This is a genomic window from Streptomyces sp. NPDC004752, assembly GCF_053601275.1.
Window position 1 is genome coordinate 1 of sequence record NZ_JBSGBN010000038.1, and the last position, 57671, is coordinate 57671.

The window sequence follows — 57671 nt, forward strand, 5'->3', positions numbered from 1 at the left end:
GCGGTGAGAGCCGCACGCCGGGTGCGGCGAGCGGCCTGGGGAAACGGGTCGGCGGCAACGCCGAAACCGCGCCCCAGGCCGACTCAACACCAGTACCAAGGCCGGCTCCGCTGGGTTGGGGTGAATGGGCGGTTGCTCGACTGCGGCGTCGTTTTGTTTCGGGTGATCGCGCAGTTCCCCGCGCCGCTATCGGGGGCGTTGGGGCGTTGACATTTGTTACTGGGGGTAAGGATGATCCCGTTCATGGTGACTGATGCCGGTAGTCCGATGCCTCGGTTTCCGGACGGCTTTCTGTGGGGGGTGTCGACCTCTGCCCATCAGATCGAGGGGGCGGCGGACCTGCGCGAGCCGTCCGTGTGGGACGTGTTCACGGCCGAACCGGGGCGGGTGAAGGACGGCTCCACGGCGGCGGTGGCCTGCGACCACTACCACCGCTACCGCGAGGACGTGGCGCTCCTGTCCGGCCTGGGCGTGGACGCGTACCGCTTCTCGGTCTCCTGGCCGCGGGTCGACTCCCCCGGCGGGCTCGACTTCTACGACCGCCTGGTGGACGAGCTGTGCGCGGTGGGCGTGCGCCCCGTCCCGACCCTCTTCCACTGGGACCTGCCCGCCCGGCTGGACTGGCTGGACCGGGACACCGCACAGCGCTTCGCCGAGTACGTGTCGGCGGTCGCCACCCGGCTCGGCGACCGCGTCACCAAGTGGATCACCCTCAACGAGCCCGCCGAACACACGCTGCTGGGCCATGCGTTGGGCGCGCACGCCCCCGGCAGGCGCCTCCTGTTCGATGCCCTTCCGGTCGCCCATCACCAACTCCTCGCCCATGGCCTCGCGGTACGGGCCCTGCGCGCGGCCGGCGCCGCCGACATCGGCATCGCCAACTCCCACGGCCCCACCTGGCCGGCGTCCACCGCGCCGGAGGACATGGGAGCGGCCGAGTTCTACGATGTCCTGCTGAACCGCCTGTTCGCCGACCCGCTGCTCCTCGGCCGGTACCCGGAGGGCATCGGCGAGTTGATGCCGGGCGACGTCGACGCCGACCTCAAGGTCATCGCCGAGCCGCTCGACTGGTACGGCGTCAACTACTACGCGCCGACCCGGGTGGGCGCCCCGCAGGACACGGAGACCGAGTTCGGCGGGCTGCCGATTCCGGCCGAACTCCCCTTCTCGATAAGGGAGATCGAGGGCCGCCCGGTGACGGACTTCGGCTGGCCGATCGTCCCGGAAGGCCTCACGGAGTTGCTGACCGCCTTCCGGGACCGGTACGGCGACCGGCTCCCACCGGTGGTGATCACCGAGAACGGCTGCTCGTACGAGGGCCTGGCCGACCAGGACCGGATCGCCTACCTCGACGGCCACATCAGGGCGCTGCACCGCGCGATCGAGGCGGGCGTGGACGTGCGCGGCTACTTCGTCTGGTCGCTGCTGGACAACTTCGAGTGGGCCGAGGGCTACGCCCGCCGCTTCGGCCTGGTCCACGTCGACCACGACACCCAGCGCCGGACCCCGAAGGCGTCGTACGGCTGGTTCCGGGACGTACTGCGGGCCCAGAGATGACCCCGGCCGGACGAGGAGCGGCGCCATCCCCTCGTCGTGCGCCGGGCCCCAGGACGGGTCACCCGCACAGCCCTGACCGTACGGATGCCGTGGCCCGTGCGGGCTCGTCCCCGGCGGCGAGGGCAAGGTCCCGCAGCAGTCCGGTCAGGACGTCGTCCGGGCTGTAACGGCCCAAAATGTAACCGGCGCGGGTGAGTTGGGCGAGCCCGTGCATCTGCGCGAACAGCTGGCGTGCGAGGAGATCGGCGTCCGTATCGGCGCGGAACCGCCCGGCGCCGACGCACCGGCGGATGGCGTCACGCGGGAAGCGCAGCAGGGCGACGCCCATGGATCGGTCCGCCTCGCTGAGTTCGAACCCGGCGAGCGCCGAGCCGCCGAACAGCACGGCGTAGACATGGGGTTCGGCGCGGGCGAAGTCCTGGTAGGCGCGGCAGAGTCCGGCCAGTTCACGAACGGGATCGGCGTCGGGCGTAAGAGCGGGCGGGACCTCCCGCACCCGGGCGAGGAACCGCTCGACGCCCTCCTTCATGACCTCGCGCACCAGTTCCGGCATGGACCCGAAATGGGTGTACACGGCCATGGTGGAGGCGCCGACGGCCCGGACGAGCCGCCGGGCGCTGAGCGCGCCGGGCCCTTCTTCGGCAAGGACACGGGCGGCCTCGTCCAGCAGGCGGCGACGGAGGGAGCGGTCGCCGCGGCCTTGCGCCGCCCCATCCGGGTTCCGGGTTGACACGAGCCGAGCATAACGCTGTTATAGACATAACAGCGTTATGGACGGGGGTCGGCGCATGCGCAGGACGGGTACGCGAGCACGACCGGTACGGCTACCGGAGGCGGCGGGGGACCACACGGGGACCACGAACGGCGCGGAGCCCGCGCTGCGGCTCGCCGTGATCGGGGACTCGGTGGCGGCGGGCGTGGGCGCGCCGAACCACCGTGACGCGCTCACCGGCCAGACGGCACAGGCCCTCACGGCGCTGACCGGCCGGGCGGTGTCCTGGCGGGTGACGGCGAAGCCGGGCGCGACGCTCTCGGGGGTGCGGCACGGTCTGCTGTCGGGCCTGACCGACCCGACGACCCGTTGGCGCCCGCACCTGGTCCTGGTGGCGGCGGGCACCAACGACGCGCTGCGGCTGCGCCGGCCGGGCGCGTTCCGCCGGGACGCCGAGTCCCTGATCCGCGACGTACGCCTGCGACTCGGCGAGGAGGTCCCGCTGGTCTTCGCGGGCCTCCCGAGGATCGACGGCCTGACGGCCCTGCCGCGTCGGCAGCGCCTGCCGATGTCGCTCTACGTCCGTCTGCTGGACCACAAACTGAAGACGGCGGCCACGAGGGGAGCCGCCGTCTTCCATCTTCCCTCCGGGGGCCCGCCGGACTTCCCCGGCGACTGGCTGGCCGCCGACCGGTTCCACCCGTCCCCCGCGGGCTACCGAGCCTGGGGCCGTGTCCTCGCCTCCCGGCTGGCCACGCTCACGGAGACGGCCTGCCCGCCGGCCACAGCCGACCGCTGACCGGCACCGCCCGCGGACTGGCTTCCGCTGGATCTGGACAAGGACCCGACACCGGGCGATCCGCAGCGGGTCCGGTTCGGGGACGTCCCGAAGAAGCTGAAATGCGGCTGCCGGATCAGAAGCCCAGCCGTCGCAGCTGCTTCGGGTCGCGTTGCCAGTCCTTCGCCACCTTCACATGGAGGTCCAGGAACACCGGCGTGCCCAGCAGCGCCTCGATCTGCTTGCGGGACTTGATGCCGACGTCCTTCAGGCGCTTGCCCTGGGGACCGATGACGATGCCCTTCTGGCTGGAGCGTTCGATGTAGAGGTTGGCGTGGATGTCCAGCAGCGGCCGGTCCGCGGGGCGGTCCTCGCGCGGGAGCATCTCCTCGACGACCACGGCGATGGAGTGCGGCAGCTCGTCCCGGACACCCTCCAGCGCGGCCTCGCGAATCAGCTCGGCCACCATGACCTGCTCGGGCTCGTCCGTGAGATCACCCTCGGGATAGAGCGCCGGGCCCTCGGGCAGCAGCGGGATCAGCAGGTCGGCGAGGAGTTCCACCTGTTTGTCGCCGACCGCCGACACCGGGACGATCTCCGCCCACTCGAAGCCCAGCTCCCTGCCCAACCCGTCGACGGCGATCAGCTGCTCGGCGAGTGCCTTGGAGTCCACCAGGTCGGTCTTGGTGACGACGGCCACCTTCGGCGTCTTCTTGATCCCGGCCAGCTCCTTCGCGATGAAGCGGTCGCCGGGGCCGATCTTCTGGTTGGCGGGCAGGCAGAAGCCGATCACATCCACCTCGGCCCAAGTGGTGCGCACCACATCGTTCAGCCGCTCGCCCAGCAGGGTGCGCGGCTTGTGCAGGCCGGGGGTGTCGACCAGGATCAGCTGGGCCTCGGGGCGGTGCACGATGCCCCGTACCGTGTGCCGGGTCGTCTGCGGCCGGTTCGAGGTGATCGCCACCTTCTGCCCGACCAGCGCGTTCGTGAGGGTGGACTTGCCCGCGTTGGGGCGGCCCACGAAGCAGGCGAAGCCGGCACGGTGTACGGCCTCGGCCGACTGCTCGGATGACTGGGTACGAACGCTCATGCCGCCCATTGTCCCTGATCCAGAACCCAGCCCCGCACCGCCCACGGCGGGCGGTACGGGACCGGGTCCGTCCGGTCGGCGCCGGCTCGACGGCGGGCGACGGGCCGACGACGGACGGCGACCGGCCGACGACGACGAAACGGCCGACGACCGGCCGACGGTCGAACTCCGGCCGGGGGCAGCGGGGTTCAAGCGGGCGAGAGCTGTGGGGATCAGGCGGGCAGGGTCTGTCGGACGGTGCCGTCGGTGCCGGCGACCAGCACGGGCGTGCCCGCGCCGCCGAGGTCCCGTACGGCTGCCAGGTCCTTGTCGGGCACGCCGTCGGCCTCGGTCACCACGGCCGCCGCCTCCAGGGACTTTGCCCCGGACGCCACCGCCATCGCCACGGCCGTCCGCAGGGCGCTGAGCCGCAGGGAGTCGAGGTCGACGGTCCCGGCGACATAGGTACGTCCGGTCTCGTCCCGCACCGCCGCGCCCTCGGGCACGCCGTTGCGGGCCCGAGCGGAACGGGCCAGGGTGACGATCTTGCGGTCCTCGGGGTCGAGCCCGTTGCTGTCGGTCATGCCCCGAGCATACGAAGCCCCGCAGGGCCCGGTCCGCCACGGGGTACGCACCGTACCGCCCGGCGGTCGGTGGCCGGAGCCGGGCGGTCGGCGCCAGGCGGCCTGCGTCAGGCGGCCTGCGTCAGGGACGGTCCAGGCGGAGCCGTTCGGCGCGCGGCAGTCCCGCGACGACCAGATCGTACGAGTCCTCGATCAGCTCCCGGACCAGACGGTCCGGGAGTGCGCCGTCGACCGTGACCGTGTTCCAGTGCCGCTTGTTCATGTGCCGGCCCGGGACGATCAGACCCGGGTGCTCGCCGCGCAGCCGGACCGCGTCCTCCGGATCGCACTTCAGGTTGACCGTCAGGGGGGTGGCGCCCAGGCTGGTCAGCGCGAAGAGCTTGCCCAGCACCTTGAAGACCGAGGTCTCGGGGTTGAACGGGAAGTCCTCCACGCTCGCGTTGAAGGACAGACAGAAGTCACGCAGTTCCCCAGGCGTCACTCGGGGTCCTGCTCGGCGGGCGCCCCGTCCGCGGCGACCGGCTCCACCAGCACGGTCACGATCTTGTTCCGGCGTCCGGCCGCGGCCTCCGCCGTCAGCCGCAGCTCCCGGCCGTCCGGCAGCTCCACGACCGACGAGGCGCCCGCGATCGGCACCCGGCCCAGCGCCTTCGCGAGCAGCCCGCCGACCGTCTCCACGTCCTCGTCGTCGTACTCCTCCAGCCCGTACAGCTCGCCGAGGTCGGTGATGTCGAGGCGGGCGGTGACCCGGTAACGGTCGTCACCCAGCTCCTCCACGGGCGGCAGTTCGCGGTCGTACTCGTCGGTGATCTCCCCGACGATCTCCTCCAGGATGTCCTCGATGGTGACGATGCCGGCCGTGCCGCCGTACTCGTCGATGACGACCGCGACGTGGTTGCGTTCCTTCTGCATCTCGCGCAGCAGGTCCCCGGCGTTCTTGGTGTCGGGCACGAAGACGGCGGGCCGCATGGCCGTGGACACCACGTCGTTCTCGGCGTCGCGGCTGATGTGCGTCTTGCGGACCAGGTCCTTCAGATACACGATCCCGACGATGTCGTCCTCGCTCTCACCGGTGACCGGGATGCGGGAGAAACCGGACCTGAGTGCCAGGGTCAGGGCCTGGCGGATCGTCTTGTAGCGCTCGATGACGATCAGATCGGTGCGCGGGACCATGACCTCCCGCACCAGGGTGTCGCCGAGTTCGAAGACGGAGTGCACCATGCGGCGCTCCTCGTCCTCGATGAGCGACTCCTTCTCCGCGAGGTCGACCAGGGCGCGCAGCTCCGCCTCGGAGGCGAACGGGCCGCGGCGGAAGCCCTTGCCGGGGGTGAGCGCGTTGCCGATGAGGATGAGCAGCGACGGGATCGGGCCCATCACCCGGGCCAGGGGAACCAGCACATACGCCGCCGCGGTGGCCGTGTTGAGCGGGTGCTGCCGGCCGATGGTGCGCGGCGAGACGCCGACGGCGACATACGACACGAGGACCATGACGGCCATCGCGATGAGGAGCGCCTCGGCGGTGGAGCCGGGGAACTCCTTCAGGCAGGCGTAGGTGACCAGCGCCGCCGCGGCCATCTCGCAGGCTACCCGGACCAGCAGCGCGACGTTGAGGTAGCGGGTGGGATCGGCGGCGACCCGGGCCAGCTTCGCGCTGCCGCGGCGGCCGGACTTCACGGCCTCCTCGGCGCGGAAGCTGGAGACGCGCGCGAGGCCCGCCTCCGCGCAGGCGGCCAGCCAGGCGACGACGATCAGCGCGATCGCGCCGAGGACGATCTGCACACTCATGCGGACCCGCTTACGAGACCGTGGGCGCCGGGGACGGGCCGGTCAGGCCCTTCTCCGCGCGCCAGCCGTCCACGATGGCCGCTTGCAGGCCGAACATCTCGGCCCTCTCGTCGGCCTCCTCGTGGTCGTAGCCGAGCAGGTGCAACACTCCGTGGACGGTGAGCAGTTGGAGCTCCTCGTCCATGGAGTGCTGCGTCGGGGCCTCGGCCCCCTGCTTCGCCGCGACCTCCGGGCACAACACGATGTCGCCGAGGAGTCCCTGCGGGGGCTCCTCGTCGTCCTTGGCGGGCGGCCGCAGCTCGTCCATCGGGAAGGACATGACATCGGTCGGACCCGGCAGGTCCATCCACTGGATGTGCAACTGCTCCATGGCGTCGGCGTCCACGACGATCACCGAGAGCTCGGAGAGCGGGTGGATGCGCATCCGCGCGAGCGCGTAGCGGGCGATGTCGAGGATCGCCTGCTCGTCTACCTCGGTGCCGGATTCGTTGTTGACGTCGATCGACATGCTCGTGCTGGTCTACTTCCCCTTGTGCGCGTGCCCGGCCTTGCCGCGGCCGCCCTTGTGGGTGCCGTTCTCGGTGCCGTGCCTGCTGTCGTACTTCTCGTACGCGTCGACGATACGGCCCACCAGCTTGTGCCGTACGACATCGTGGGAGGACAGTCGGGAGAAGTGGACGTCCTCCACCCCGTCCAGGATGTCCTGCACCTGCCGCAGACCGGACTTGGTGCCGTCCGGCAGGTCGACCTGGGTCACATCGCCCGTGATCACGATCTTCGAGTCGAAGCCGAGCCGGGTGAGGAACATCTTCATCTGTTCGGGGCTGGTGTTCTGCGCCTCGTCCAGAATGATGAAGGCGTCATTCAGCGAACGCCCACGCATATAGGCGAGCGGAGCCACCTCGATGGTCCCCGCCGCCATGAGCCGCGGAATGGAATCCGGGTCGATCATGTCGTGCAGCGCGTCATACAGCGGGCGCAGGTAGGGGTCGATCTTCTCGTAGAGCGTGCCCGGCAGGAAGCCGAGGCGTTCACCGGCCTCGACCGCGGGGCGGGTCAGGATGATGCGGTTGACCTGCTTGGACTGCAGGGCTTGGACGGCCTTGGCCATGGCGAGGTAGGTCTTGCCGGTGCCGGCGGGGCCGATACCGAAGACGATGGTGTGCTTGTCGATCGCGTCGACATAGCGCTTCTGGTTGAGCGTCTTGGGGCGGATCGTGCGGCCACGCGAGGACAGGATGTTCTGCGTCAGCACCTCGGCCGGGGTCTCCTGGCCGTCGCTCTCCCCGTTCTCGCTCGCCTTGAGCATGGCGATCGAGCGTTCCACTGCGTCCTCCGTCATCGGCTGCCCGGTGCGGAGCACCAGCATCATCTCGTCGAACACGCGCTGGATGAGGGCGACTTCACGAGGGTCGCCGACCGCGCTGATCTCATTGCCCCGGACGTGGATGTCGGCCGCCGGGAAGGCCGTCTCGATCACGCGCAGAAGGGAGTCGCCGGAACCCAGCACGGTGACCATCGGGTGCTGGGCGGGGACCGTGAACTGTGCTCTCGCCTGCTCCTGCGCGGGGGTGCGAGCTGTGGGTGTCTGAGTCATGGGCCGGCGCTATGGCCTGCGGTTCCTCCTCTTCACGGCCGCGTAGCTGAGGGCGGCCTCGCGATTCCAAGGGTACGACGGTGCACCGACAACGCTGTAGGTCTTTTAGCCCGCCCACCACAAACCGCCCCCGGAACCATCGCGAACCACCTCCTACCGCCCCGTACCACTCCGTACCGCTCCGTACCAACCCGTCCGGGCGCTCCCCGAGCGGCCTCGGCCACCGAAGTCCCCTCTCAGGCCGAGCGGCGGAAGCCGATGGTGGGGACTGCTCGGCGGCGGGGCCACGGGCGGGCCCGTTCTTCCGGCACCAGCCGCTCCAGGAACGCGTACCGCCGCAGCGCGGCCGGGTCCTGGCCGGCGACCGACTGCACCCTGCGCCACCACGCCCCGATCTCCGACCAGCCGGGAGCCGCCAGCGACCCGCCGAACTCCTGGACGGACAGCGCGGCGGTGAGCCCGGCGAAGGCCAGCCGGTCCGCCAGCGGCCAGTCGGCCAGGGTGCCGGTCACGAAGCCCGCCACGAAGACATCGCCGGCGCCCGTCGGGTCGAGGGCCTCCACGGCGATCGCGGGGACCTCGGCGGTCTCCTCGGTCCGCCGGTCCACCGCGTACGCACCCTCCGCACCGAGCGTGACCACCGCCAGCGGTACGTGCTCGGCCAGCGCATGCGCCGCCGACCTGGGGCAGTCGGCGCCGGTGTAGCGCATCGCCTCCTCGGCGTTCGGCAGGAACGCCTCACAGTGCTCCAGGTCGGCCAGAGCGGCCAGGTCCCAGGCGCCCGTGTCGTCCCAGCCGACGTCCGCGAAGATGCGGGTGCCCTCGCTCGCGGCCTGGGCGAGCCAGGGGGCGCGGGTCCCGGGTGTCAGGGACGCGACCGCGGCACGCGCGCGGGGCGGGCAGTCCGGTGCGGGTTCCTCGGGGGGCGGCTCGTGGCCGTGGGAGACCATCGTGCGCTCGTCGTCGTAGGCCATCGAGACGGTTACCGGCGAGTGCCAGCCGGGGACCGTGCGCGACGCGGACAGGTCGATGCCCTCGCCCTGGGCGAGCGCGTCCCAGCAGTAATCGCCGTAGTGGTCGTCCCCGAAGGCCGCGGCGAGGGAGGTGCGCAGGCCGAGCCGGGCCAGTGCCGTGGCCATGTTGGCGACCCCGCCGGGGCTCGACCCCATTCCCCGGGCCCAGGACTCCGTCCCGCGCACGGGGGCCGCGTCGAGCCCGGTGAAGATGATGTCCAGGAAGACGGTGCCCGTCAGATAGACGTCCCAGGGCGGGTCCCCGGGGGCGCGCAGGGTGGCCAGCGGGTCGACGTGGACCTGCCCGTGCTGGGGCTGGGTGAGGTGCTCCGGTTCCTCTCCGGCAATCGCGTGAGACGCGGTCACGGTGCGCTCCCTGACGTGGTGCGGATCAGGCCAGTGTGCACCCTTTCTCCGTGACCGGTCTCGCCTCTGGTTCTCCGTGGCCGGTCTTGCCTCGGGGCGTGGCGGCACCCTGCGCGAGCCCGATCGGTGCGACGGGCGCCGCGCCCGGTGTCGGTGGGTGCCGACGTCTCTCCGGTCGGCGCCCGGGGCTGCTACACGAAGGTGCCGGGGCTACTACTCGAAGGTGTAGGCGTCCACTTCCGCCAAATACCGCCTCCGGCGCTCCTCGTCGTCCTCCAGGAACGATGCCAGGAAGGAGTTGCGGGCCAGCTCGCGCAGCCGGTCCTCGGTCAGGCCCAGCGCAGCACGCACCGCGTCGAAGGTGTCGCCGACGTAGCCGCCGAAGTAGGCCGGATCGTCGGAGTTGACCGTGCACATCAGCCCGGCGTCGAGCATTGCGGGCAGCGGGTGCTCGGTCAGGACGTCCACCGTGCGCAGCCGGACGTTCGACAGCGGGCACAGGGTCAGCGGGATCCGCTCCCGCACCAGCCGTTCGACCAGCGCCGGGTCCTCCATGCAGCGCAGCCCGTGGTCGATGCGCTCGACGCCGAGCACGTCCAGTGCCTCGGCGATGTACTCCGGCGGCCCCTCCTCGCCGGCGTGCGCCACCCGCCGCAGCCCGAGCGCCGCGGCGGCCTCGTACACCTCGCGGAACTTCACCGGTGGGTGCCCGACCTCGGCCGAGTCCAGGCCGACGCCGGTGATCCGGTCGAGGTGCGGCCGGGCCGCCTCCAGGGTACGCAGCGCGGACTCGGCGGACTCGTCCCGCAGGAAGCACATGATCAGCCGGGTGGAGACGCCGTGGTTCTCCACACTGCTGCCGAGCGCCCGCCACAGCCCCTCGACGACCGTGTCCATCGCCACGCCCCGGGCGAGGTGCGCCTGCGGGTCGAAGAAGATCTCCGCGTGCCGCACGCCCTGGGCGGCGGCCCGGGCCAGATAGGCGTCGGCGAGATCCTCGAAGTCACGCTCGGTGCGCAGCACGGCCATGAGCGCGTAGTACAGGTCCAGGAAGGACTGGAGATCCTCGAACCGGTACGCCTCACGCAGTTCCCCGGTGTTCGCGTACGGCAGCTTCACGCCGTTGCGCTCGGCCAGCCGGAACGCCAGCTCGGGCTCCAGCGTGCCTTCGATATGGAGGTGCAGTTCCGCTTTGGGGAGGGGCATCAAAGCATCGTACGGGTGTTCACCTGCGCTTTGGAACCGGCACCCGCAGGAGGTCGTATGCCACCGTCAGCTCCCCCTCGAAGCCCGCGGCCCGCGCCCGCCGCTCGAACTCCTGCGGATCCGCGTAACGCTGGCTGAAGTGGGTGAGCACCAGGTGCCGCACCCCCGCGTCCCGGGCCGCGCGGGCGGCCTGACCCGCGGTCAGATGCCCGTGCTCGGCGGCGAGTTCGATGTCCTCGTCCAGGAAGGTGGACTCGATGACGAGCAGGTCGCAGCCCTCGGCGAGCGCGTGCACCCCGTCGCACAGCCGGGTGTCCATGACGAACGCGAACCGCTGCCCGCGCCGCACCTCGCTGACGTCGTCCAGCGTCACGCCCCGCACAACGCCCTCACGCTGCAGCCGCCCGACGTCCGGCCCGGCGATCCCGTGCGCGGCGAGCCGCTCGGGCAGCATGCGGCGCCCGTCGGGCTCGACGAGGCGGTATCCGTACGACTCGACGGGGTGCGACAGCCTGCGTGCCTCCAGGGTGTACGCGGGGGTCACCGCGAGGGTGCCGTCGCGGTCCACGGGCGCCTCGGTGAGCGCGACGGTCTCCCGGTAGGCGGTGGCGTACCGCAGCCGGTCGAAGAAGCGCTGCCCGGAGCGTGGGTAGTGGGCCAGGACCTGGTGCGGCACCCGGTCCAGGTTGATCCGCTGGATCACCCCGGCCAGGCCCAGCGAGTGGTCCCCGTGGAAGTGCGTGACACAGATCCGGTTCAGGTCGTGGGCGGCGACCCCGGCCCGCAGCATCTGGCGCTGGGTGCCCTCGCCGGGGTCGAACAGGATCCCCTCCCCGTCCCATCGCAGCAGGTAACCGTTGTGGTTGCGGTGCCGGGTGGGAACCTGGCTGGCGGTGCCGAGCACCACCAGTTCACGGACGGACACGGCGCCCTAGCCGGGGGGCCACTGCATGCCGCGACCGCCGAGGACGTGCGCGTGGGCGTGCCAGACCGTCTGGCCGGCGCCGCTGCCGGTGTTGAAGACGATGCGGTAGCTCTCCAGCTTGTCCTCGTCGGCGACGACCCGGCTCTCGCGCAGCACGTCCGCGGCGAGCGACGGCGCGGCGGTGGCCAGCTCGGCTGCGTCCCGGTAGTGCGCCTTGGGAATCACCAGGACGTGGGTGGGCGCCTGGGGGTTGATGTCCCGGAAGGCGACCGTGGTCTCCGTCTCCCGGACGATCGTCGCCGGGATCTGCCCCGCGACGATCTTGCAGAACAGGCAGTCGTCCTGCGGCGCGCCGTCCGCTTGCTCCCCTGCCATACGTGTGTCTCCTCACGCCGGATGATCTCGTATGGGTGCATGGTAGCGAGGGCGGCCGAACCCGGACCCACGAGTCGGACCACCCCACACCGACACCGACACCAGCACCAGCACCAGCACCAGCACCAGCACCAGCGACCCCAGACCTCACGGCAGCCCCCGGCCCGCACAGCGACTCCGGGCCACCTCACAACACGACTCCTGACACCGCACCGCAGTCCGGGCCGCACACCAGCCCTCGTCCGCGGCACAGCCCCACCGGCGGGGCCAGGGACACCGGTGAACCCGCCCACCACGCCCCCCCCACCGGCGGCACCAGACGCACGGCAACCCGGCTGCCCGTACCGCCGCCCCCGGAACCGCACACCGCTCGGGCCGACGCGTCTCAGCCGCGCACCGGCCCGGGCCTCGCGGCACCGTCATGTGTCACGGCAGCCGCGGTGGCGTCTTGGCGGGTGTCGACTCCAGCGCGGCCAGCGCCAGCGCCACCGCCTCGTCCAGCTGGGCGTCCCGGTCGGCCGCCCAGTCCTGCGGGCGCTGCACCACCTCCACGTCCGGGTCCACCCCGTGGTTCTCCACGCCCCACTCGTAACCCTCCAGCCACATCGCGTACTTGGGCTGGGTGATCCGGGTCCCGTCGACCAGGCGGTACCGGTTGTCGATGCCGATGACGCCGCCCCAGGTACGGGTGCCGACCACCGGACCGATGCCGAGCGCCTTGATCGCCGCGTTGACGATGTCGCCGTCGGAGCCGGAGAACTCGTTGGCGACGGCCACCACGGGCCCGCGGGGCGCATCCGACGGGTAGCTGACCGGCCGCATGCCGCGCGGCATGTCCCAGCCGACGATCCGCCGGGCCAGCTTCTCCACGACGAGTTGCGAGGTGTGCCCGCCCCGGTTCTCCCGGACGTCCACGACCAGTCCCTCGCGGGCCACCTCGATCCGCAGGTCGCGGTGGATCTGCGCCCAGCCCGGCGCCTGCATGTCCGGCACATGCAGATAGCCGAGCCGGCCGCCGGAGCGCTCATGGACGTACGCCCGCCGGTCGGCTACCCAGGCGTGGTAGCGCAGCGGCTCCTCGTCGTCGAGCGGGACGACGACGGTGTGCCGCGGGTCGCCGCCGCCGGCCGGCGAGACGGTCAGCTCGACCGGATGCCCGGCCGTGCCGACGAGCAGCGGGCCGGGACCGGCCACCGGGTCGACCGGCCGGCCGCCGACCGCGACGATCGCGTCCCCGGCGCGCACCGCGACGCCGGGCGCGGCCAGCGGGGAGCGGGCCCGGGGGTCGGAGGTCTCCGCGGGCAGGATCCGGTCGATGCGCCAACCGCCGTCCGGGTGCCGGGAGATGTCGGCGCCGAGCAGGCCCTGGCGGGCGCCGGAACCGTAGCCGCCGCGCGGTACGACATAGGCGTGCGAGGCGCCGAGTTCGCCTTGTACCTCCCACAGCAGGTCGACCAGGTCGTCGTGGGTGGCGATCCGGGCGAGGACCGGGCGATAGCGGTCGAGGACGCCGGCCCAGTCGACCCCGCCCAGGTCGGGCCGCCAGAACTGGTCGCGCATGATGCGGCCGGCCTCGTCGTACATCTGCCGCCACTCGGCGACCGGGTCCACGGTCTGCCGGACCCGGTCGAGGTCGACGGTGACACTGGTGTCGCCGTCGTCGTCATGGCCGGCCCGCCGGTCGCTGGGCACCACCCTGAGCCGGTCGTCGGTCCGCAGCAGGACGCGTTTGCCGTCGCCGCTGACCTCGAAGTGGTCGGCGTCGGCAGCGAGATGCTCGATGCGCTGCTGGACGAGGTCGTAGCGCTCCAGCTCGGTCTTGGGGTCCGGGTCGTCGGGCGTGGCCCGGGTGGCGCCGAGGACGCCGCGCACCGGGTGACGCAGCCACAGCACGCCGTCCTTCGCGGCACGCAGATTGGAGTAGCGGGCGGCCTCGACCGGGAACGGGACGATCCGGTCGGCCAGGCCCTCCAGGTCGATACGGGTGGCCGGGGTGCCCTCGCTGTCGGGGGTCTCGTCCCGGTCGGGGGTCTCGAACGGCCGCCCGTGCCGCTGCGGGCCGAACGGGGACGGCGTGGTCGCGGCCAGGGTGATCAGATGCGGGCGGTCGCCGACCACGAAGGCGAGGTCGAAGACGTGCTCGTCGTACACCGGGTCGAAGGACCGGTTCGACAGGAAGGCGAGGTGTTTGCCGTCGAGGGTGAAGGCGGGCGCGTAGTCCTGGAAGCGCAGCGGGGTCGCCTCGGTGACCGACAGATCGGTGGTGTGGGCGAGCCGGAGCTGGCACAGCGGGTGCGGGCCGGGGTGCGACCAGGCGAGCCAGGCCGAGTCGGGCGAGAAGGCCAGCCCGGACACGTCGCCGTCCGGGCTGCGGTCGACCTCGCGCACCTCGCCGGTCTCCCGTTCGACGAGCAGCAGCCGCCCGTCGTGCGCGGCGACGGCGGCCCGGCTGCCGTCGGGTGCCATGGCAAGTTCCAGGACCCGGCCCAGCTGTCCCACGGCGAGCCGCCGGGGTACGGCGCCGGGCGCGAGGCCGGTCGCGGGGGCGAACTCCAGGGCGTCCTCGCCCTCGGCGTCGGTCACCCACACCACCCACTCCTCGCCGTCCGCGCGGAAGGCGCGCGGCAGCCGGGCCCGCACGCCGGGCCGGGCGGCCAGGGCGCGGGCGGGGCCGGAGCGGTGGGTGACCCAGTGGACGGCGCCGCGCACGGAGACCGCGCTGCCGCGCGCGGTGTGGTCGGGGGACGCGGGCCCGAACCAGCGGGCCGCGCTCAGCGGGTACGGCTGGAGGTCCAGGCCCGGCCCGCCCAGGCGTATGTCGAGGCGGCGCGGCTCCGCGCCCGTCAGGTCGTCGAGGAGCCACAGTTCGCCGGCGCTGGAGTAGACGACGCGGCTGCCGTCGGAGGCGGCGTGCCGGGCGTAGAAGCCGTCGATCGGCGTGTGCCGGCGCAGCTCGGAGCCGTCGGGGAGGGAGGAGTACAGCGCGCCGGTGCCCTCGTGGTCGGAGAGGAAGGCGATCCGGTCCCCCACCCACATCGGGGCCTCGATGTTCCCGTCCAGGTCCTCGTGCAGCCGGACGAACTCCCCGGCGCCGTCCGCGGCATGGGCGTTCCGGTCGATCCACAACTTGCCCGCCGTACCGCCCCGGTAGCGCTTCCACCAGGCGGCCTCGCGGCCCATCGTCGCGGACAGCAGCACGGTGCACGGCCCGAACGCCACGTCGCCGACGGGCCCGTACGGCAGGGTGTCCGCGGGTCCGCCGTCGAGCGGGACGGCCCGTGCCCAGCTGCGGCGCAGGCTGGGCTGGCCGTGCGTGCTGAGCGCGAGGACCCGGCCGTCCGGGGTCCAGCCCCGCACCTGAGTGCGCCAGCTCCCCCAGTACGTCAGCCGTCGCGCGGGGCCGCCGTCGACGGGCGCGACATGCACCTCGGGGGCGCCGTCGCGGGTGGAGGTCCAGGCGACGGTGGCGCCGTCGGGCGAGATGCGCGGGTGGGTCACCGGCACGTTGTCCGCGCTGGCCCGCCAGGCCCGGCCGCCGTCCAGGGGGGCGAGCCAGATGTCGTCCTCGGCGGTGAAGACGACCAGATCGCCCCGCAGATGGGGAAAGCGTAGATACGAAGAAGCTCGGGGGACGCCGGCCGAACCCGCCACGCTCGCCGCGTCCGTCGAAGTGGACTCAGTCACCCGGTCACCCTATGCAGCGAACGCCGCAGATGGACCCCGTTCGAATCACTTGCCCGCGACGGGCCGACAGTTGGGGTCGTCCTGGCACCACAGGGTGCGGGTCACGGTCACGGTGACGGTGGGGGCGGGCCGCGGTCCGCTCGGGGGCCGGTAGGTGGGGGGTGGGGTGTACGCCGGTCCGGGGGTGGCGTCGCAGTCGCCGAGGCCGTTGACGTGGAACCGCTCTTGGCCGTCCACCTTGGCGACCAGGTCGCCGCGCACGCAGGCGCCGTCGACGGCCTTGGTGATCCGGCCCTTGACGGTGATGTCCTTCCCATCCTTGGTCCGTCCCTGGCAGTCGACGGAGATGATCGTGCGCTCGGTGGGCGAGGGCGTCCGCGCGGTCGCCGTGCCGCCCGCCGTCGTGCCGTCGCTGCCGTCGCTGCCGCCGGTGCAGCTGAGCCAGCTCACGTCGACGTGTTGCCGTTCGAGCCGCGCCGTCGCGGTCCTGTCGGTGGTGTACGCGACGGTCGCGGTGCTCAGGTCTGTCGGCTGGCAGGCCACCGCGCCGACCACGGCCAGCGCCACGAGCCCCACCACGGCCGTCACCCGCGCGCCGCGCGGCCCGCGCCGAATCCGGCTGAATACCCCCATGAAGGGCAGCGTGCCACCGACCTGTGCACGGCGATAGGCCACAAACGGCCAGTCACCTGTTTGTGTGAGCCCGACCCCGAGCGGCGGGCCGGGGCCAGGCGACGGACCAGGGCCGACGGCCCGTCAGGACCAGCGGCCCGTACGCCCCAACAGCAGGGCCGCAGCGGCGGTCCCCGGGGTCGACGTGCGCAGCACCCTGCACCCCAGGACGCACAGCCACGCCGCAAAGCGCGCCACCGGCTTCGGACACCACGGATAGAGCACCAACCACCAGCCACCCATGCGAGCCCAGCCCGGGTCAACGGACCAGGGCCGACGGCCCGTCAGGACCAGCGGCCCGTACGCCCCAACAGCAGGGCCGCGGCGACGGTCCCGGCGGTCGACGTACGCAGCACCGTGCGTCCGAGGACGTACGGCTTCGCGCCCGCCTGCGCGAAGAGCGCCAACTCCTCCGGGGAGACGCCGCCTTCGGGCCCGACGACCAGCACGATGTCGCCCTCGGTGGGGAGTTCGGCGGTGGCCAGCGGTGCGCTGCCGTGGTCGCAGTCCTCGTGCAGGACTACGGCGAGGTCGGCGTCCGCGAGCAGCGCGGCGACCTGTTTGCTGGTGGCCGCGTCCGCGATCTCCGGGAAGCGCACCCGGCGGGACTGCTTGCCGGCCTCGCGGGCGGTGGCCCGCCACTTGGCGAGCGCCTTCAGACCCCGCTCGCCCTTCCACTGGGTGATGCAGCGGGCCGCCTGCCAGGGCACAACGGCGTCGACACCGACCTCGGTCATGGTCTCCACGGCCACCTCGCCCCGGTCGCCCTTGGGCAGCGCCTGGACGACGGTGATCCGGGGCTGCTCCACGGGCTCCTCTACGACGCTCTCCAGATCCATGAGGACCAGGCGGTCCTTGCCCTCGGCGGCCTTGACCACGCCCTCGATCCAGCGCCCGCGGCCGTCGGTGAGCACGACGTCCTCGCCGGGCCGCAGCCGCTTCACGGACACCGCGTGCCGGCCCTCCGGCCCGTCGAGCACGAACTCCCCGCCGACCGCGCCCACGTCGTCCAGTGAGTCGACCACGAACACCGGCGCCGTCATTGCGAGTCGCCCCCGGCCGACAACGCTGTCCTGGCCGCGTCGAGTTCGGCCGCCAGGGTCTCCACCAGCCGTCCGGCGGGCAGGTCACGGGCCATCCGGTGGCCCTGGCCCGCCCACAGCGCCATGCCCTGCGCGTCACCGGCCTTGGCGGCGGCCTTGCGCAGCGGCGCGGTCAGGTGGTGGACCTCGGGGTAGGCGGCGGGGGCGTACGGGCCGTGCTCGCGCAGGAACCGGTTGACCAGGCCGCGGGCCGGCCGGCCGGAGAACGCCCGGGTCAGCTCCGTACGCGTGAACAGGGGGCTGGTGAGGGCCTGTTTGTGCACGGCGGACGCGCCGGACTCGGGGGTGGCGAGGAACGCGGTGCCGAGTTGGGCGGCGGCGGCGCCGGCCGCGAGGACCGCGGCGATGTGGCCGCCGCGCATGATCCCGCCGGCGGCGACGATCGGGATGTCCACGGTCTCGCGGACCTGGGCGACGAGGGCGAGCAGCCCCAGGCCGGAGCCGTCGTTCTCCGGGATGTCGCGATGGGTGCCCTGATGGCCGCCGGCCTCCACGCCCTGGGCGATCACCGCGTCGGCGCCGGCCCGCTGCACGGCCAGGGCCTCCTCCGCGGTGGTCGCGGTGACCAGGGTGACGATGCCGGCCCGGCGCAGCGAGTCGATGACGTTCCGGCTCGGGACGCCGAAGTGGAACGACACCACCGGCACGGGGTTGTCGAGCAGCACGGCCAGCTTGGCCTCGTAGCCGTCGTCCCGGCCACTGTCCGGGTCGCCGAGTTCGACCTCGTACCAGGCGGCCTCGCCGGCCAGTTGGTGCGCGTACACCTCGACGGCCGCCGGGTCGGAATACTCGGGCTGGGGCATGAAGAGGTTCACACCGAAGGGACGGCCGGTGAGCCCCCGCAACTGCTTGATCTCCTGATACATGCCGTCGGCGGTCTTGTACCCGCCAGCGAGGAACCCCAGCCCACCGGCCTCGGACACGGCGGCGGCGAGCTGCGGGACGGCGACACCGCCCGCCATCGGGGCCTGCACGATCGGATGTGGGCAGAGATCGGTCAGTGGGGAGGACATGACCGCATGTTGTCACGTCCTCCCCACAAGTCCGAATCCGGCATGCGCCTGGCATAAGCCGCCGGCAACCGGTACCTCAGCGCCCGTTGAACGCGTCCTTCAACCGCGAGAACAACCCCTGCTGACCGGGCTGACTGCGCCTACCCGGGGACCGACCCCCGGACCCCCGGCAGCACCCACAGCCCACGTCAACGCCCGTTGAACGCATCCTTCAACCGCGAGAACAACCCCTGCTGACCGGGCTGGAACTGGCCCAGGGGGCGCTCCTCGCCGCGCAGTTTCGCCAGTTCGCGCAGCAGGCGCTCCTGCTCGGGGTCGAGCTTGGTCGGGGTCTGGACCTCGACGTGCACGATGAGGTCGCCCCGGCCGCCGCCCCGCAGATGGGTCACGCCCCGGGTGTGCAGCGGGATCGACTGGCCGGACTGGGTGCCCGGACGGATGTCGACCTCCTCCATGCCGTCCAGCGTCTCCAGCGGCACCTTCGTACCGAGGGCCGCCGCCGTCATCGGGATCGTCACCGTGCAGTGCAGGTCGTCGCCGCGGCGCTGGAAGGTGGTGTGCGGCAGCTCGTGGATCTCGACGTACAGATCGCCGGCGGGCCCGCCGCCGGGACCGACCTCGCCCTCGCCCGCGAGCTGGATGCGGGTGCCGTTGTCCACACCGGCCGGGATCTTCACCGTGAGCGTCCGGCGCGAGCGCACCCGGCCGTCGCCCGCGCACTCCGGGCACGGCGTCGGTACGACCGTGCCGAAGCCCTGGCACTGCGGGCATGGGCGCGAGGTCATGACCTGGCCCAGGAAGGACCGCGTCACCTGCGACACCTCACCGCGCCCGCGGCACATGTCACACGTCTGGGCGGTGGTGCCCGGCGCCGCGCCCTCGCCGTTGCAGGTCTTGCAGACGACCGCCGTGTCGACCTGGATGTCCTTCGTCGTGCCGAAGGCCGCCTCGTCCAGCTCGATCTCGATACGGATCATGGCGTCCTGGCCGCGCCGGGTGCGCGAGCGCGGTCCGCGCTGCGACGCCGTGCCGAAGAACGCGTCCATGATGTCGGAGAAATTGCCGAAGCCACCGGCCCCGAAGCCGCCCGCACCGGCGCCACCGGACTGCGAGAGGGGATCGCCACCGAGGTCGTAGACCTGCTTCTTCTGCGGGTCCGACAGCACCTCGTAGGCGGCGTTGATCTCCTTGAAGCGCTCCTGCGTCTTCGGATCGGGGTTGACATCCGGGTGCAGCTCGCGTGCGAGCCGCCGGAAAGCCTTCTTGATCTCTTCCTGCGACGCGTCGCGGCGCACGCCGAGAACGGCGTAGTAGTCCGTGGCCACTTACGACTCCGCCAGGATCTGTCCGACGTACCGTGCCACTGCGCGTACCGCTCCCATCGTTCCCGGGTAATCCATGCGGGTCGGTCCGACCACGCCGAGCTTGGCGACTGCCTCGCCGCCCGAACCGTAGCCGACCGACACCACGGACGTGGAGTTGAGTCCCTCATGGGCGTTCTCATGACCGATACGCACGGTCACGCCCGGTTCCTTCGCCTCGCCCAGCAGCTTGAGGAGCACGACCTGCTCCTCCAGGGCCTCCAGGACCGGCCGGATCACGAGGGGAAAGTCATGGCCGAAGCGGGTCAGATTGGCGGTGCCGCCGATCATCAGCCGCTCCTCGTTCTCCTCGACGAGCGTCTCCAGGAGGGTGGAGAGCACCGTCGAGACCGTACCGCGGTCCTCGGCCTCGAAGGCATCCGGCAGATCCTCGACGAGACCCGGCACGTCCGTGAAGCGGCGGCCCGCGACCCGGCTGTTGAGCCGCGCTCGCAGATCCGCCAGGGACGTCTCGCCGAACGGCGCCGGGCAGTCGACCATCCGCTGCTCGACCCGGCCGGTGTCCGTGATCAGCACGAGCATCACGCGCGCGGGGGCGAGCGCGAGCAGTTCCACATGCCGCACGGTCGAGCGGGTCAGGGACGGGTACTGCACGATGGCGACCTGCCGGGTCAGCTGCGCGAGCAGCCGCACCGTCCGCGTCACGACATCGTCCAGGTCGACGGCGCCGTCCAGGAAGTTCTGGATGGCGCGCCGCTCGGGCGGGGTCATCGGCTTGACGGCCGCGAGCTTGTCCACGAACAGCCGGTAGCCCTTGTCGGTGGGGATCCGCCCGGCGCTGGTGTGCGGCTGGGCGATGAACCCCTCGTCCTCCAGCGCCGCCATGTCGTTGCGGACCGTGGCCGGGGAGACGCCGAGGTTGTGCCGCTCGGTGAGCGCCTTCGAACCCACCGGCTCCTCGGTGCCGACATAGTCCTGGACGATGGCGCGCAGCACCTGGAGCCTGCGTTCACTCAGCATCGTGCGCTCACCTCCAGCAAGTCGTCCCCGCGGCCTTTCAGGTGATTCAGGTCGTTCAGGTCTTACAGGTCGTTCAAGGTCATTCAGGTCTTTCGCCTGGCACTCTACGCATGCGAGTGCCAGCTTCCCCGCCCCAGTGTACGGCCGTGGGGTGCACCCCGGGCAAGGCTGCTCCCGCCGGATCGTGCCCGGAGGCCATTGGGCACTAGCGTCGGCGTATGACGGCGACTTGGGAAGAGGCGGGCTGGGAGCGGGTGGCCACCGGAGTGGGACGGTGCCGGCTGCCGGGCTGGGACTGCACGGTCGGACTGGTCCTCGGGGCGGGCACGGCGCTTGTCGTGGACGCCGGGTCCAGCCTCGCGGAGGGCGCCTGGCTGCGCGCGCGGGCCGAGGAGATCGCCGGCCTCGGTGTGACCCATCTCGCGCTCACCCACCCCCACTTCGACCATGTCTTCGGCGCGGCGGCGTTCACCGGCGCCGAGGTGTACGCCGCGGTCGGCATGGCCGCGGTGTTCGCCCACGAGCGGGACGCACTGCGCCGGGACGCGGTCCGCCACGGCCTGGACCCGCGGCGCGCGGCCAAGGCGGCGCGCGCCCTGGTCCGCCCCCGCCACCCGGTCCGCGGCGAGCGGACGCTGGACCTGGGCGGCGGCCGGCAGGCGCTGCTGGCGAACGTGGGCCCCGGCCACACGGCCCATGACCTGGCGGTGCTGGTTCCGGGCGACCCCGGGGTCGTGTTCTGCGGCGATCTGGTCGAGGAGTCCGGGGAGCCGCAGGCGGGCCATGACGCCGTGCCGTCCCGCTGGCCCGCCGCCCTCGACCGGCTGCTCGCCCTGGGCGGCCCGGACGCGCTGTACGTGCCCGGTCACGGGGCGGTGGTGGACGCGGAGTTCGTCCGCGGGCAGCGGGACGCGCTGGCGGCACGTTTCGGCGTGTCGTGATCGTCCGCCCGCACCTTCTCCTATCGTCATCCGAATGCGCCAGTACTCACCGGACCTGACCCCGCCGTGGAAGAAGCCCAAGCCCGTCCCCGAGGTCCCGGCCGAGCCCGGCCTGGTGGTGGAGGAGCCCGGCTCCGGCTTCTGCGGCGCGGTGATCCGCTGCGAGGCGGGCACGGTCACCCTGGAGGACCGCTTCGGCAAGCACCGCGTCTTCCCGCTGGAGCCGCGCGGTTTCCTGCTGGAGGGCCGGGTGGTGACGCTGGTGCGCCCGTCGTCGGCTCCGGTACGGCCCACCCGTACGGCATCCGGTTCGGTCGCCGTCCCCGGCGCACGCGCGCGCGTGGCCCGTGCCGGGCGGATCTACGTGGAGGGCCGGCACGACGCGGAGCTGGTAGAGCGGGTGTGGGGCGACGATCTGCGCATCGAGGGCGTGGTCGTGGAGTACCTGGAGGGCGTGGACGACCTGCCGTCCATCGTGACCTCGTTCGCGCCGGGTCCGGACGCGCGGCTCGGCGTCCTGGTGGACCATCTGGTCCCCGGCACGAAGGAGTGGCGCATCGCCGAGTCGGTGGCCAGTGAGCACGCGCTGGTGGTCGGCCACCCCTACATCGACATCTGGGCGGCGGTCAAGCCGTCGTCCGTGGGCATCGCGGAATGGCCGAAAGTACCGCACGGCCAGGACTGGAAGACGGGCGTGTGCCGGGCGCTCGGCTGGCCGGAGAACACGGGTGCGGCGTGGCAGGGGATTCTGTCGCGGGTGCGGTCGTACAAGGACCTGGAGCCGGAGTTGCTGGGGAGGGTGGAGGAACTGATCGACTTCGTCACGGCAGGTGGTGACGCCGGACACCGGTGACGGTCCCGAACTCGCTCGTGTCGAGTTCGACACCCAGGGGTTCCAGCGGGAGAGGGTCACCGAACTTGGTGACACGCTGCGCTCGGTAGTCGGCGACCTCCCCGTCACCGACGGGTTCGGTGAGCAGCACACAGTGCGCCATGATCGGGTCGATGATCAGGTATGCGGTGACCTTGCCCGCCGCGTAGATGGAGCGCTTGATCCCGTAGTCGCGGTCGACGCTCGTTCTGGAGACGACCTCGACCACCGACGTGATCAACTGGGACGGCAGAAGCCGCCCCGAGTCCGGGGCGATACCGCGTTCCAACACCAACAGATCCGGCACAGGCTCGCTGGCCTCGTCGACGATGTCCACATCTGTCGTCTGGAGCCGTCGCCACTGCTTGCGGGGGATCTGGTCCTGCACGTCCTCCACGATCCGGCTGTGCACCAGGCCCGGAGCGGCCGCCATCACGATTTCCCCCCGGAGAAGCTCGACCTTGATGCCCTCGGGAGGCTCGAACTCCTCGAAGAACCTGGTCATCCCGCGTTCGTCCACAGCGGTCATCCTCCGTGGCCCTCTATATCCGCCGCGTACTTTTGGCGGGAGCCTACGAACCAGGTCAGGGACCGAACCGGCGTTCCACACTGATTCACCCCGCCGGGTGATCAGTCCACCAGGTCCCGTACCACCGCGTCCGCCAGCAACCGCCCCCGCAGCGTGAGCACCGCGCGCCCCGCCGCGTACGGCTCCTGCTCCAGCAGCCCGTCCGCCAGCGCCCGGCGCGAGGCCGCAAGGCCCGCCTCCCGCAGGAGTTCCAGCGGTACGCCCTCCCGGAGCCGCAGTTCCAGCAGGATCCGCTCCACGCGACGGTCCTCGTCGGACAGGATCTCCCGCCCGGCGCCCGGCGTGCGGCCCGCCGCCAGCGCCGCCGCGTACGCCCCCGGATGCTTCACGTTCCACCAGCGCACCCCGCCCACGTGGGAGTGCGCGCCCGGGCCCGCGCCCCACCAGTCGGCGCCGCGCCAGTACAGCTCGTTGTGCAGACAGCGGCCGGCGGCGGAGGTGGCCCAGTTGGACACCTCGTACCAGTCGAAGCCCGCCGCGGCGAGGGTCTCCTCCGCGATCAGATAGCGGTCCGCGTGCACGTCGTCGTCGGTCATCGGGATCTCGCCCCGCCGGATACGGCGGGCCAGCCCGGTGCCCTCCTCGACGATCAGGGCGTACGCGCTGATGTGGTCGGGGCCCGCGCCGAGCGCCGCGTCGAGCGATGCCCGCCAGTCGTCGTCCGACTCCCCCGGCGTGCCGTAGATCAAGTCCAGGTTCACCTGCGCGAAGCCCGCCGCCCGCGCCTGAGCCACGCACGCCTGCGGGCGGCCCGGGGTGTGGGTGCGGTCGAGGATCTTCAGTACGTGCTGCCGCGCGCTCTGCATGCCGAAGGAGATCCGGTTGAAGCCGCCCTCCCGCAGGGTGGCGAGGTAGGCCGGGTCGACCGACTCGGGGTTCGCCTCCGTCGTGATCTCCGCGTCCGCCGCGAGCCCGAACTCGGCGCGGATCGCGCCCAGCATCCGCACCAGGTCGTCCGCGGCCAGCAGGGTCGGCGTGCCGCCGCCGACGAAGACCGTGCGGACCTCGCGCGGGTCCTCGCCGAGCACCTTGCGGGCCAGGCGGATCTCGTCGATCAGGGTGTCCGCGTAGTTCTCCCGGGAAGCGAGCACTCCGCCCGTGCCGCGCAGTTCGGTGGCGGTGTAGGTGTTGAAGTCGCAGTATCCGCAGCGGGTCGCGCAGTACGGGACGTGCAGATAGAACCCGAGGGGCCGGCCGGCGGCCCCGGCGAGCGCGGACATGGGCAGCGCGCCGTCGGCGGGGACGGGCTCGCCGTCGGGGAGTGCGGAAGGCATGTGCTCCATTGTCCCGCACGGGCCCACCGACTCCGCCGCCCCGACGCCCCGCTCCGGTCACTCCTGCGGCCCCGAGCCAGTGATCCCACCACCCCCCGGAACCGGACACCCCACAACCCCACAACCCCACGCTCTCGGACCAACCGCGCCGGACCCCGCAACCCGGGACCAGACGCCCCTCAGCCCCGTACCCCGGAGCCTCGCTGCGGCTCCGCGCCCCAGACCAGCCACCCCGGGGCTCCGGGTCGGGCGCCCCCACGTCCCCGCACCCCCGGACCCGGCACCCCACAACCCCACGTCCCCGGACCAACGCCCCACATCCCCACACCCCCCGGAGCCCCGCCGCGGCCCCGCACCTCGGGACCAGCCGCACCCCACCGCGGCTCCGGGGCGGCCGGTTATTCCGCCTGGAGTACCAGCAGGGCCAGATCGTCCTCCGGGGGATGCCCGCCGAAGTCGTGCACCAGCCGTCTGATCCGCTCCGCGATCAGCTCGGCGCTCAGCCCCGTGCAGTCGGCCAGCGCCCGCGCGAGCCCGTCGCCGTCGTCGAACTGGCGGGACCCGCAGCGGCGCTCGGTCACCCCGTCAGTAACGCACAGCAGGCTGTCGCCCGGCCCCAGCTCGATGGTCTCGCTGGTGTATGTGGCGTCCTCGATGACACCGAGCAGGGTCTGCGGCTGCGCCGCCGTGCGGACCTCGCCGTCGGGCCGCAGGACCAGCGGCAGTGGATGACCGGCGGAGGCGAGGGTGCAGCGCACACCGCCGTCGAAGGGGGCCAGTTCGCCGTAGAGGAGGGACAGGAAGCGGGTCTGCGGGCCGTCGCCGGGGGCCACGGCACGGCCGCCGGCCGCGACCAGCGCGCGGGCCGCCGCGTCCGCGGCCTCCATCGCGTCGTCGAGCAGAAGCTGATTGAGGCGGTCGAGCACGTCGGCGACCCGGTAGCCCTCGCGGGCCAGCAACCGCAGCCAGGGCCGGGCCAGGCCGATCACCACGGCGGCCTCGGGGCCCTTGCCCTGGACGTCGCCGACCGCGAAGCACCAGCGGCCGTCGCCGGCCGGGAACAGGTCGTAGAAGTCACCGCTGGGCCCGCCCTGATCGCACGGCTCGTAGACGAGCGCGCTGCACATCCCCGGGATCTCGGCGACCGCACCGGGCAGCAGCCCACGTTGGAGGACGGCGCTGATGGTGGCCTGCCGGGCGTACTGGCGGGCCGCGCCGATGGCCAGAGCCACCCGGCGGGCGAGGTCCTCGACCAGTCCGGTGATCTCGTCGGGGAAACGGGCGAGGCCGCACCGTCCGATGACCAGTGTGCCCAGCGGCCGGCCTCCCACGATCAGCCGGTACGCGAGCGCCGTGCCATGGCCGGACTGCGGGCCGAGGGCCTCGGCGGGCCAGGGGTAGGGCTCGGGTCCGGACCGCAGGCCGTTACGGGGGCGCGGCGGCTCCTTGTCCAGACTGCGGCGCAGTTCCTCGATGCGGTTCTCGCTCTCGTGCCAGACCCGGGCGAGCCGCGGTCCGGCGAGGCCCGTACCGTCCGCCCAGCCGCTCCGGACGGTCGACTCGTCCTCCAGCCACACCGCGCACCAGTCGGCGAGGCGCGGCACGATCAGCTGCCCGGTGAGCGCGGCGACCAGGCTTTCGTCGAGCTGCCCGGCGAGCAGGTCGGATGCCTCGGCCAGGAAGGACAGCGCGCCCCGGCCGAGCCAGTCGCGGTCCCGTCCGGCCCGGTGCGGCTCGGGCGCGAGAATCTCGGCGACGGCCAGTTCACGCTCCCCGGTGTACGCCTCGAAGCCGTCGCCCGCCGGGGTGTCCTCCGCGGGCAGCCGCGCCCACACCGTCTTGGCGCCCGTGCGGTAGGTGACGCCCCAGGACTCGGCGAGCGTGGCGACGAGGCGCAGCCCGCGCCCGTACTCCGGGGTCTCGTACGGTGATCCGGCGGCGTTGTCGCGCGGCGCGCGCGAGGGGTGGTGGTCGCCGACCTCGACGACGACGGCGCCGTCCTTCTCCAGTCGACAGGCCAGTTCGACCTCGGTGCCCGCGTGGACGACGGCGTTGGTGACGAGTTCGCTGACCACGATCATGACGTCGTCGGCGAGCCGCTCGCGGGTCACGAGGCCGAGTTCGGTCCACTCGGCGAGCGCGCCGCGCACCAGCGCGCGGGCGGAGCCGGGCGCGAGCGGGCTGCCCGGCAGGGTCGCGCACGTCCTGGTGGGCAGGTCCGCGCCCTCATGCGCGGGCGTGGAAGCGGGCGCAGGCGTGGAAGCGGAAGCGGGCGTAGGCGTGGAAGCGGGCGCAGGCGCGGTCGGATGCGCGGTCGCGGTCGGATGCACGGACGGCTCGAAGCCACGGTGAGCGGTCTCCCGTTGCGTCGGTATGGCCCCCATTGCCAGCTCCCCGAGCGATTCGGACGATTATGCCTCGGTCGTTGCCGAATCAGGGTGACAGACCGAGCGCGTCCATGAGCGCGGAGTCACCGAAGTGGCCCGCCATGCGTGAGAACCGTGCTACGAGGTGTTACGGGTGTGCCCGAAGACGGACAGAAACGGCCACAACCGCGAAGGGGGCGGGCGGGCTACGCCTCGCGCGCACCGGCGTACATCTCGTCGATCAGGTGCTTGTACTCCCGTTCCACCACGGGCCGCTTCAGCTTCAGGCTCGGCGTGATCTCACCGTGCTCGACGTCCAGGTCACGGGGCAGCAGCCGGAACTTCCTGATGGCCTGCCACCGCTGCACCCCCTCGTTGAGCTCCTTGACGTACCCGTCGATGAGGGCGACCGTCGCGGGCGCGGCCACGACATCGGCGTACGACCTGTCGGCCAGGCCGTTCTCCTTCGCCCACTCCAGGATGGCGGCCTCGTCGAGGGCGATGAGCGCGGTGCAGAAGTTCCGGTCGGCGCCGTGCACGAGGACATTGGAGACATACGGACAGATCGCCTTGAATCGACCCTCGACCTCGGCGGGCGCGATGTACTTGCCGCCGGACGTCTTGATCAGGTCCTTCTTGCGGTCGGTGATGCGCAGATAGCCGTCGGGGGACAGCTCGCCGATGTCGCCCGTGCGGAACCAGCCGTCGGACTCCAGCACCTCGGCGGTCTTCTCGGGCAGCTTGTGGTAGCCCTGCATGATGCCGGGTCCGCGCAGCAGGATCTCGCCGTCCTCCGCGATGCGCACCTCGCAGCCGGGCAACGGCTTGCCGACCGTGCCGGTGCGGTACGCCTCGCCGGGGTTGACGAAGGAGGCGGCGGCGGACTCGGTGAGTCCGTAGCCCTCCAGGATGTGGATGCCGGCGCCGGCGAAGAAGTAGCCGATCTCCGGCGCGAGCGCGGCGGAGCCGGAGACACAGGCGCGCAGACGGCCGCCGAAGGCCGCGCGGATCTTGGCGTAGACAAGCGCGTCGGCGACCTTGTGCTTGGCGGACAGGCCGAACGGCGCGCCGGCCGTGCCGGTGCGCCGGAAGCTGTCCTGGCTGGCCTTGGCGTACTCGCGGGCGACCTCGGCCGCCCACTGGAAGATCCGGTACTGGGCGGCGCCGCCGGCCCGGGCCTTGGCCGCGACGCCGTTGTAGACCTTCTCGAAGATGCGCGGCACGGCGGCCATGTACGTCGGCCGGACGACCGGCAGATTCTCGATGAGCCTGTCGACGCGGCCGTCCACCGCCGTGACATGGCCGACCTCGATCTGGCCGAAGGTGAGCACCTTGCCGAAGACGTGCGCCAGCGGCAGCCACAGATACTGCACGTCCTCGGCGCTGATCAGCCCGGTCGCGGCAATCGCCTTCGCCATGTACGACCAGTTGTCGTGCGGCAGCCGCACCCCCTTGGGACGGCCGGTGGTGCCGGAGGTGTAGATGAGGGTGGCGAGTTGGTCCTTGGTGATCGCCGCCACCCGCTCCTTGATCAGCTCGGGGTGCTTGGCCAGATGGGCGGCGCCGCGCCGCTCCAGCTCGGCCAGGGTGAGCACCCCGTCGCCGGTCTCGACGCCGTCCGCGTCGAGCACCACCACATGGGTGAGGTCGGGCAGTTCGGCGCGCTTCTCCCGCACCTTGGCGAGCTGGGCCGCGTTCTCGGCGATCAGCACCCGGCTCTCGGAGTCGGAGAGGATGAACGCCGACTCCTCGGCGTTGGTCTGCGGGTAGACGGTCGTGGTGGCGGCGCCGGCACACAGGATGCCGAAGTCGGCGAGAATCCACTCGACCCGGGTCGAGGAGGCGAGCGCGACGCGCTGTTCGGGCTGTACGCCCAGCTCGATGAGGCCCGCAGCGATCGCGTAGACCCGCTCGGCCGCCTGCGCCCAGCTCAGCGACTTCCAGTCGTCCGGGCCCTGTCCGGAGGCCGGGGGCACCGGGTAGCGGTATGCCTCGGCGTCCGGTGTGGCCGCGACGCGCTCCAGGAACAGGGTCGCCACGGACGGCGGACGGTTCTCGATCAGTGTCTGTGTGTCGCTCACGACATCCTCCGGGGCCCGCGATGGTGCGACTGGCTCAGTGGGGCTGGCTCAGTGCGGCTGAGTGCACCCGCGGGCCGTACGTCCGGGGCGCCGCCCGGCGTTGTTAACCCACGAGTAACTATCGAGCAGAGATCAGGGTAGAGCCCGGCCCGCCGACACGTAAGGGGCGGCGGCCTCACACTTCCCACAGAGAGCGACCCTACGCATGCGCAGGGGCCCGCCGCACTTTCATACGACGCGCCCCCGTTGGTCCCGGTCTGCGGGGTACCCGCATATAAACGGCGGTTACTTCTTGGCCTTGCCCGCCCCCGCGCTGTCATCACTGGACAGCACGGCGATGAACGCCTCCTGCGGAACCTCCACGGAACCCACCATCTTCATCCGCTTCTTGCCTTCCTTCTGCTTCTCCAGCAGCTTCCGCTTGCGGGAGATGTCACCGCCGTAACACTTGGCGAGGACATCCTTGCGGATGGCGCGGATGGTCTCGCGGGCGATGACCCGGGAGCCGACGGCCGCCTGCACCGGCACCTCGAAGTTCTGCCGCGGGATCAGCTCCTTGAGCTTGGCGACGAGCCGTACGCCGTACGCGTACGCCTGGTCCTTGTGGGTGATCGCGGAGAAGGCATCGACCTTGTCGCCGTGCAGCAGGATGTCGACCTTCACCAGGGAGCTGCTCTGCTCGCCGGTGGGCTCGTAGTCGAGCGAGGCGTAGCCGCGGGTCTTGGACTTCAGCTGGTCGAAGAAGTCGAAGACGATCTCGGCGAGCGGCAGGGTGTAACGGATCTCCACCCGGTCTTCCGACAGGTAGTCCATGCCGAGCAGGGTGCCGCGCCGGGTCTGGCACAGCTCCATGATCGCGCCGATGAATTCGGTGGGCGCGAGGATCGTGGCCCGCACGACCGGCTCGTACACCTCGGCGATCTTGCCCTCGGGGAACTCGCTCGGGTTGGTCACGACGTGCTCGTCGCCGTCCTCCATGATCACGCGGTAGACCACGTTGGGGGCCGTGGCGATCAGGTCGAGACCGAACTCGCGCTCCAGGCGTTCGCGGACCACATCGAGGTGCAGCAGGCCCAGGAAGCCGACCCGGAAGCCGAAGCCCAGCGCGGCGGAGGTCTCCGGCTCGTAGACCAGCGCGGCGTCGTTGAGCTGTAGCTTGTCGAGGGCCTCGCGCAGGTCGGGGTAGTCGGAGCCGTCCAGCGGATACAGACCGGAGAAGACCATCGGCTTCGGGTCCTTGTAGCCGCCGAGCGCCTCGGTCGCGCCCTTGGACTGGCTGGTGATCGTGTCACCGACCTTGGACTGGCGGACGTCCTTCACACCGGTGATGAGGTAGCCCACCTCGCCCACGCCGAGCCCGTCGGCCGGCAGCATCTCGGGCGAGTTGACGCCGATCTCCAGCAGTTCGTGGGTGGCGCCGGTGGACATCATCCGGATCCGCTCACGCTTGTTGAGCTGCCCGTCGATGACCCGGACGTAGGTCACGACACCGCGGTAGGAGTCGTAGACGGAGTCGAAGATCATGGCGCGGGCGGGGGCGTCCTGGACGCCGACCGGGGCCGGGAACTCGGCGACGACCTTGTCCAGGAGCGCCTCGACGCCGAGGCCGGTCTTGGCGGAGACCTTCAGGACGTCATCGGGCTCGCACCCGACGAGGTTGGCCAGCTCCTCGGAGAATTTCTCGGGCTGCGCGGCCGGAAGGTCGATCTTGTTCAGCACGGGGATGATCGTGAGTTCGTTCTCCATCGCCAGGTAGAGGTTGGCGAGGGTCTGCGCCTCGATGCCCTGGGCGGCGTCCACGAGGAGGACGGTGCCCTCGCAGGCGGCGAGCGACCGCGAGACCTCATAGGTGAAGTCGACGTGCCCGGGGGTGTCGATCATGTTGAGGATGTGCGTGTTGCCCGGGTCGTGGCTGGGAGCCCACGGCAGACGCACCGCCTGGGACTTGATCGTGATGCCACGCTCACGCTCGATGTCCATGCGGTCGAGGTACTGAGCACGCATCTGCCGCTGCTCGACCACGCCGGTCAGCTGGAGCATCCGGTCGGCGAGCGTGGACTTGCCGTGGTCGATGTGCGCGATGATGCAGAAGTTGCGGATCAGAGCCGGGTCGGTACGGCTCGGCTCGGGCACATTGTTAGGGGTCGCGGGCACGCAGGGTCCTGATTCTTGAGGTATCCGCAGGGTAACGGTCTCGGGTCGGATCGACAGGTCGGGATCGATACGTAGTCTCCATGGTCCCACGGGCGGGGACCGGGGACTGGTTTGGGCTGGCCGCGGGGCCGCTGGTACCGTGAGGGGCTGTGCCTCATGCCCTCTCAGCGCGGGGCACATCTAAAAGATCACCGGCGCGGGACCCATAGGGCCCGTACCAGAACCTGAAAAGGCTCATTCGTGGCGAACATCAAGTCCCAGATCAAGCGGATCAAGACCAACGAGAAGGCTCGGCTGCGCAACAAGGCCGTCAAGTCCTCCCTGAAGACCGCGATCCGCAAGGCCCGCGAGGCTGCTGCCGCGGGTGACGTCGAGAAGGCCACCGAGTACCAGCGCGCCGCCGCGCGCCAGCTGGACAAGGCCGTCTCCAAGGGCGTCATCCACAAGAACCAGGCCGCCAACAAGAAGTCGGCACTGGCGTCCAAGGTCGTGTCCCTCAAGGGCTGAGTCAGCTCCGACTTGACCGCCGGAAGGACCAAGAGCGGGCCCTCTCTCATCCGCTCCCGCCCGGCACCCCGAGTTCGTACGCGGCCTGCGTTCGCCACGCGGGTACGAACTCAGTCATCTTGACCCGCGGCCCCGCCACCGATCCCTTCCCCAGGGCAGGACGGCGGGGCTTTCGGCTGCCCGGGGGTCGGCTGGTGCTGTGGCCGGAAGGTTTGCCGGAAAGCTCGCGGCGTCCGGTGCGGTGCATCGCAAGGCGGAGCATCTCCCGCGTACTGGATGTACTCGGGTGATGCGACAACGCGGCGTGGGGGCACCTCCCGGCCGAAGGCTGGGGGAGTGCCGTGCCGGGCGTCGCGAGCCGGTGAACCTTTCCGATCGCAGCACTAGGCCCGGCCTCTTGAGCGTGCCGCTCGGGCGATGGTCACCACTGCCTTCTCCAGTGCGTACTCGGGATCGTCCCCGCCCCCCTTCACTCCGGCGTCCGCCTCGGCCACCGCCCGCAGAGCCACCGCCACTCCGTCGGGCGTCCACCCCCGCATCTGCTGCCGCACCCGGTCGATCTTCCACGGCGGCATCCCCAGTTCCCGGGCGAGGTCGGCGGGCCGCCCGCCGCGCGCCGACGACAGCTTCCCGATCGCCCGCACGCCCTGCGCCAGCGCACTGGTGATCAGCACCGGGGCGACACCGGTCGCCAGCGACCACCGCAGCGCCTCCAGCGCCTCCGCCGTGCGCCCCTCGACGGCCCGGTCCGCCACCGTGAAACTCGATGCCTCGGCCCGGCCCGTGTAGTACCGCCCGACGACGGCCTCGTCGATCGTCCCCTCGACGTCCGCGACCAACTGCGCCGCCGCGGACGCCAGCTCCCGCAAATCGCTCCCGATCGCGTCGACCAGCGCCTGGCATGCCTCGGGCGTCGCCGACCGGCCGAGGGTGCGGAACTCCCCGCGCACGAAGGCGAGTCGGTCCGCCGGCTTGGTCATCTTCGGGCAGGCCACCTCCCGCGCCCCCGCCTTGCGCGCGGCATCGAGCAGCCCCTTGCCCTTGGCCCCGCCCGCGTGCAGCAGCACGAGCGTGATCTCCTCGGCCGGCGCCCCCAGATACGCCTTCACGTCCTTGACCGTGTCGGCCGAAAGATCCTGCGCATTGCGTACGACCACGACCTTGCGCTCCGCGAAGAGCGACGGGCTGGTCAGCTCGGCGAGCGTGCCGGGCTGAAGCTGGTCCGGTGTCAGGTCACGTACGTCCGTGTCGGCGTCGGCGGCTCTGGCGGCGGCCACCACCTCCCGCACGGCACGGTCGAGCAGGAGGTCCTCCTGGCCCACGGCGAGCGTCACCGGGGCGAGAGGGTCGTCTTGAGCGGTCTTCCTGGCCATCGCGACAAGCATCGCACGCACCACTGACAACGGGCCCCCGGCCCCGCGGCGGCGACATGACCGGGCCCCGCGGGCTACGGCTCCTCGCGCCACCCCTGCCACTGCCCCGCGAGCGCGTCCAGTTCCGCCGGGTCCAGCCGCTCCTCCTCGTCCCGCAGGACGACGAGCCACTGCGCGTCCTCGGCGTCGTCCTCACCGGCCAGCGCGTCCCGCACCAGCCGGGGCTCCTCCGTGACGCCGAACCGCTCCCCGAGCACCTCCGCCACCTCCTGCGCGGCATCGCGGTCGGGCAGCACCAGCACATGTCTCACATCGTTCACGGGGCCATTGTCCGGCGGCCCCGCGATGCCGGACGACCGGCCCGGACGTCAGCCCTTGCGTACGAGCTGCACGTCCAGGTCGATCCTGATGCTCGGCCCGACCACGGCGATCCCCCGCGCCAGCATCGTCTGCCAGCTCACGGTGAAGTCGTCCCGGTGCAGTTCCGTCGTGGCCCGGCAGGCGGCCCGCACCTCGCCCTCCATCCCGTTGCCGAGCCCGAGGTACTCCATGTCGAGCGTGACCGTACGCGTCACCCCGTGCAGCGACAGCGCGCCGGTGACGGCCCACCGGTTGCCGCCCCGGTGCACACACCGCTCGCTGTAGAACTCCAGCGTCGGAAAACGCTGCACGTCCAGGAAGTCCGCCGAGCGCAGATGGTCGTCGCGCATCTGCACGTTCGTGTCGATGGACGCCGCGTCGATCACCACGTGCATCGCGGACTGTTCCACGGGATCGGCGATCCGCACCGCCCCGGCGAAGGTGTTGAACCGCCCATGGATCCGGGCCAGCCCGATGTGCCGTGCGGTGAAGGCGATCGAGGAATGCGTCGGCTCGACCTCCCAGTCTCCCTGCGCCGGCAGGTCCGGCCCCGGGGCCACCTGGAGGGTCACATCGCCCAGCGAGGCCAGCGAGTTCTCGCCGACCATCGTGGTCGCCCGGTACGGCGCGTAGCCCTCCGCGGACACCGCGAGCCGGTACTCACCGGCCGGCACCGTCGTCACGAACGACCCGTAGGGGTCCGTGCCGCCGGCGACCACCGGACGCCCCATGGCGTCGCTGACCGCGAACTCCGCGTGCGCGACAGGCTCGTTGACCGGGTCGAGCACCCGACAGCTGAGCACCCCCGCATCGAGCGGGGTCTGGACGGCCGCGAGCGGGCTCGTCCGGTGCACCCGATTGGTTCGGTTTCCCAGCAAGCGGCCGAACATGTACGACACCCCTGTACGCCTCGACATCAACTGTTGCCGAAAATGCATTCGACCACTGATGCGGCATTCGAGGCAACACGGGCCCACATCGTGGGAATCCAGCGCATGTGATGAGGCAACGCCCGACTGACAGCAACTGACCGTCTGTGAACCGAATTAGCCAAGCAGTTTCCGGTTTCACACAGTCAACACACAGGGAAACTCCCGCAGCCGCTGCCCGGCGCGAGGCCGCGACTCAGCGCGTGGCGCCACGCTCCTGCGCGGCGAAGCGGCGTCGTGCCGCCTCGATCTCGTCCAGGTGGCGGCGGGTCCAGGCGCACATGCCGTTGACCGTGTCGCGCAGTGCCTCGCCCGCCTCGGTGAGGCGGTAGTCCACGTGGGGCGGCACCGTCGCGTACACGGTCCGGTGCACCACTCCGTCCCGTTCCAGCCCGCGCAGAGTCTGCGTGAGCATCTTGTGGCTGATGCCCTCCACCTCGGTACTCAGCTCGGTGAACCGCAGCGTCCGCGTCCCCAGGACGTTGATGATCAGCAGAGCCCATTTGTTGGCCACCCCCGAGAAGATCTCGCGTGCCAGGGAATCGGCGCGCGTCACGTCCGCGTCCCCGGGCGCACGCCGCATCTGCTCGGTTCCCATCGGGTGCCTCTCTTACCGAAAAGTGCGTTCTTCAACGTCAGAGCATACTTACCTATGGTTTCCGAGTAACCGAAGGAGACCTAGGGGAGCACAGCCATGACCATCCTGAAGACCTATGCACGCCTGTGGACCGATGAACTCGACCGTGCTCTACCGCTCCTGGAGCGGCTCACCGGCGAGCAGCCTCACTTGCGGCTGACGTTCCACACGGTCGCCCTCGCCGCCATCGGCGACTTCCTGGTCATCGCGGGCCCCGCCGAGGAGCGCGCGAAGTACAGCCATGCCTCCGCCACCGTCGTCGTCGAAGATCTCGACGCCCTGCAGGCGACTCTCAAGTCCGCTGACGCCACCATCACCACCCCCGCGACCGAGGGCCCGACGGGGCGGTTCCTCTACGCCCGCCACGCGGACGGAGCAGGTGTCGAGTACGTCGAATGGAACCCGGAACTGGTCCGCAGGATCATCCACGCATAGCCCCGCCGTTCCGCGCACTGTCGTTCCTGATCGCTCCGTCGCGCGGACCGGCCGGGAGCGCGGTCAGGTGCCGCTCTCGTCCTGCGGGAGTCTGCCGACCAGACAGGCGCGGACGAAGTCCTGGACGACGGGGTCGGTGTCGTCGGCGGGAGCCCAGGCGACGGCGACCCGGCTGGGGCTGACACCGCTGACGGGGCGGTAGACGATGCCGGGGCGGGCGTAGTAACGGGCGGCGGATTCGGCGGCGAGGGCGATGCCGTAGCCGTTGGCGATCGCACTGAGCCAGTCGTCGGGCCGGTCGGTGACGGCGCCGATACGGACCGGGCGGCCCTCCCGTTCGTCGGCGGCCAGCCAGTAGTCCCGCCAGGCACCGGATTCCTGCGGTGCCGCCACGAACGGCTCGTCCCACAGCTCCCGGAAGGGGATCAGGTCGCGCGTGCCGAGGGGGTGTCCCGCGGGGAGGGCGATCCACCGCGGCTCGCTGAACAGCACCGCCACCCGCAGGGTGTCCTGACCGGGGAAGGGCAGCCGCAGCAGGGCGACGTCGGTGTCACCGTCGGCGAGCCCCGCGGTCGGGTCCGACCAGGCGGCCTGTCGCATGTCGGCCCGCCAGCCCGGCCGACGGCGGGCGAACTCCGCGACGATGCGCTCGGTCGCCTCATTGGCGGCGCTGGCCATGAAGCCGACCCGCAGCACGCGGGCCGCCCGATCGGCCGCGCCCTTCGTCTCCCGCAGCAATCGGTCCCAGTCGGCCAGCAGTCCCGGCGCCCGCGCCGCCAGGGTCCGGCCCGGCTCGGTGAGGGTCATCCCGGCCCGGGACCGGGTGAACAGCCGCACCCCGAGCCGGGTCTCCAACTGCTTGATCTGCTTGGTCAGCGCCGGCTGGGAGAGAAACAGTCGCTCCGCCGCACGCGTCAGGCTCCCCGTGTCCGCCACGGCGACGAAGGAGCGCAACAGCCGGGTGTCCACATCCATCCCTTCAGGTTATAGATGCAGGTATTGGACGCCAAACCGGAGTTCGACCAGGCTGGTCGTGGGCAACCGGGCCTGGGCCCTGCCCACGCTCACGACGTGCTCGGCCGAAAGGGAGGCGCACATGTTCACCGCCTACGTGATCGTCACCGTCCTCACGGTCGCGGCCAACGCCGGGATCGCCGTCGCGGACCTCCTGCGGGCCGGGTTCGTCCTCGCCAACTCCGCCGAGGTGGGCCTCCCGCAGTCCTGGCTCCCCTGGCTCGCCGCGGCCAAGGCCGCCGGAGCCGCCGGACTGCTCCTCGGGCTCCTCGGCGCCCGGCCCCTCGGCGTGGCCGCCGCGGTGGGACTCGTCCTGTTCTTCATCGGCGCCGTCGCCGCGCACCTGCGTATGCGCGTCCACCACAACATCGCCTTCCCCCTCGGCTACCTCGGCCTCGCCACCGCCTCCCTCACCCTCGCCCTCGTCGGCGCGCGCTGAGCGCTCCGCTGGAAATGCCGCGATGCACCGTAGGTCGTCAGCGGCATCATCGTGGCTGGTCGCTCCCCAAGTTCTCGGCTTCGCTCGAACAGGGGGACCCCATCGCGGCGGAGCCGCATATCGATACAGCCCCGCGCCCCTTCAGGACGCTGCCGAACGGCAATGGACCTCGCCGGACCTGCTCAGCAGCCCCCGGAGTCCGCCCGGCGCGTCTGCCGGGTGGCCGGCGTACGTCCCAGACGGACGCCGCGGCCCGCGCTTGGAGCCCGCCGTCAAACAGCGGCTGCGCGCGGAGGAGTTCACCTGGGTCCGCGAAGCGGCCCGACACAGATCCCCGGCACGCGGGCACGGGCACGGGCACTGGCACTGGCACTGGCACTGGCACTGGCACTGGATTCTCGTTCTCAGCCATGCGCCACCCGCAGGCCGCCGCCCGCACCGCCCGATCCGGCGACCGCGAGGGACCCGTCCCGGTCCGTGCGCAGCACCACCGCCCCCACCGCCCGCAGCGCCGCCATGGTCCCGGGTGCCGGGTGACCGTACGGGTTGTCCGCACCGCATGAGACGAGCGCCACCCGCGGGGACACGACGCGTATCAGCTCCGGGTCCTGGTAGGCCGAACCGTGGTGGGCGACCTTGAGCACGTCCACGCCGGCCAGCCCGGCCACCGACGGAGATCTCAGCAGCGCCTGCTGGCCCCCCGGTTCCAGATCGCCGAGCAGCAGCAGCCGCAGCCCGGCCGACCGCACGAGCAGGGTGACACTCGCGTCGTTGGGGCCGTCCGGCTCCGGCCCCGGACGCGGCCACAGCACCTGCCAGGCGAGCGGGCCGGTGCGCCGCTGTTCCCCGGCGACGGCGTGGGTCACCGGAATGTGCCGCCCGGCTACCTCCCTCCTCACGAACTCGGCCTGCTCCGCGGGTTCTTCGTAGCCCGTCGTCTCGATCGCGGCCACCGAGCGCCCGCGCAGCACACCGGGCAAGCCCGCGACGTGGTCGGCATGGAAGTGGGTGAGCACGAGGAGCGGGATCCGGGTGATGCCGAGGTCCCGAAGACAGCGGTCGACGAGCGTCGGATCGGGGCCCGCGTCCACGACCACCGCGCTGCCCTCCCCCGCCGCGAGCACCGTCGCGTCCCCCTGTCCCACGTCGCACATCGCGTACCGCCAGTCGGGCGGCGGCCAGCCCGTGATCACCCGGGTCAGCGGCGCCGGCCGCACCACCAGCAGCAGGAGCAGCAGCGCGCACAGCCCGCACCACCACGGGTGCCGGGCCAGCCGCCGCCCGACGAAGACGACGGCCACCGTGGCCGCGGCCAGCAGCAGCGCCCCCGTCCAGTCGCCCGGCCAGTCCATCCCTCCACCGGGCAGCGCGGCCCCGGTCCGGGCGACCCTCGCGATCCAGTCGGCCGGCCAACTCGCGCACCAGGCCAGCGCCTTCGCCACGGGCATGGCGGGCGGCGCGGCGGCCAGCGCCGCGAACCCCAGCACCGTGGCCGGCGCGATCGCGATCTCCGCGAGCAGGTTGCACGGCACCGCCACCAGACTGACCCGCGCCGACAGCACGGCGACGACCGGCGCGCACACGGCCTGCGCGGCGGCGGCCGCGGCCAGCGCCTCCGCCGCCCGCCGCGGCATTCCGCGTCGGCACAGCGCCGCGCTCCATCCCGGGGCGAGCACCAGCAGCGCGCCGGTGGCCAGCACCGAGAGCAGGAATCCGTAACTGCGGGCCAGCCATGGGTCGTAGAGCACCAGCAGCAGTACGGCCGTGGCCAGCGCCGGGAGCAGGGACCGGCGGCGGCCGGTGGCCAGGGCGAGCAGCGCCACGGCTCCGCAGGCCGCCGCCCGCAGCACGCTCGGATCGGGTCGGCACACGACGACGAAGCCGAGCGTGAGCGCCCCCGCGAGCAGCGCCGTGGTCCGCAGCGAGAGCCCGAGACGCGGGGCGAGTCCGCGGCGTTCGATGCGCCCGGCCAGGCCGGGCGGTCCGACGAGCAGGACGAGCAGGATGGTGAGGTTGCTGCCGGAGACCGCCAGCGTGTGTGTCAGATCCGTCTCCTTGAATGCCTCGTCCAGTTCCGGGGTGATCCGTGAGGTGTCCCCGACGACCAGCCCGGGCAGCAGTGCCCGTGCGTCGTCGGGCAGTCCGTCGGTCGCCGCGCGCAGTCCGGCCCGCAGTCGGCCGGCCAGCCGCTGCGGCCCATTCGGCTCGCCCACGACCTCGGGCACGACCTGCTCTGTCACGCGCAGCACGGCGGCGAGCCCGTCGCCGCCCGTCAGCACGGGGGCCAGCCGCGCGCTCACCCGCAGCCGAGTGGAGGGCAGCAGCCTTAGCCAGCCCGAACGCGCACTCCGCGGGCCGGACTCGGTGGTTCGTGACGGCGCCGGGACATCCGTCCGAGCCGGTGCCGGGAGGTGCGCGCCAGCCGGTGCCGGGACGTCCGCGTCGACGATCATCAGCACCGGTGCCCGCGTCGTCACGGCCGTACCGTCGGCCCGCTCCACACGCCGGACGTCGGCGCGGGCCAGCACCGCCGCCGGGGCCGCGTGATCGCCTCGCACCCGTGGTCTGCTGAGCCAGGGGTCGGAGCCGAGCCGGACCTCCGCGGTCACCGTGGCGTACCGGCGGGCCAGTTCGGGCACCGGTCCGCGGCGCGTGTCCGCCCCATGCAGCCCGGCGGACACGGCCGCCGCGGCGACGCACAGCAGTACAGCGGCGACCGAGAGGCGCGGCCAGGTCAGCCACGCGGGCGCGCGCATCACCCGCCAGGGTCCCGGGGGCAGGCCCTTCGTCCGCGGGTTCGCACGGCGCCGGTCGGCCCGAGCCCCGCTGGTCAGGAACGGAACCCTGCTGGTCAGGAGCAGCAGGACCGCCACGATCAGCGCCCCCACCGCGACACCCGCGGTCCACGGCGTCGGCGCGTCCAACGTCACCGCCGCGGTCGCCCAGGCCGCCAGCGCGGGCGGCACGAGCCGCAGGTCCGCCGGCCCCTCCTGACGGGGGTGCGCCGCGCCGAGCCGCCGTCCGGAAGCGGCGTGCACGGCTGGTCGATCGGCACGGCCCCCGGGTGGGGAGGCGACGGGCGGACCGCCAGTGCTCTCAGGCCCGGCGGACTCGGGCCCAGGCGACTCGGGTCCCGTCGACCCAAGCCCGGTCGGCCCAAGCCCGGTCGGCCCAAGCCCGGTCGACTCGGGTCCCGTGGGCCCAAGCCCCGTCGGCTCGGGTCCCATCGGCTCGGTTCCGGTCGGCTCAGGCCCGGTGGGCCCAAGCCCGGTCGGCTCGCGGATCATGGCTGGATCAGGTCCCGCAGGTCGGCGAAGCGCCGGTCGCCGATCCCCTTGACCTCGCGGAGTTCGTCGACCGAGCGGAAGCCGCCGTGCTGGGTGCGGTAGTCGATGATGTGCTGGGCCAGCACGGGGCCCACACCGGGCAGGGTGTCGAGCTGGTCCACTGTTGCCGTGTTCAGGGAGACCGGGGCCGCGGGTCCGCCCGCCCCGGCCACGGCGCCCGCAGGGCCGGGTCCGGACGCCCCACCCGCTCCGGGTCCGGTCGCCGCAGCGGGACCGCCGACCACGATCTGCTCGCCGTCCACGAGGAAGCGGGCCCGGTTGAGACCGTCGGTGTCGGTGCCCGGACGCACTCCGCCCGCCGCGCTCAGCGCATCGACGACCCGCGAGCCCGCGGGCAGGCGATGGATTCCCGGCTTGCGGACCTTGCCACCGACGTCGACCACGATCTCCGCGCCCGTCGTCCCCGGAGCGGCACCTGCCGAGCCGTCCACCCCGATCCCGCCGCCGTGCCCCACCCTCGCGCCGTCCTCACCCGCCCCGCCTGTTTCCCCCTTCGTCCTGTCCGCCGCGAACGGTGCCTCCGCCCGCACCACTTGTGGCGCGCGCACCGACTGGGTACGGCCGGCCCAGAAGTGCTGCACGGCGAACACCGCAACCACGGCGAGCAGGACCGCGAGCGCGACCACACCCCGTCGCTCCAGTCCGCATCTGGTCTGCAGCCACAACGGCATGCGCTCCCGCAAAGCGGTCCCGGCGCGCTCCCGCCAGCCCGGCGCCCCGGACGTGTCCAGGGCATCTGCCCGGAGGGTGTCCTGCACACCAGGGGCGTCCAGGTCCGGCGACGCGACAACGGCAGCCGTCCAGGCCGGACTCGACCCGGCCGCCCTACCGGTCCTTGCCGCCGTCCCCTCCTCCGCCGCCTCCGGCGTCGTCGTATGCGCACGGGCCGGTGCGCCCGGCGGGCCATGGCCCGACTCCCGGCGCTGCCCTGGGTCCTGGCGTTCGGTTGGCCTTCGGCGTTCGCCTGACTTTCGGCGGTCCTCTGACTCCGGGTGTTCGCCGGACGATCGGCGTCGGGTCCCATCCCGGGGTTCCCCGACGTGCTCGCCGAAGAGGAGTTCCGCTCGGCGGCGCAACTCCTCGGCCGGTGCGTGGCGGTGGCGTGGTTGTCGACGGCCGCCTGGGCGGCGGGTGGCTGGGTAGCGGTGTCGGGTCCGGCCGTCGGAGGCGGGGCTGCGGCCCGGGCCGCTGGTCGCGGTCGCGATGCGTGAGCGTGATCGAAGTGGCATGCGACGAGGATCGGGCATTCCGCCACTTCGCGATGATCTTGCTCAATTCCCGGGGATTACCGGCCGGTTGTGGAAAACTTCCTCACCCACACGAGTGCCATGACGCACCATGACACACCGTGGCCTGCCACGACCTACTGTGGCCCGCAGCCTGCCACGACCCGCCGTGACCCGCCACAACCTGCTGTGACCTGCCGCGCCCCGCCACGGTGTGTCACGGCGTCACCTCGGCGAGACGACGGCGCCCAGCAGCCCGGGCCCGGTGTGCGCACCGATCACCGCCCCGACCTCGCTCACATGCAGGTCGACCAGCCCCGGCACTCTGGTCCGCAGCCGCTCGGCGAGGGCCGACGCCCGGTCGGGGGCGGCGAGATGATGGACGGCGATGTCGACGTCGACGCCGCCCGCACGGTCGGCGACGATCTCCTCAAGGCGGGCGATCGCCCTCGACGCCGTACGCACCTTCTCCAACAGCTCGATGCGGCCGCCCTCCAGTTGCAGCAGCGGCTTCACGGCGAGAGCGGAGCCCAACAGGGCCTGCGCGGCGCCGATACGGCCGCCGCGGCGCAGATAGTCGAGCGTGTCGACGTAGAAGTAGGCGGAGGTGCCCGCGGCCCGTTTCTCGGCCGCCGTGACCGCCTCGTCCACGGTGCCGCCCGCTTCCGCCGTCTCGGCCGCGGCGAGCGCGCAGAAGCCGAGGGCCATCGCGACCATCCCGGTGTCCACCACCCGTACCGACACGGGCGCCTCGCGCGCCGCGACGACCGCGGCGTCGTACGTACCCGACAACTCGGCGGAGAGATGCAGCGAGACGATGCCGGTGGCGCCGGACTCGGCGACCCTGCGATAGGTCTCCGCGAACATCGCCGGGCTGGGGCGGGACGTGGTGACGGGCCGTCGCTTCTGCAGCGCCTGGGCCAGGGAGCGGGTCGAGATCTCGGTGCCCTCTTCGAGCGCCTGGTCGCCGAGGACCACGGTCAGGGCCACCGCGGTGATGCCGTGCCGATCCATCGTCCGGGGCGGCAGGTAGGCCGTTGAATCGGTGACGATCGCGACATGGCGGGACATGAGCTGGAGGTTACCTGGCGTATCGCCCGCGCTGCAGCCCGACCCCGCTCACCTGGGCCGGAACCCGGGGATCAGGTGGTGCTCTCGGGCCGGTGCTTCTGCTGCCAGGGGTAGGTCGGCCGCGGGCCCGGCGGGGTGATGGCGGGCCGGTTAGGTTCCGCGGCCGGTTCGGACCGCGGGGAACGGTGCCAGGTCTGCGGGCCGTTCGGGCTTTCGGCCCCGGCGGCGTCGGGCCACGAGGGCGCCGGGGATCCCGGCTGCTGGACCGGGGGCGGCGGTGCCGCGGCGGCGTCCGGTTCGTCACGCTGCCAGTGCCGCAGCGCGCCCGTCTCGATGTCGATCTGGGCGCTCAGCGCGTCCAGGTCGTCGTCGGTGAAGCGGTGGGCACGGTCCCGGGCGGCCCAGCGCAGCGCGTCCGCGGACTGGGTGATCCGCTCGGTGCGCCTGCGCAGTTCGGGCAGGCGCGCAGCGAGTGCGGCCCGGTCCGGCTCGGACTCCAGGCGCTTGAGTTCGTCGTCCAGTTCGTGGCCGTGTGCGCTCAGCCGCTCGAAGAGGCCGAGCGACTCCCTCAGCGACGCGTCCTCCGCCACGCCCACGTGCAGCGCGTCACGCGTGGCCCGCATGGAGGCGCGCAGGTCGAGCCGGAGCTTGGCGATCTCGCTGGCCGGGCCCAGCTGGGCGAAGGACTTGGCGCGCAGCGTGTGGTCCTCGACCGTGCGGCGGGCCTGTGTGACCGTACGGTCGACGCGCCGCTTGGCCGCACCGATCACCTTGATCGTGGCGTACCCGGCCAGGACGACGAAGAGCAGGAAGAGCACGGCGAACACGGTGATCACTGTTTCCACAACGCTCCTCCTCCGACCTCACGGCGCGCCCCGCCCCGCTCCTCCACGGTAAACGCAGCGGGCAGGCCCGGAGTTCCGGAAAAACCCCGAACCTGCCCGTAGGGGACTCCCCGGAGGCCGTGACCACCGCGGTTACGCAGGGACGATGTTCACCAGTTTCGGTGCCCGGACGATCACCTTGCGGATGCCGGCGCCGTCCAGCGCGGCGACGACCTTCTCGTCGGCCAGCGCCACCTTCTCCAGTTCCTCCTCGGAGATGGACGGCGGGACCTCCATGCGGGCCTTGACCTTGCCCTTGACCTGAACGACGCAGGTCACGGTCTCGTCGACGACGTAGGCGGGGTCGGCGACCGGGAAGTCCCGGTGGACGACGGAGTCGGTGTGGCCCAGCCGGTGCCACAGCTCCTCGGCGATGTGCGGGGCCAGCGGGGCGATCATCAGCACCAGTGGCTCGGCGATGGTGCGCGGGACCGCTCCGCCCGCCTTGGTCAGATGGTTGTTCAGCTCGGTGACCTTGGCGATGGCGGTGTTGAAGCGCATGCCCTCCAGGTCCTGGCGGACGCCGTCGATCGCCTTGTGCAGGGCGCGCAGCGTCTCCTCGTCGGGCTCGGCGGCGGAGACGGTGACCTCGCCGGTGGTCTCGTCGACGATGTTGCGCCACAGCCGCTGCAGCAGCCGGAACTGGCCGACCACCGCGCGCGTGTCCCACGGCCGGGACACGTCCAGGGGGCCCATGGCCATCTCGTACAGGCGCAGCGTGTCGGCGCCGTACTCGGCGCAGATCTCGTCGGGGGTCACCGCGTTCCTCAGCGACTTGCCCATCTTGCCCAGCAGGCGGGTGACCTGCTCACCCTGGTAGAAGTAGGCGCCGTCGCGCTCCTCCACCTCGGCGGCCGGCACCGCGATGCCCCGGCTGTCCCGGTAGACGTACGCCTGGATCATGCCCTGGTTGAACAGCTTGTGGAACGGCTCGGCCGACGACACATGCCCCAGGTCGTACAGGACCTTGGACCAGAAGCGGGCGTACAGCAGGTGCAGCACGGCGTGCTCGGCGCCGCCGACGTACAGGTCGACGCCGCCGTGCGGCATGCCCTCGCGCGGGCCCATCCAGTAGCGCTCGATCTCGGGGTCGACCAGCTGCCGGTCGTTGTGCGGGTCCAGGTAGCGCAGCTCGTACCAGCAGGAGCCGGCCCAGTTGGGCATGGTGTTGGTCTCGCGGCGGTACTTCTTCGGCCCGTCGCCCAGGTCCAGGGTGACGTTGACCCAGTCCTCGTTGCGCGACAGCGGCGTCTCGGGCTCGGTGTCGGCGTCGTCCGGGTCGAAGGTGCGCGGCGAGTAGTCCTCGACCTCGGGCAGCTCCAGGGGCAGCATCGACTCGGGCAGGGCGTGGGCGGTGCCGTCCTCGTCGTAGACGATCGGGAAGGGCTCGCCCCAGTAGCGCTGGCGGCTGAACAGCCAGTCGCGCAGACGGAAGTTGACGGTGCCCTCGCCGATGCCCCTGCGCTCCAGCCACTCGGTGACGCGCGCCTTGGCCTCGGCGACGGGCAGGCCGTCCAGGGAGATCTCGTCGTTCGAGGAGTTGATGATCTTCGCGTCGTACGACGCGAAGGCGCCCTCCCACGTCGAGGTGTCGGTGCCGCGGCCGTCGGTCGGCTCGACGATGCAGGTGATCGGCAGTTCGAAGGCGCGCGCGAACTCGAAGTCCCGCTGGTCGCCGGCCGGTACGGCCATGATCGCGCCGGTGCCGTAGCCCATCAGGACGTAGTCGGCGATGAAGACGGGGACCTTGCCGCCGTTGACCGGGTTGGTCGCGAACGCGCCGGTGAAGACGCCGGTCTTGTCCTTGGCCTCGGCCTGCCGCTCGACATCCGACTTCGAGGCGGCCTGCGCGCGGTAGGCGGCGACGGCCTCGGCCGGGGTCGCGTGGCCGCCGGTCCACACCTCGTGGGTGCCCTCGGGCCAGGTGGCCGGGGTGAACTTCTCGACCAGCGGGTGCTCGGGCGCCAGCACCATGTAGGTCGCGCCGAACAGGGTGTCCGGGCGCGTGGTGAAGACCGTGATGTGCTCGCCGTCGATCGGGAAGTCGACGCGGGCGCCCTCGGAGCGGCCGATCCAGTTGCGCTGCTGCAGCTTGATGGCCTCGGGCCAGTCCAGCTCCTCCAGGTCCGCCAGCAGCCGGTCGGCGTACGCGGTGATGCGCATGTTCCACTGGCGCAGCTTGGCCTTGAAGACCGGGAAGTTGCCGCGCTCGGAGCGGCCGTCGGCGGTGACCTCCTCGTTGGCCAGCACGGTGCCCAGGCCCGGGCACCAGTTGACGGGCGCGTCGGAGGCGTAGGCCAGCCGGAAGCCGCCCAGCACGTCGGCGCGCTCGGTGGCGGTCAGCTCGTGCCACGCGCGCGTGTGGCCGGGTACGACGCGCTCACCGGACTCGAACTGAGCGATCAGCTGGGAGATCGGGCGGGCCTTGCCGGCCGCGTCGTCGTACCAGGAGTTGAAGATCTGCAGGAAGATCCACTGGGTCCACCGGTAGTAGTCCGGGTCGATCGTGGCGAACGACCGGCGCCTGTCGTGGCCCAGGCCCAGCCGGCGCAGCTGGGACTTCATGTTCTCGATGTTGGCCTCGGTGGACACACGCGGGTGCGTGCCGGTCTGCACGGCGTACTGCTCGGCGGGCAGGCCGAAGGCGTCGAAGCCCAGGGTGTGCAGGACGTTGTGGCCGGTCATCCGCTGGAACCGGGCGAACACGTCGGTGGCGATGTAGCCCAGGGGGTGGCCGACGTGCAGACCCGCGCCGGAGGGGTACGGGAACATGTCCATGATGAACTTCTTGGGCTTGGCGACCGTCGCGGGGTCACCGGCCAGGTCGCCCTTCGGGTTCGGTGCGGCGTATGTGCCCTCGGCGTCCCAGAAGTCCTGCCAGCGTGCCTCGACCTCGGCGGCCACGGCGGCCGTGTAGCGGTTCGGCGCCGCCTCTGCCGACCCGGCGGCAGCGACAGCGGGGTTCGTCTCGCTCATGATCCTCAAAGCTCCATCGGTCGTCTCTGCCTGCGGAAACGAAAAATCCCCTCACACAGGAGGGGATGCCGCGCCGATGCCGACCACGGGACTCACCGGTGGTCGGGACTGATCAGCGCGGCCCGCTAAGCAGAAGGCGTACGGCACGCATGGCGACAGGGTACCGCATGGCCTTGAGCAAGCCGTGACGCGCTTGCGTATGCCTGGTTGACCCGACAGGCACGTCCCGACGACCACTGCCTGACAAGCACTGCCCGACAAGCGCTGAACGAGGTTCAGACATTACTTCGCGTAACACCTGCTAACGGACATTGCAACGGTCGCATTGTCCTTTGATAACAACGCAATAACTCAAACCTCGAACTGATCGGTATGACGCCGCTTAGAGTGCGGCAGCGGGACCGCTCACCCGGACTGCTCGGAGTTACCCCCCATGAACCCTCGTCGTAGTAACAGCTCGCTCCCCAAACCGGGCCGCTCGGCCTATGGGGTGGCGAGCGCCGTCATCCTGCTCCTCATACCCGTGGTCGTGCTGCTCGGAGGCAACTGGCTCCAGGAATTCCTGAACTTCGGTGCAGGCGTTCTGTCCCTGGTCTGCCTGACCTGCTCGGTGATCTGGGGCCTCGTCGCCCAGGACCGGCTGATCCTCAACACGCGGCAGCGGATCGTCGCCCAGGGCATCCACCGCGTGACCGCCGTCGCGTCGATCGCCTTCCTCCTGGTGCACATCACGATCAAGCTGGCGCTGGACCACACGGTCCTGATCGCCGCGGTGATCCCCTTCAGCCTCGGTGTCTCCGGCAGCGGCGGGCTCATCGGTCTCGGCTCCCTGGCCGCCCTGCTCATGATCTTCGTGGGCATCACCGGCGCGCTCCGCAACCAGTTCGCGTCCCCGGCGCCGGTGGCGGCGCGCTGGCGTGCCATGCACATGCTGGCCTACCCCGCCCTGTGCGCGGCCCTGATCCACGGCCTGTTCGCGGGCCGCCCGGCGAAGACGTTCTTCATGGTGTCGTACGAGTTGTGCCTGGCCGGGGTGATGGCGGCCCTGGCGCTGCGCGCGGCGCCGCGCCCCGTCAAGCGCAAGGTCGCCGACCGGATCGTCGCCATCCTCGGCAGCGAGGAGCGGGGCGTGGGCCGCGACGACCTGGAAGCGAGCCGGGCCCGCCTGAGCGAGGGCGGCGCCGCGCTGCCGGGCTACGAGAAGCAGGCAGCGTACGCCGACGCCACCGCCTCCGCGCGACGCGCCCCGGAGCCGCAGTACGACGCCCCGGCCGCTCCCGCGGCCCAGGAGGCCACGCCCGGCTTCGCCGCCGCCTACCGGGCCGTCTCGACGCCGCAGCCGCCCCAGCAACCCTTCGCCGCCGACCAGACCGCACGCCTGGACCTGCCACTGGACCTGCAGGCCACGGAGGCGATGCCACGCATGGACGGCCCTTCGAGCACCTCGGGCAGCTGGCCGATCCCGTCCCCGCCGCCGGTCGGCGAGGCGCCCCCGTCGGCGTACGACCCGCTCCAGGACACCGGATACAACATCCCGGTCTATGGCAATCCGGGCGCCGACGGCTACAGCGGCAGTGACGTGTACAACACCGGTGAGACAAACACCGGCTACGGCACGTACCCCCGCAATGACACGTACAGCAGCGGTCCCGCCACTGAACCATCGCCCGGCGCGTCGTTCGACGCACCGGGTTCGGGCGAACCTTGGAACACGCCTTCCGGAGGCTACAGGTGAACGAGGCCCTGCCCGACGTCCCAGAAGTCCGCGTGGTCGGCCTTCCCCAGCTCACGTCGGGCTTCGACCTTGTCGAACGGCTCGATCTGCCCATGCACCTGAAGGTGCACGGGCCGCTCGAACCCCTGGGCGGCGAGCAGCTCGCACAGCTCGCCGAACGCATCAACCTGAAGGGCCGCGGCGGCGCGGGCTTCCCCTTCCACAAGAAGCTGCGCTCGGTCGCCGATTCGGCGATCAAGCGCGGCGTCCGGCCGGTCGTCGTCGTCAACGGAAGCGAGGACGAACCGGCCTGCCGCAAGGACACCGTGCTCATCAACCGTGCCCCGCACCTGATCCTGGACGGGGCGCTGCTGTGCGCGGAGGCGCTGGGCGCCCGCACACTCGTGGTGGGCGTCACCCGTGAGTCCACGCAGCGCTCCATGGAGGCCGCCCTCGCCGAGCGCGGCCTCAGCAACAGCCGGCGTTCGGCGCTACGCGCGAGCGTGCAGCGCAATCCGGTCCGCATGGTCACCGGCGCCGCCGCGTCGCTGGTCCGCTCCATCGACGGCGGCCCGGCGATCCCGCCCGGCCGCAAGATCAGCGCCTCGCAGACCGGCGTCGGCGGCGCGCCCACCCTGCTGTCGAACGCCGAGACGTTCGCCCAGCTGGCGATCGCCGCCCGGATCGGTCCCGACCGCTACGGCAACACCGGCCTGTACGACGAGCCGGGCACCGTCATGCTGACCGTCTCCGGCGCGGTCGCCCGGCCGATGGTGATCGAGGTCCCCACGGGCGTGCCGCTGCGCTACGTCCTGCAACTGGCGGGCGCCCCGCCGGTACCGCAGGGCGTACTGACCGGCGGCTACCACGGCAAGTGGATCGACGCGGCCACCGTCAACGAGGCGATCGTCTCCCGCAACTCCCTGGACGCGGTGGGCGGTTCGCTGGGCGCGGGTGCGATCCTGCCGATCAGCCAGGAGACCTGTCCGCTGGGCGAGTCGCTGCGGGTGGCACAGTGGCTGGCCGAGGAGAGCGCGGGACAGTGCGGTCCCTGCTACCTCGGCCTGCCCGCCGCCGCGCGCGGCATGGCGGACATCCTCAACGGCGGCGGACCGGCCGCCCTGGAGGCGCTCAAGCAGGTCGCGAAGAACGTGAAGCGGCGCGGCGCGTGCTCGCACCCGGACGGCTCGGCGATGTTCCTGGAGTCCACCGTCAAGGCGTTCACGGACGACCTCGCCGCGCACGTCCTCGGAAACGGCTGCGGACGGCCCGTGGAGGGCGTTCTGCCGCTCTTCGAGGGCGGCAGGGCCCCGACGGGCATCCCGGGCGGCGAGGAGGCCGAGGAGGCCGGTCCCAGCCGCCAGAAGATCTACGTCGACTGGACGCTGTGCCGGGGCCACGGGCTGTGCGCGGACATCCTCCCGGAGGTCTTCGAACTGGGCGCCGACGGATTCCCGACCGTCGCGCAGGCGCAGGTGCCCCAGTACGCGGAGGCGAAGGCGCTGCGTGCCGTGCGCCGCTGCCCCGCGCTGGCGCTGCGTATCGAGGAGGACACCCGCTCCCAGGCGCCGTCCCGCAACCTTCCGGTCCTCTCCCAGGGCCGCGGACGCCGCGCCCTCGGCCGCTGAGCACACGGACGGCGGGTCACCCCGGTCCGGGGTGACCCGCCGTCGTACAGGAAACCTGCATCGCAAGGGAACGGGCGCGGCGCGCGAACAGACATCGGAGGAGAACAGGCATCGCACGGGCGCGGTCGCCGCGCGGGAGCAGGTGTCGTACACGCCGAAGGCGGACCATCCGTTCGGATGATCCGCCTTCTACTTCTGTGGAGCTAAGGAGAATTGAACTCCTGACCTCCTGCATGCCATGCAGGCGCTCTACCAACTGAGCTATAGCCCCTCGTGGTCTTGCGGCGGAACCGCATTTCGACCGTGTCGCCCGTGTCTCTGGCGGCGACGGCAACATTACACGGTCGACGGGGTACAGCACCAAATCGTTTCCTTTCTGCCCCGATATCGGCGCTAGTGTCGGCCTTTGTGACCGTGATCGCGCCCTCCGGAACCCGCCTTCGTGTACCGGTCGCCCTGGGGGCGTGCCTGGTGTCCTTCGCCGCGTTCTGGGCCGCGCAACGGGCCGCGCATGTGTCGATGATCGACCTGATGGTGTACCGGGCCGAGGGGGCGGCCGTCCGCGCGGGGGGCGATCTGTACGCCCTGCGGGCGACCGAGGCCCGACTGCCCACCACCTACCCGCCGTTCGCGGCCCTGCTGTTCACCCCGCTGACCCTCCCGGAGACCGCGCTCCTGCGCACCCTGGCGACGCTGGGCAACCTCGTCCTCCTGGTGGCGTTCGTACGGCTGTCGCTGAGACTCGTCGGGCACACGCGCGTGGAGGACGTCTGCTGGATCGCGGCGGCGGCCGTGTGGTGCGAACCGGTCTGGACGACGCTGCGCTACGGACAGGTCAATCTGCTGCTCGCGGTCCTGGTCCTGTGGGACCTCGCACCCCATCGCCCGGGCGGCCGGGACCGCTGGGCGGGCGCCGGCCTCGGCCTTGCCGCCGCGGTCAAGCTGACGCCCGCGCTGTTCGTGGTCCTGCTGGTCACCACCGGCGTCGCGGCTCGTCTCAGGGGTGGCGACGGAGGGCCGTGGCTTCGGCACGCGCGCGGGGCGGCCGTCGCCTTCGCCGTGGCGACCTTGCTGGCGGCGGCCGCCCTGCCGTACGACTCGTGGCGCTTCTGGTCCGGCATGGTGTTCCGCGCGAACCGGGCGGGCCACGCCGAGGACACCGCCAACCAGGCCCTGCGCGGCGTCCTGGCCCGATTGCTGCACACGCCGGAGCCGGGAGCCCTCTGGGCCCTCCTGGCGGCTCTGACGGCCGTTGCCGGGTTGTGGGTTGCGGTCGCCGCGGAGTTGCGGGGCCGGCGCTCCTGGGCGGTGGCCGCCTGCGCGGTGACGGCGCTGCTGATCAGCCCCGTGTCGTGGTCGCACCACTGGGTGTGGTGCGTGCCCGTGATGCTGCTGCTGTGGACGCAGGGCCACCGGGTGGTGGCCGGGGGCACGCTGGTGGTGTTCTGTTCGTACGCCCTGTGGTGGGTGCCGCACGGCGACGCGCGGCCCGAACTGCGTCAGGATGGCGCGGAGTTGACGCTGTCGGCCCTCTACGGAGGGGTCGGTCTGCTCTTCCTCGTGCTCGCCGGGCATCGTTGCCGGGGCCCGGGGAGCGGCGCTCAGGCCGTGACGAACGAATAGAACCGCTTGAGGGTGCAGTGCTCCTCCAGAAGGCGGCCGTAGATCGGCTCGCCCTCCAGTTCACGGTACGTCTCGATCGGGTCGCCTTTTATGATCAGCGCCCGCGCGCATTCCTCGCACCAGTACTGGTATTCGGGATTGATCGGCTCCATGTCACGGACGATCGGCGTGCCGCTCCCGCACCAGTCGCACTTTCGCCGGTGTGCCCCCATCGATCAGCTCCAGCTGTGGCCGCAGGCCGTGCACACGTAGGAGATTCCGCCGTTGTCGCCCAGGACTTGGGCCACCTGCGCGGAACCGCAGGAAGGGCAGCTGAGCCGGGTGATCGTGTCCCGTATCAACGCCGCGTCGAGGAGGTGGCCGACCTCCTCAAGGATGCTCGCAGGCATCGCTACTCCCTCCCGTCGGGCCGCGCCCCCTTCCGGCCGTTTGATTCTGCCACGGCCGGACCAATACGGTCAGCGACGCCTCAGTACCAGTCCGGACACGGCAGCCACGGCGACCGTACCGGCCGGCGCCCCTGCGCACGCCGAAAGCACCTCCGCAGAGGTATACGCCGACGGGGCCCCTAGTGACTCAAGCCGGTTCAAGAACAGTGTGCCGAAGGCCGTCACGCTGTGGACGCCGTTCAGGGCGGCGGCAGAGGCATCCAGGTGGTGCACCGGGAGCGCGAACTCCCGGTCATGGTGGCCACGCTGCGGCACCGGAGAACGAAGGGGCGCGTGTGAAGGTCGCGTTGCCGAGGAAGCGCCGAGCGCGGCTGTGGCCGCCGCCGGACGATAAGGCAGCCGGACGAGGGGACCGCCGAAATCATCCGCGTATGGAAAGCAGAAAATCCCGCCCCCGAAGGGACGGGACCCTCATCAATGATCTTTGACAACTCGACAGAGTATCGATCCGTGGAGCTAAGGAGAATTGAACTCCTGACCTCCTGCATGCCATGCAGGCGCTCTACCAACTGAGCTATAGCCCCTTGCGCCACGCGGCGGAGCCGCATGGTGTCTCGCCCCGCCGGGCGGGTCGAACAAGAAGAACTCTAGCCTGCGACCTGCCGGAAAGTGAAATCCAGGTCGGGCCCCGCAAGGCTCAGTCGTCGTCGCCGAGGACGGGCTCCGGGAGGGTGCCCGCGTTGTGCTCCAGGAGGCGCCAGCCGCGGGCTCCTTCGCCGAGGACCGACCAGCAGCAGTTGGAGAGCCCGCCGAGGTTCTCCCAGTGCCGGGCCTCCAGGCCGAGGAGGCGCCCGATGGTGGTGCGGATGGTGCCGCCGTGGCTGACGACCACGAGGGTGCCGTCCTCGGGCAGCTTCTCGGCGTGCCGCAGCACGACGGGGGCCGCCCGGTCGGCGACCTCGGTCTCCAGTTCGCCGCCGCCGCGGCGGATCGGCTCGCCCCGTTTCCAAGCGGCGTACTCCTCGCCGTACCGGGCGAGGATCTCCTCGTGCGTCAGCCCCTGCCAGAGGCCCGCGTAGGTCTCCCGCAGCGCCTCGTCGCGGGTGACGTCGAGGCCGGTGAGGGCGGACAGCTCGGCGGCGGTGTGCGCGGCCCGCCGCAGGTCCGAGGCGATGATCGCGTCGGGCCGCAGGGAGGCGAGCAGCCGGGCGGCGCGGCGGGCCTGCCCGATGCCGGTCTCGGTCAGCTCGACGTCCGTGCTGCCCTGGAAGCGGCGCTCCACGTTCCAGGCGGTCTGGCCGTGCCGCCACAGGATGACGCGCCGCCCCCGGCCGGTGCGGGCGGTCATCTCGCCGGTGGGGCTCATCGCCACTCGCCGCCCGTCTCGGCCGCTTCCTCGGCGGCCTGCAGCCGGGCGTACTCCTGTGCCTTGCCGCGGGTGGCCTTGGCGTCGTCTGACAGCTCGATCTCGGGGCAGTCCTTCCACAGCCGCTCCAGGGCGTAGAAGACGCGCTCCTCGCTGTGCTGGACGTGGACGACGATGTCGACGTAGTCGAGCAGGATCCAGCGGGCCTCGCGGTCGCCCTCGCGGCGCACCGGTTTGGCGCCGAGTTCCTTCTGGAGCCGCTCCTCGATCTCGTCGACGATCGACTTGACCTGGCGGTCGTTGGGCGCGGAGGCCAGCAGGAAGGCGTCCGTGATCGACAGCACGTCGCTCACGTCGTAGGCGATGACGTCGTGGGCGAGTTTGTCGGCGGCGGCCTGGGCGGCGGTGTTGATGAGTTCGAGGGAACGATCGGTCGCGGTCACTACGTAGCTGGCTTTCGGTCGGGGGCAGGGATCGGCTGGGGGCGTGGCGGCGACCCCGACATGGCACGGCCGTCGGCGGTCACTCGACATCAAGGGTCTCACGGACCACCCGGGGCACCCCACGTGATTATCGGATCACCTGGGGTGCCCGTGCCGCCTTCCGGTGCCGTCCATCAGGAGGACGACGGCTTGTAGTCCTGGCCGAGGACCACCGAGACGTCGGCGTTCGAGGCGACCGTGCCCTTGGTCACGGCGCCGTCGGGCAGGCCCAGGGTCTTGGCGACCTCGGTGGCGTCGTCCTTGTGGGCGGCGTCGGAGTAGAGCACCTTCGACGCGGACTGGGCGGCGCTCGCGGTGCCGCCCTCCAGGAAGGTGAAGCCGCCGTTGAGGAGGACCACACGGGCCTTCTCGGTGTCGTCCTTGACGCCGGTGGCGTTCTGCACGGAGACCCGGACGGCCGAGCCCTGGTCGGGGCTCTTCGCGGTGCCGCCGAGGATGTCCTTGACGACGCCGGCGCTGGTTTGGGCGCTGAGCGTGCCGTCGGACTGCACGGGCAGCAGGGCCGTCCCGTAGTCGCCGCCCTTGGCGAGGTCGGCGAGCCGGGCGAGGAAGGCGCCGAGGTTCTTGTCCGACAGCGGCGGCTCGATGATCTGCCCCAGCGTCTGCACGCTGACGGTCGCGGCCTCGGGGTCGGACGACAGCTTGCGCAGCACGCCCTGCATCACCTGGCCGAACCGCTCCAGCTGGGCGTTCTGGGCCTCTCCGGAGGCGCGGTAGGTGGCGTAGGCGACGGCCGCTCTGCCGCTGAGGGTCTGGTTCTTGCCCTTGTGGACGAGGGGGGCGGTGCCCTTCTTCTTGCCGTCCGGGTCCGGGACATCGGTGTTGGTGTCGAGGTCGATGTTGCCGACGAGTTCGACGAGGTTCTGCAGATAGGGGGTGTCCAGGCGCCAGGTGCCCTCGATGCTCGTGCCGAGGACGGTGTCGAGCTGGTCGCGGGTGCCGCCGGAGCCGTCGTCGTCGACCGACTTGGCGAGGGTCGTCACGCTGCCCGCGTCGTCGGTCAGGTTGAGGGAGTTGGGCAGCAGGACGGTGCTGCCCCGCTTGGTGGTGGTGTTGTCGACGAGCAGCGCCGTGGAGGTGCCGCCCTTCGCGGTGTTGTGCAGGTGGACGACGATCACATCGCGTTTCTGGGCGCCGACGGCCGTCGAGGTGCCGGACTTGGCGTCGGACGAGGACAGGCCGGGCAGCTTTCCGGCGTACCAGAGGTAGCCGACGCCGCCGACCGCGACCAGGGCGAGGACGACGGCCAGGGCGATGACGCGACTGCGGGCGCGGCGGCGGGCCTCCTCGCGGCGCTCGGTGCGGTTCTCGGTGAACTTCAGCCAGTCGATGACGTCCTCGGAGTCGCCGTCCGGCTCCTCCACAAAGGCGAACTGCTCGGTGTGGTAGTCCCGTTCGCGACCACCGGCCGGGGATTCGTCCGGTACCTCGGACGGGCCGGGCTGCTGCGGGATGTGGGCGGTCTGCTCGGCCACCCGGGGCTGCCGGCCGGCCGCCGCCGGCTGCCCGTAGGGGTCGTGCGCGGCCGTGCCGTCCGCGGTGGGCGTCCCGGTGCCGTACGGGTCGTAGGCGGTGTCGTAGGACGGCGCCGGGGGCTGCCGGCCGGTGTCGTAGGAGGCCACCGGGGGCTGTCGGCCGGTGTGGTCGTAGGAGTCGTACGGCGGCGCGGGCTGCTGCTGTCCGGCCGCGTACGGGTCGTACCCGTAGCCCTGCTGCGCGTACGGGTCGTACGCCTGCTGCGGGGTCTGCTGCGGGGCCTGCTGTGCCGGGATCTGGCGGTACACCGGCCGCCCGTACTCGTCGTATCCGACGAGTTCGTACTGGTCGCCCCCGTACCCCGGGTCGTATCGGTCGTTCACCGGTGCCCCTCTCGGCTCACTCGCCGCGGTACAGCTCGCGCTTGTCGATGTAGCGCACGACTCCGTCCGGCACCATGTACCAGATGGGGTCGCCCTTGGCGACTCTCGCACGGCAGTCTGTGGAGGAGATGGCCAGCGCGGGAACCTCGACGAGCGAGACCCCGCCCTCCGGCAGCCCGGCGTCGGTCAGATGGTGGCCGGGGCGAGTGACCCCGATGAAGTGCGCGAGGGAGAACAGTTCCTCGGTGTCGCGCCAGGTCAGCAGCTGAGCGAGGGCGTCGGCACCGGTGATGAAGAAGAGGTCCGTGTCCGGATTGAGCGCGCGCAGGTCCCGCAGGGTGTCCACGGTGTAGGTGGGTCCGCCGCGGTCGATGTCGATCCGGCTCACCGAGAACTGCGGGTTCTCGGCGGTCGCGATGACCGTCATCAGATAGCGGTCCTCCGCCGGGGAGACCTTGCGGTGGGACTTCTGCCAGGGCTGGCCGGTGGGCACGAACACCACCTCGTCGAGATGGAACTGCGCGGCGACCTCGCTGGCCGCCACGAGGTGCCCGTGGTGGATGGGGTCGAACGTTCCGCCCATGACGCCGAGGCGGCGCTTGCCCGTGTGCGCGGGGCCGCCGCCCGGACCGTGCCGCGGGGTTCTCACCGTGCCGTTCGCCGCGTCGTCCGCCGGGCCGGTAGGCATGTCCTGCTCTCCCATGCGTGCAGACCCTACCGGCCCGGTCCACGGGCCCCGCCCGTCAGACCCCCGGGTACGGTCCCGGGGGCGGGCCGTCGGGTTCAGCGGTCGCGGTTGAAGCGGGTGGTGATCCACAGCAGGAGCAGCAGGATGAGCAGCGCGCCGCCACCGGTCACGAGCGGGCTGAGGCTGTCGTGGTTGCCGCCGCGCTCCTCGCCCTCGGCGGCGAGGGTGGCCAACTGGGCTGCGGTGCTGTGGAAGCTCATCTTCGGCAGGACCTATCCGGTGTGGGCGGGATAAAGATGTCGGCCCATGGTAAGCGGGCGCCGCAGCGGCCATCACGCCGACTCCGCCATCGGGCACGGGCGGCGGGGAACCTTCCCGGGGGCTCAGTCGTCCTTCTGCTTGTACCCGCGTAGCAGGAACCACGCGGCCAACACACAACCCAGGACCATCACGACCAGAACGATACGGAGCAGATTCCCCGTCCCGTGCTGCTGTGCGGCGCCGGCGGCCTCGACCAGCCAGGCGGTCGCGGGGGTGTGCTCCATGATGTGGACTCCTTCGGCTGTACTGCCCCGTCCACGGTATCTCCGCCTAGGCTGGGCCCTGCCTCGGGGGCGCATCGGCACACCAACGCAACATGGGGACGACATGGGGGACGACATGACCGACGACGGCCATGAGCACGACGGACACGAGCATGTGCCGAGCAGGCAGCGCAGGCGCTTCCCGGGAATCTCCTCACGTGCGTACGAGCACCCCGCCGATCGTTCCGCCCTGGTGGCGCTGCGGCGGCTGAGCGGCTTCGACACGGTCTTCAAGGCACTCAGCGGGCTGCTTCCGGAGCGGAGCCTGCGCCTGCTGTTCCTGTCCGACTCGGTGCGCGTCTCGGACCAGCAGTTCGCGCACCTGAACGACATGCTGCGGGACGCCTGCTACATCCTGGACCTGGAGAAGGTCCCGCCGATGTACGTCAACCAGGACCCGCAGCCGAACGCGATGTGCATCGGTCTGGACGAGCCGATCATCGTGGTCACCACCGGTCTGGTCGAACTGCTCGACGAGGAGGAGATGCGCGCGGTCGTCGGCCACGAGGTGGGGCACGCCCTGTCCGGGCACGCGGTGTACCGCACGATCCTGCTGTTCCTGACCACCCTCGCGCTCAGGGTCGCCTGGATCCCGCTGGGCAATCTCGCGATCATGGCGCTCGTGACCGCGCTGCGGGAGTGGTTCCGCAAGTCGGAGCTGTCGGCGGACCGGGCGGGCCTCCTGGTGGGGCAGGATCTGCGGGCCTCGATGCGCGGCCTGATGAAGATTGCCGGCGGCAACCACCTGCACGAAATGAACGTGGACGCGTTCCTGAAGCAGGCCGAGGAGTACGAGGCGGGCGGTGATCTGCGCGACTCGGTGCTGAAGATCCTGAACGTGCTGCCCCGCTCCCACCCCTTCACCACGGTTCGCGCGGCCGAGCTGAAGAAGTGGGCCGAGACCCGCGACTACCAGCGGATCATGGATGGTCACTACCCGCGGCGCGATGAGGACAAGGACACCTCGGTCCGTGACTCGTTCAAGGAGTCCGCGGCCAGCTACGCCAGTGATGTGAAGAGTTCCAAGGACCCGCTGATGAAGCTGGTCTCGGACATCACGGG

At 71.6% G+C, this 57671-nt stretch carries 51 protein-coding genes and 2 tRNA genes (1 of these 53 running past the window's edge); 11 read left to right on the forward strand and 42 right to left on the reverse strand.

Going from position 1 to position 57671, the window contains the following annotated elements:
• Positions 1-243: 243 nt before the first annotated feature.
• Entirely contained in the window at positions 244-1557 is a 1314-nt protein-coding gene (locus tag ACWEKM_RS17870; RefSeq protein ID WP_451622127.1) for a GH1 family beta-glucosidase, read from the forward strand.
• A 58-nt stretch (positions 1558-1615) separates the two neighbouring features.
• On the opposite strand, the gene ACWEKM_RS17875 is transcribed toward ACWEKM_RS17870, so the two are convergent.
• Entirely contained in the window at positions 1616-2290 is a 675-nt protein-coding gene (locus ACWEKM_RS17875; protein ID WP_451622128.1) for a TetR/AcrR family transcriptional regulator, read from the reverse strand.
• Positions 2291-2345: 55 nt separating this feature from the next.
• On the opposite strand from ACWEKM_RS17875, the gene ACWEKM_RS17880 reads away from it, so the two are divergent.
• Positions 2346-3068 (forward strand): SGNH/GDSL hydrolase family protein, encoded by a 723-nt coding sequence (locus ACWEKM_RS17880; RefSeq protein WP_451622129.1) that lies wholly within the window; start codon positions 2346-2348, stop codon positions 3066-3068.
• Positions 3069-3183: 115 nt separating this feature from the next.
• On the opposite strand, the gene era is transcribed toward ACWEKM_RS17880, so the two are convergent.
• The 16 genes from era to hrcA form a co-directional block, all read right to left on the reverse strand.
• On the reverse strand, positions 3184-4137 hold the full coding sequence (gene era / locus ACWEKM_RS17885; RefSeq protein WP_451622130.1) for a GTPase Era: 954 nt from the start codon (positions 4135-4137) through the stop codon (positions 3184-3186).
• A gap of 212 nt (positions 4138-4349) precedes the next feature.
• The gene (locus ACWEKM_RS17890) at positions 4350-4700 is read right to left on the reverse strand and encodes a cytidine deaminase (protein WP_451622131.1); all 351 of its coding nucleotides are present in this window, start codon (positions 4698-4700) and stop codon (positions 4350-4352) included.
• A 121-nt stretch (positions 4701-4821) separates the two neighbouring features.
• Positions 4822-5181 (reverse strand): MmcQ/YjbR family DNA-binding protein, encoded by a 360-nt coding sequence (locus ACWEKM_RS17895; protein WP_451622132.1) that lies wholly within the window; start codon positions 5179-5181, stop codon positions 4822-4824.
• Positions 5178-6485, reverse strand: coding sequence for a hemolysin family protein (locus ACWEKM_RS17900; protein WP_451622133.1), 1308 nt, complete (start codon positions 6483-6485; stop codon positions 5178-5180). Before ACWEKM_RS17900 ends, ACWEKM_RS17895 begins: the two co-directional genes overlap by 4 nt.
• A gap of 10 nt (positions 6486-6495) precedes the next feature.
• On the reverse strand, positions 6496-6993 hold the full coding sequence (ybeY, locus tag ACWEKM_RS17905) for an rRNA maturation RNase YbeY (RefSeq protein ID WP_451622134.1): 498 nt from the start codon (positions 6991-6993) through the stop codon (positions 6496-6498).
• A 12-nt stretch (positions 6994-7005) separates the two neighbouring features.
• Positions 7006-8082: a PhoH family protein gene (locus ACWEKM_RS17910; RefSeq protein WP_451622135.1), complete on the reverse strand. Its 1077-nt coding sequence runs from the start codon at positions 8080-8082 to the stop codon at positions 7006-7008.
• Between the two features lie 236 nt (positions 8083-8318).
• A complete protein-coding gene (locus tag ACWEKM_RS17915) occupies positions 8319-9461 on the reverse strand; it encodes a carbohydrate kinase family protein (RefSeq protein ID WP_451622136.1) in 1143 nt (380 codons plus the stop codon).
• Between the two features lie 213 nt (positions 9462-9674).
• A complete protein-coding gene (locus ACWEKM_RS17920; protein WP_451622137.1) occupies positions 9675-10667 on the reverse strand; it encodes an adenosine deaminase in 993 nt (330 codons plus the stop codon).
• Between the two features lie 19 nt (positions 10668-10686).
• A complete protein-coding gene (locus ACWEKM_RS17925) occupies positions 10687-11592 on the reverse strand; it encodes a ribonuclease Z (RefSeq protein WP_451622138.1) in 906 nt (301 codons plus the stop codon).
• Between the two features lie 6 nt (positions 11593-11598).
• The gene (locus ACWEKM_RS17930) at positions 11599-11967 is read right to left on the reverse strand and encodes a histidine triad nucleotide-binding protein (RefSeq protein ID WP_451622139.1); all 369 of its coding nucleotides are present in this window, start codon (positions 11965-11967) and stop codon (positions 11599-11601) included.
• Between the two features lie 426 nt (positions 11968-12393).
• Positions 12394-15552 (reverse strand): S41 family peptidase, encoded by a 3159-nt coding sequence (locus ACWEKM_RS17935; protein WP_451622185.1) that lies wholly within the window; start codon positions 15550-15552, stop codon positions 12394-12396.
• Between the two features lie 144 nt (positions 15553-15696).
• Positions 15697-16284: a hypothetical protein gene (locus ACWEKM_RS17940; RefSeq protein WP_451622140.1), complete on the reverse strand. Its 588-nt coding sequence runs from the start codon at positions 16282-16284 to the stop codon at positions 15697-15699.
• A gap of 323 nt (positions 16285-16607) precedes the next feature.
• Entirely contained in the window at positions 16608-17366 is a 759-nt protein-coding gene (locus tag ACWEKM_RS17945; protein WP_451622141.1) for a 16S rRNA (uracil(1498)-N(3))-methyltransferase, read from the reverse strand.
• Positions 17363-18439, reverse strand: coding sequence for a nitronate monooxygenase (locus ACWEKM_RS17950; RefSeq protein WP_451622142.1), 1077 nt, complete (start codon positions 18437-18439; stop codon positions 17363-17365). Before ACWEKM_RS17950 ends, ACWEKM_RS17945 begins: the two co-directional genes overlap by 4 nt.
• A gap of 188 nt (positions 18440-18627) precedes the next feature.
• Positions 18628-19764 carry a molecular chaperone DnaJ gene (gene dnaJ / locus ACWEKM_RS17955; RefSeq protein WP_451622143.1) on the reverse strand — a complete coding sequence of 379 codons (1137 nt, stop codon included), beginning with the start codon at positions 19762-19764 and terminating at the stop codon, positions 18628-18630.
• On the reverse strand, positions 19765-20781 hold the full coding sequence (gene hrcA, locus ACWEKM_RS17960; protein WP_451622144.1) for a heat-inducible transcriptional repressor HrcA: 1017 nt from the start codon (positions 20779-20781) through the stop codon (positions 19765-19767).
• Positions 20782-20999: 218 nt separating this feature from the next.
• On the opposite strand from hrcA, the gene ACWEKM_RS17965 reads away from it, so the two are divergent.
• Positions 21000-21722: an MBL fold metallo-hydrolase gene (locus tag ACWEKM_RS17965; protein WP_451622145.1), complete on the forward strand. Its 723-nt coding sequence runs from the start codon at positions 21000-21002 to the stop codon at positions 21720-21722.
• Positions 21723-21756: 34 nt separating this feature from the next.
• Positions 21757-22575, forward strand: a complete 819-nt coding sequence (locus tag ACWEKM_RS17970; protein WP_451622146.1) for a DUF3097 domain-containing protein — start codon at positions 21757-21759, stop codon at positions 22573-22575.
• Here ACWEKM_RS17970 and ACWEKM_RS17975 read toward each other — a convergent pair.
• The 5 genes from ACWEKM_RS17975 to lepA form a co-directional block, all read right to left on the reverse strand.
• Positions 22544-23122 (reverse strand): Uma2 family endonuclease, encoded by a 579-nt coding sequence (locus tag ACWEKM_RS17975; protein ID WP_451622147.1) that lies wholly within the window; start codon positions 23120-23122, stop codon positions 22544-22546. The two genes, ACWEKM_RS17970 and ACWEKM_RS17975, sit on opposite strands and share 32 nt — an antisense overlap.
• A 101-nt stretch (positions 23123-23223) precedes the next feature.
• A complete protein-coding gene (gene hemW / locus ACWEKM_RS17980; protein ID WP_451622148.1) occupies positions 23224-24456 on the reverse strand; it encodes a radical SAM family heme chaperone HemW in 1233 nt (410 codons plus the stop codon).
• A gap of 398 nt (positions 24457-24854) precedes the next feature.
• The gene (locus ACWEKM_RS17985) at positions 24855-26840 is read right to left on the reverse strand and encodes a SpoIIE family protein phosphatase (protein ID WP_451622149.1); all 1986 of its coding nucleotides are present in this window, start codon (positions 26838-26840) and stop codon (positions 24855-24857) included.
• A gap of 188 nt (positions 26841-27028) precedes the next feature.
• Entirely contained in the window at positions 27029-28903 is a 1875-nt protein-coding gene (locus ACWEKM_RS17990; RefSeq protein ID WP_451622150.1) for an AMP-dependent synthetase/ligase, read from the reverse strand.
• Between the two features lie 285 nt (positions 28904-29188).
• Positions 29189-31057 (reverse strand): translation elongation factor 4, encoded by a 1869-nt coding sequence (lepA, locus tag ACWEKM_RS17995; RefSeq protein ID WP_451622151.1) that lies wholly within the window; start codon positions 31055-31057, stop codon positions 29189-29191.
• A 240-nt stretch (positions 31058-31297) separates the two neighbouring features.
• Between lepA and rpsT the strand changes: the two genes are divergently transcribed.
• On the forward strand, positions 31298-31564 hold the full coding sequence (gene rpsT, locus ACWEKM_RS18000) for a 30S ribosomal protein S20 (protein ID WP_095748610.1): 267 nt from the start codon (positions 31298-31300) through the stop codon (positions 31562-31564).
• Between the two features lie 383 nt (positions 31565-31947).
• On the opposite strand, the gene holA is transcribed toward rpsT, so the two are convergent.
• The 4 genes from holA to ACWEKM_RS18020 all read right to left on the reverse strand — a co-directional run bounded on the left by holA (position 31948) and on the right by ACWEKM_RS18020 (position 34824).
• Positions 31948-32937 carry a DNA polymerase III subunit delta gene (gene holA / locus ACWEKM_RS18005; protein ID WP_451622152.1) on the reverse strand — a complete coding sequence of 330 codons (990 nt, stop codon included), beginning with the start codon at positions 32935-32937 and terminating at the stop codon, positions 31948-31950.
• A gap of 74 nt (positions 32938-33011) precedes the next feature.
• The gene (locus ACWEKM_RS18010; RefSeq protein ID WP_451622153.1) at positions 33012-33257 is read right to left on the reverse strand and encodes a hypothetical protein; all 246 of its coding nucleotides are present in this window, start codon (positions 33255-33257) and stop codon (positions 33012-33014) included.
• Between the two features lie 48 nt (positions 33258-33305).
• The gene (locus ACWEKM_RS18015) at positions 33306-34187 is read right to left on the reverse strand and encodes a YceI family protein (protein WP_451622154.1); all 882 of its coding nucleotides are present in this window, start codon (positions 34185-34187) and stop codon (positions 33306-33308) included.
• Positions 34188-34422: 235 nt separating this feature from the next.
• Entirely contained in the window at positions 34423-34824 is a 402-nt protein-coding gene (locus tag ACWEKM_RS18020; RefSeq protein ID WP_451622155.1) for a winged helix-turn-helix transcriptional regulator, read from the reverse strand.
• 96 nt (positions 34825-34920) lie between these two features.
• Here ACWEKM_RS18020 and ACWEKM_RS18025 point away from each other — a divergent pair, with 96 nt between their 5' ends.
• Positions 34921-35298, forward strand: coding sequence for a VOC family protein (locus ACWEKM_RS18025; RefSeq protein WP_451622156.1), 378 nt, complete (start codon positions 34921-34923; stop codon positions 35296-35298).
• A 63-nt stretch (positions 35299-35361) separates the two neighbouring features.
• Here the strand turns inward: ACWEKM_RS18025 and ACWEKM_RS18030 are convergent, their stop codons facing one another.
• Entirely contained in the window at positions 35362-36273 is a 912-nt protein-coding gene (locus ACWEKM_RS18030; protein ID WP_451622157.1) for a LysR family transcriptional regulator, read from the reverse strand.
• 121 nt (positions 36274-36394) lie between these two features.
• Here ACWEKM_RS18030 and ACWEKM_RS18035 point away from each other — a divergent pair, with 121 nt between their 5' ends.
• Positions 36395-36751, forward strand: coding sequence for a DoxX family protein (locus ACWEKM_RS18035; RefSeq protein WP_451622158.1), 357 nt, complete (start codon positions 36395-36397; stop codon positions 36749-36751).
• A 404-nt stretch (positions 36752-37155) separates the two neighbouring features.
• On the opposite strand, the gene ACWEKM_RS18040 is transcribed toward ACWEKM_RS18035, so the two are convergent.
• From ACWEKM_RS18040 to leuS, 5 genes are all read right to left on the reverse strand, one after another.
• Complete coding sequence (locus ACWEKM_RS18040) at positions 37156-39789, reverse strand: ComEC/Rec2 family competence protein (RefSeq protein ID WP_451622159.1); 2634 nt, start codon at positions 39787-39789, stop codon at positions 37156-37158.
• 245 nt (positions 39790-40034) lie between these two features.
• Positions 40035-40856, reverse strand: a complete 822-nt coding sequence (locus ACWEKM_RS18045) for a helix-hairpin-helix domain-containing protein (RefSeq protein ID WP_451622160.1) — start codon at positions 40854-40856, stop codon at positions 40035-40037.
• A 693-nt stretch (positions 40857-41549) separates the two neighbouring features.
• Complete coding sequence (locus ACWEKM_RS18050) at positions 41550-42395, reverse strand: DegV family protein (RefSeq protein WP_451622161.1); 846 nt, start codon at positions 42393-42395, stop codon at positions 41550-41552.
• Between the two features lie 71 nt (positions 42396-42466).
• Entirely contained in the window at positions 42467-43240 is a 774-nt protein-coding gene (locus ACWEKM_RS18055) for a hypothetical protein (RefSeq protein ID WP_451622162.1), read from the reverse strand.
• Between the two features lie 132 nt (positions 43241-43372).
• Complete coding sequence (gene leuS / locus ACWEKM_RS18060; RefSeq protein ID WP_451622163.1) at positions 43373-46255, reverse strand: leucine--tRNA ligase; 2883 nt, start codon at positions 46253-46255, stop codon at positions 43373-43375.
• Between the two features lie 433 nt (positions 46256-46688).
• Between leuS and ACWEKM_RS18065 the strand changes: the two genes are divergently transcribed.
• Together ACWEKM_RS18065 and ACWEKM_RS18070 are read left to right on the forward strand one after the other, a co-directional pair.
• Positions 46689-47990: a cytochrome b/b6 domain-containing protein gene (locus tag ACWEKM_RS18065; RefSeq protein WP_451622164.1), complete on the forward strand. Its 1302-nt coding sequence runs from the start codon at positions 46689-46691 to the stop codon at positions 47988-47990.
• The gene (locus ACWEKM_RS18070; RefSeq protein WP_451622165.1) at positions 47987-49597 is read left to right on the forward strand and encodes an NADH-ubiquinone oxidoreductase-F iron-sulfur binding region domain-containing protein; all 1611 of its coding nucleotides are present in this window, start codon (positions 47987-47989) and stop codon (positions 49595-49597) included. The genes ACWEKM_RS18065 and ACWEKM_RS18070 overlap by 4 nt, the downstream gene beginning before the upstream one ends.
• Positions 49598-49795: 198 nt before the next feature.
• On the opposite strand, the gene ACWEKM_RS18075 is transcribed toward ACWEKM_RS18070, so the two are convergent.
• Positions 49796-49868 (reverse strand) — tRNA-Ala (locus ACWEKM_RS18075).
• 137 nt (positions 49869-50005) lie between these two features.
• On the opposite strand from ACWEKM_RS18075, the gene ACWEKM_RS18080 reads away from it, so the two are divergent.
• Positions 50006-51220, forward strand: a complete 1215-nt coding sequence (locus ACWEKM_RS18080; protein ID WP_451622166.1) for a glycosyltransferase 87 family protein — start codon at positions 50006-50008, stop codon at positions 51218-51220.
• Here the strand turns inward: ACWEKM_RS18080 and ACWEKM_RS18085 are convergent.
• The 9 genes from ACWEKM_RS18085 to ACWEKM_RS18125 form a co-directional block, all read right to left on the reverse strand.
• A complete protein-coding gene (locus ACWEKM_RS18085) occupies positions 51199-51432 on the reverse strand; it encodes a hypothetical protein (RefSeq protein ID WP_004931461.1) in 234 nt (77 codons plus the stop codon). The genes ACWEKM_RS18080 and ACWEKM_RS18085 overlap by 22 nt on opposite strands.
• 3 nt (positions 51433-51435) lie before the next feature.
• Positions 51436-51609: a hypothetical protein gene (locus ACWEKM_RS18090; protein WP_451622167.1), complete on the reverse strand. Its 174-nt coding sequence runs from the start codon at positions 51607-51609 to the stop codon at positions 51436-51438.
• Positions 51610-52120: 511 nt separating this feature from the next.
• Positions 52121-52193: transfer RNA gene (locus ACWEKM_RS18095), tRNA-Ala, on the reverse strand.
• A gap of 113 nt (positions 52194-52306) precedes the next feature.
• Positions 52307-52975, reverse strand: a complete 669-nt coding sequence (locus ACWEKM_RS18100) for a histidine phosphatase family protein (RefSeq protein WP_451622168.1) — start codon at positions 52973-52975, stop codon at positions 52307-52309.
• Complete coding sequence (rsfS, locus tag ACWEKM_RS18105) at positions 52972-53418, reverse strand: ribosome silencing factor (RefSeq protein WP_451622169.1); 447 nt, start codon at positions 53416-53418, stop codon at positions 52972-52974. Before rsfS ends, ACWEKM_RS18100 begins: the two co-directional genes overlap by 4 nt.
• A gap of 173 nt (positions 53419-53591) precedes the next feature.
• A complete protein-coding gene (locus ACWEKM_RS18110) occupies positions 53592-55337 on the reverse strand; it encodes a LytR C-terminal domain-containing protein (RefSeq protein ID WP_451622170.1) in 1746 nt (581 codons plus the stop codon).
• Between the two features lie 16 nt (positions 55338-55353).
• The gene (nadD, locus tag ACWEKM_RS18115; RefSeq protein WP_451622171.1) at positions 55354-56040 is read right to left on the reverse strand and encodes a nicotinate-nucleotide adenylyltransferase; all 687 of its coding nucleotides are present in this window, start codon (positions 56038-56040) and stop codon (positions 55354-55356) included.
• An 80-nt stretch (positions 56041-56120) separates the two neighbouring features.
• Entirely contained in the window at positions 56121-56285 is a 165-nt protein-coding gene (locus ACWEKM_RS18120) for a hypothetical protein (RefSeq protein ID WP_451622172.1), read from the reverse strand.
• A gap of 123 nt (positions 56286-56408) precedes the next feature.
• The gene (locus tag ACWEKM_RS18125) at positions 56409-56570 is read right to left on the reverse strand and encodes a hypothetical protein (RefSeq protein ID WP_451622173.1); all 162 of its coding nucleotides are present in this window, start codon (positions 56568-56570) and stop codon (positions 56409-56411) included.
• A 103-nt stretch (positions 56571-56673) separates the two neighbouring features.
• Here ACWEKM_RS18125 and ACWEKM_RS18130 point away from each other — a divergent pair, with 103 nt between their 5' ends.
• On the forward strand, positions 56674-57671 hold the 5' portion of the coding sequence (locus tag ACWEKM_RS18130) for a M48 family metallopeptidase (RefSeq protein ID WP_451622174.1). It continues 118 nt past the right edge of the window; the window shows 998 of its 1116 coding nt (coding positions 1-998); its start codon is at positions 56674-56676; the stop codon falls past the right edge of the window.

Bases quoted from the DNA above. Each gene is read 5' to 3' on its own strand.
- holA (WP_451622152.1), bottom strand. From the start codon at position 32,937: ATGGCCAGGAAGACCGCTCAAGACGACCCTCTCGCCCCGGTGACGCTC.
- ACWEKM_RS18125 (WP_451622173.1), bottom strand. From the start codon at position 56,570: ATGGAGCACACCCCCGCGACCGCCTGGCTGGTCGAGGCCGCCGGCGCC.
- ybeY (WP_451622134.1), bottom strand. From the start codon at position 6,993: ATGTCGATCGACGTCAACAACGAATCCGGCACCGAGGTAGACGAGCAG.
- ACWEKM_RS18090 (WP_451622167.1), bottom strand. From the start codon at position 51,609: ATGCCTGCGAGCATCCTTGAGGAGGTCGGCCACCTCCTCGACGCGGCG.
- ACWEKM_RS17880 (WP_451622129.1), top strand. From the start codon at position 2,346: ATGCGCAGGACGGGTACGCGAGCACGACCGGTACGGCTACCGGAGGCG.
- nadD (WP_451622171.1), bottom strand. From the start codon at position 56,040: ATGGGAGAGCAGGACATGCCTACCGGCCCGGCGGACGACGCGGCGAAC.
- ACWEKM_RS17890 (WP_451622131.1), bottom strand. From the start codon at position 4,700: ATGACCGACAGCAACGGGCTCGACCCCGAGGACCGCAAGATCGTCACC.
- leuS (WP_451622163.1), bottom strand. From the start codon at position 46,255: ATGAGCGAGACGAACCCCGCTGTCGCTGCCGCCGGGTCGGCAGAGGCG.
- hrcA (WP_451622144.1), bottom strand. From the start codon at position 20,781: ATGCTGAGTGAACGCAGGCTCCAGGTGCTGCGCGCCATCGTCCAGGAC.
- ACWEKM_RS18015 (WP_451622154.1), bottom strand. From the start codon at position 34,187: ATGTTCGGCCGCTTGCTGGGAAACCGAACCAATCGGGTGCACCGGACG.
- era (WP_451622130.1), bottom strand. From the start codon at position 4,137: ATGAGCGTTCGTACCCAGTCATCCGAGCAGTCGGCCGAGGCCGTACAC.
- ACWEKM_RS17940 (WP_451622140.1), bottom strand. From the start codon at position 16,284: ATGGGGGTATTCAGCCGGATTCGGCGCGGGCCGCGCGGCGCGCGGGTG.
- ACWEKM_RS17920 (WP_451622137.1), bottom strand. From the start codon at position 10,667: ATGCCCCTCCCCAAAGCGGAACTGCACCTCCATATCGAAGGCACGCTG.
- ACWEKM_RS17965 (WP_451622145.1), top strand. From the start codon at position 21,000: ATGACGGCGACTTGGGAAGAGGCGGGCTGGGAGCGGGTGGCCACCGGA.
- ACWEKM_RS17970 (WP_451622146.1), top strand. From the start codon at position 21,757: ATGCGCCAGTACTCACCGGACCTGACCCCGCCGTGGAAGAAGCCCAAG.
- ACWEKM_RS17975 (WP_451622147.1), bottom strand. From the start codon at position 23,122: ATGACCGCTGTGGACGAACGCGGGATGACCAGGTTCTTCGAGGAGTTC.
- ACWEKM_RS18050 (WP_451622161.1), bottom strand. From the start codon at position 42,395: ATGTCCCGCCATGTCGCGATCGTCACCGATTCAACGGCCTACCTGCCG.
- ACWEKM_RS18030 (WP_451622157.1), bottom strand. From the start codon at position 36,273: ATGGATGTGGACACCCGGCTGTTGCGCTCCTTCGTCGCCGTGGCGGAC.
- ACWEKM_RS18120 (WP_451622172.1), bottom strand. From the start codon at position 56,285: ATGAGCTTCCACAGCACCGCAGCCCAGTTGGCCACCCTCGCCGCCGAG.
- ACWEKM_RS18065 (WP_451622164.1), top strand. From the start codon at position 46,689: ATGAACCCTCGTCGTAGTAACAGCTCGCTCCCCAAACCGGGCCGCTCG.
- ACWEKM_RS17945 (WP_451622141.1), bottom strand. From the start codon at position 17,366: ATGACGGCGCCGGTGTTCGTGGTCGACTCACTGGACGACGTGGGCGCG.
- ACWEKM_RS17930 (WP_451622139.1), bottom strand. From the start codon at position 11,967: ATGGCAGGGGAGCAAGCGGACGGCGCGCCGCAGGACGACTGCCTGTTC.
- hemW (WP_451622148.1), bottom strand. From the start codon at position 24,456: ATGCCTTCCGCACTCCCCGACGGCGAGCCCGTCCCCGCCGACGGCGCG.
- ACWEKM_RS18100 (WP_451622168.1), bottom strand. From the start codon at position 52,975: ATGAGCCCCACCGGCGAGATGACCGCCCGCACCGGCCGGGGGCGGCGC.
- ACWEKM_RS17900 (WP_451622133.1), bottom strand. From the start codon at position 6,485: ATGAGTGTGCAGATCGTCCTCGGCGCGATCGCGCTGATCGTCGTCGCC.
- ACWEKM_RS18020 (WP_451622155.1), bottom strand. From the start codon at position 34,824: ATGGGAACCGAGCAGATGCGGCGTGCGCCCGGGGACGCGGACGTGACG.
- ACWEKM_RS17870 (WP_451622127.1), top strand. From the start codon at position 244: ATGGTGACTGATGCCGGTAGTCCGATGCCTCGGTTTCCGGACGGCTTT.
- ACWEKM_RS17950 (WP_451622142.1), bottom strand. From the start codon at position 18,439: ATGTCCTCCCCACTGACCGATCTCTGCCCACATCCGATCGTGCAGGCC.
- ACWEKM_RS18085 (WP_004931461.1), bottom strand. From the start codon at position 51,432: ATGGGGGCACACCGGCGAAAGTGCGACTGGTGCGGGAGCGGCACGCCG.
- ACWEKM_RS18035 (WP_451622158.1), top strand. From the start codon at position 36,395: ATGTTCACCGCCTACGTGATCGTCACCGTCCTCACGGTCGCGGCCAAC.
- ACWEKM_RS17910 (WP_451622135.1), bottom strand. From the start codon at position 8,082: ATGACTCAGACACCCACAGCTCGCACCCCCGCGCAGGAGCAGGCGAGA.
- ACWEKM_RS17985 (WP_451622149.1), bottom strand. From the start codon at position 26,840: ATGGGGGCCATACCGACGCAACGGGAGACCGCTCACCGTGGCTTCGAG.
- ACWEKM_RS18025 (WP_451622156.1), top strand. From the start codon at position 34,921: ATGACCATCCTGAAGACCTATGCACGCCTGTGGACCGATGAACTCGAC.